Origin of the sequence: Hydrogenophaga sp. BPS33 (assembly GCF_009859475.1) — a bacterium.
Classification (GTDB): domain Bacteria; phylum Pseudomonadota; class Gammaproteobacteria; order Burkholderiales; family Burkholderiaceae_C; genus Hydrogenophaga.
The window spans coordinates 4,769,875-4,825,218 of sequence record NZ_CP044549.1; the positions used below are offsets into that span (position 1 = coordinate 4,769,875).

Consider the following 55,344-nt stretch of genomic DNA (forward strand, 5'->3'; position numbering starts at 1 on the left):
GCACGTGTCGGCGGCTGAGCGGGCGTGAAGGTGCATTGAAAGCCATGGTGCGTGTCTCCAGTGGGGTTATCGGTCTTGGGGAGGCGGATGAGGTTCAGGCTGGCGAGACATCCACGGGGATACCGCCCTGGTGGACCATGCCGGTCAGCGGGTCGACGCGCGCGCGGCTGCTGGTGAGCGCGCAGACATTGGCGTCGATGTAGCCGTGCGGAAAACTGACCACGCCCCGGCGCAAGGCGCTGCTCGTGCGCACCGTGCCGGTCACGCTGCCGGTGTCGTTGGAGAGGCGTGCGGCCATGCCATCGTTCAGGCCCGCGGCGGCGGCGTCTTCCGGGTTCATGAGAATGTCGGGCTCGTCGCGCCCGCCGCCCACCAGCGCCATGCCGGCCAGTTGCGAGTTGTAGTGGCGGAACTGGCGGCGCGGAATCATGCGCAGGCCGTCCACGCGGTGCTCGCTGCGCGCGCGCAGCTGGTCCACCAGCAGTTGGGGCGCGAGCGTCCAGCGGCCACCGGGCAGCATGTGTTCACGCACCCAGCCGAAGGTGGCGTGCTCCGACACCACGGCCGTGGGGGCGTCGCGCAGCGCATTGAAATCCACGCGTCCACGGTCGGCCATGAGCCGCAGGATGTCGTCGTTACGCGCGGTGGCCGCGTCCAGGTCTTTCGGCGCCACGCGCAGGCCCAGTTCCTCGCCCAGGCGCACCATCACCTGCCACATGGGCCGACGCTCTGCGCTGGGTTCGAAGATGGCGGGCGTGTAGGAGCCCGACACGGCCTGGCCCAACCGGCCGAGGTAGAAGTTCACGTCGGAGCGTTCCAGCGGACCGAGCACCGGCGCCACGTGCGTGGCCAATGCGGTGGTGGCGTTGTCGCGCAGCTCGGCGACGATCAGCACGTCCAGCTGGGCCAGGGCCGCGCGGGTGCGCGCCACGTCGGGGTACGAGGTGAGGATGCTGTTGCCGATCAGCACGACCGCGCGCACGTGGCCGGCCTCGATCTCGTCGCACAGGGCCGCGCCGGGGTGCTCGAAACCGATCGAAGGAATGTCGGGCCGGCTCGAGGGGCCGCCGCGCTCCACCGTCTCGGGCGCCGTCTCCATCGCGCGCGCGGGCGGGCGGCGGTCCATCTGCGAGAAAAAGCCCGGGTTGAACCACATGCCGCCCTCGGTGTCGTACGACCCGGTCACGATGGACAGCGCCCAGGTGAGCCATTCGGTGAGGTTGGCCGTCTCGGCAAACGTGACCCCGGTGCCGGTCTGGATGGCCACGCGGCGGTGGCGGCGAATGGCCGCGAGCAGTTGCCCGGCCTGCGCGGCGGGGATCTGCGTGAGTGCCACCACGCGCTCCAGGTCGTAGCTTTGCACGGCTGCGCGCAGGCCGTCCACACCGCGTGCGTGGCGCTCCAGGTAGTCCATGTCCGCGCCCTCTTGCAACAACTCGCGCACCAACCACGCCAGCAGCGCGTACTCGGTGCCGGGCACGGGCGCCACGTGCGCGGTGGCGAGCTTGGTGGACTCGGTCTGGCAGGGGTCGATGATCCACAACTCGCCTTGCGCGGCCAGCTTCTTCAACTGCACCACCGGGTTGCAGAAGGCGTTGCAGTGCCCATGCGAGACCACCGGGTTCATGCCGATCAGCACCACCAGCGTGGCGTTCTCGTGGTCCAACATGGGCGCGAGCCCATAGGTGCCGCCGACCAGCCGCGACACCAGCGGCTTGCAGGGCGTGTCCACCGTCATGTGGCTGTAGCGGCTGCGGCTGCCCAGGGCCTTGTGGAAGCGGTCGGTCATCCAGCGCCCGGTGGCGTCCGAACTGAGTGCGGCGCCGGTCACTACCGCGATCGCGTCCGCGCCGTGCGCCTCGCGCACCCGCCGCAGTCCCTCGCCCGCCGAGGCGTACCAGGTGTCCCACGCCACCTCGCCCTCGCCACGGATGCGTGGCCGGTTCAAACGGTCGGGATGCGCATGGTCCAGCCCCATGGCCAGACCCTTGGGACAGGAGTGCCCTTGCGACAGCGGATGGGCCTTGTCGCCACGCACCTTGGTGACGACGCCGTCCTCCACCGTGACGAACATGCCGCAGGTGGCAATGCAGTAGCGGCAGAACGTCTTGTGCTCGGTCTTCACAGGTGCTCCAGAATTTTCAACTATCGTAATGAAAGTGAATTTTGAGCCAAGCCGCCACTTTTTCCACAAGGGTTTACTCCAATATGGCGAGTGATTCGGTATTTCAAAGGCGCCCATATACTTTCATTAGGAAAGCTATCAACCCCAAACCAAAACCCCATGATCCTGTACCTCGCCGATCAGATCGAGGCTTTCGAGCACGCCGGCTGGTGGCGCGAACGCACGCTGGCCGATGTGTTTTTCGCCCACGCCCAGGCGCATCCCACTCGCCTGGCGATCGTCGACGCGCCGAACCGCGAGGCCCTGGTGGGCACGGCGCCACGGCGGCTGGACTACGCCACGCTGGCGCGCGAGGTGCGCGAGACCGCCGCGCGCCTCTGGGGTGTGGGTGTGCGGGCCGACGATGTGGTGGTGCTGCAGTTGCCCAACATCCTCGAACTGCCAGTGATGTACCTCGCATGCGCCACGCTGGGCGCCATCGCCAGCCCCATGCCCGTGCAATACCGCGAACACGAAATGCGCGAGGTGTTCGCGACGCTGGGCGACGCGGTGCGCGCCGTCGTCTCCACCGCCACCTTCAAAGGCGCGCCCCTGGCCGATGCGTTGTTCGAGACGGCGCGCTCTCTGCGCCCGGGCGTGCCGTTGCTGCACGTGGGCAGCCCGGGCGAGGTGGCGGGTGGCACTGCGCTGGCGCGCCTGCCGGCCGCGCCGCTGCCGGCCTCGAACGTGGGCGGCAACGATGTCTGCACGCTGTGCTGGACCTCGGGCACCGTGGCCCAGGCCAAGGGCGTGCCGCGCACGCACAACAACTGGCTGCTCAGCGGCGAAGGCCTGGCCGAAGTGGCCGGCCTGGTCGATGGCGACCGCGTGCTGTGCCCGTTCCCGATGGTCAACATGGGTGGCATCGCCTCCTCGCTCACCACCTGGCTCACGGTCGCCGGCACGCTGGTGTTGCACCACCCGCTGGACATCGAACTGTGCCTGCGACAGATCCAGGACGAACGCGTGAACTTCACCGTGCTCGGCCCCTCGCTGCTCAACAGCGTGCTGCAGGACGAAGCGCTGCTCACGCGCTACGACCTGCGCTCGCTGCGCTGCGTGTTCTCGGGCTCCGCCCCCCTGTCACCCTGGATGATCGAGCAGTACCAGGCGCGCCTGGGCATCGAGATCGTCAACTCCTTTGGCTGCAGCGAGGGCCTGTCGATGCACGCCACCGCGCGCGACGTGCCCGACCCGCGCGAGCGCGCCGTGCTGTTCCCCCGCCTCGGCCACGACCCGCGCTGGCAATCGCGCCTGGCGCAACGCATGGTCACGCGGCTGGTGGACCCGCTCACCGAGCGCGAGATCACCGAAGCGGGCATTGCGGGCGAGCTGCGCGTGCGCGGACCCAGCGTGTTCTCGGGCTACTACGGCCGGCCCGACCTGAACGCGACGGCCTTCGACGCACAAGGCTGGTTCCGCACCGGCGACATGTTCGAGATCGCGCCCGACGCGAGTGGTGCGCTCGCTTACTATCGCTTCGTGGAACGGCTCAAAGATCTGATCATTCGCGGCGGCATCAACATCGCGCCCGCCGAACTCGAGGCACTGATCCTCACGCACCCGCAGGTGCGCGACGCGGCGGTGGTGGGCTACCCCGACGCCATCCTGGGCGAGCGCGTGTGTGCCGTGGTGGTGCCCGCGCCCGGTGCGACGCCCGACCTGGCCAACCTCCAGCAGCACCTCAGCCACGCCGGCCTGGCCCGCTTCAAATGGCCCGAGCGCGTGGTGCTGCGCGAGGCGCTGCCGCGCAACCCCATGGGCAAGGTGCTCAAGCGCGAACTGCGCCAGGAGATCGCCTGCTGATGGTTCCCGCCGGCATCTGCTCCAGCGCCTTCGCGCGCGCCTTCGCCGAACTGGCCGCCGACCGCTGGGGGTTTCTGGTGATCCTGGGCGCCTTCCGGGGCAACCGCCGCTTCCAGGACTGGGAACGCAGCGCCGGCTTCACGCCCAGCGTGCTCGCCAACCGCCTGCGCCACATGGTCGAGGTGGGCGTGCTGCGCCAGCGTCCCATCGACGGCAACGGCGACCGCCTGGAATACCGGCTCACCGACAAGGGCCTGGGCCTGCACGCCTGGGCCTTGGCCGTGTGGCGGTGGGAACGCGATTGGCACGAGATCGCATCCGTTGCCGACGACGGCCGCTTCCCCGTGCTGGTGCACCGCAGTTGCGAAGCCGAGACCACGCCGCAATTCGTGTGCGACTGCTGCGCCGCACCGCTCGAACCCGAAGCCGTGCGCTGGCGCGCCGGGCCTGGGCTGGACGACCACAACTACCTGGCGGGCCTCACCTCGCGCCGCGCCGAAAGCAGCGCGAGCGATGCGCGCCCGAAGTACGCGGGCGGCGCGTTCGACCTGATCGGCGACCGCTGGACGCTGGCCCTGACCGTGGCGCTGTTCCAGGGCATCCGCCGCTACGAAGCGCTGCGCACGGAGGTGGGCGTGTCCACCAACATCCTCGCGCTGCGGCTCAAGCGCATGGTGGAAGACGGACTTATCGCGCGCGAACGGCAAGGCGAACACTCGGAGCGCTTCGAATACACGCTGACCGACAAGGGCCGTGCGCTCTACCCCGTGGTGCTGGGCCTCACGCAATGGGCCGACCGCTGGCTCAGCGGCAAGGATGGCATTCGTTTTCGCATGCACCACATGGGCTGCGGCGCGGACTGCCGCACGGAAGTGCGCTGCGACGTGTGCGCACAACCGCTCACGCCACACGATGTGGCGGTGCGCCTGGTCAGCGGCAAAGAACTGGAGCGTGCGCGCCGACGAAGGAAGAAGAACATCTGAAGGCCAGAGCACGAATAGACCGAGACTGCTGCCACGGCGTGCGGACGGTCGTCACACTTCAAGCGACAACGCCCCACACTCAAAGCCCCGCAAAGCCGTCACCAGCACACCACCCAACTCGCGCTGCCGCGCACGCGACATGCGCACATTGCGCGCGGCCACGCTCACGCCGACGAAACCCGTGTCGGACAGACGCACCGCGCAGCCCACGCCACGCGCTTCGCCGGTTCGGTGGTCCGACGCCTGCGCATAGCCCAGCGAGCGCGTTTGCGCCACGCCATCGTGCAGCCACGCCAGCGAAATGCCGGCAGTCCGGTATTCCGCCTGGTGGCGGTCGTAGGTGGTGGCGATGTCATCGTCGGACCAGCGCGCCAATACGCCCATGCCCACCGCGCTCACGCCCAGCACGCGCCGAATGCCCGGCGCGACGATCAAGGCCTCTTCCGGTTGGTGTGCCTCTTCGCGGTGCAGGCACAGCGCATGGTCGCCGCTGCGCACCATGAGGAACACGGTGTCGCCCGACTGCCGCGCCACGTCTTCCATCAAGGGCCGGAAGCGTTGCACCAGGTGTGCGCTGGCCGAGGGTGCCACACCCAGTTGCATGGCTTCGATGCCCAGGCGGTAGCGCTTGCTGTCGGGCGCGCGGTCCACGAAACCTTCTTCGATCAGGCACGCAAGCTGGCGGTGCACGGTGGAGCGGTCCAGGCCACTGAGCACGATCGCGTCCGTCAGGCGCAGCCCTTGGGGATGGTGGCGCGCCACCAGGCGCAACAGCTCCAAAGCCTTGCCGGCGCTGCGCGCGCCCATCACGCGCCGGGTCATTCCTTGCGCTCCCCGGGCCAGGCGTGCGGCCCCAGTTCGTGCGCCAGCAGCGTGCCGAGTTCGTGGCGGCGCTCTGGCGGCATGCGCGCGTCCAGGGCCACGATGCTCATGCCGACCAGGCTGTTGGCCGAGAGGTGAACCGCGCCGCCGACGCCGCGCAACAAGGTCTGGCGGTGGTCCTGCCGGTCGGCAAAGCCCGCGCTGCGCGCCTGCCGCCACGCCTTGTGCAGCACGCCGAACGGCATGGCCACGCGTTCGTATGCGGTCAACTGGCGTTGGTGCGACGCGGCCAACTCGGCCTCTTCCAGCTGCGCCAGCATCGCCAGGCCCGCAAGGCTGCGCCCCAGCAGCACCTGCTGGCCGACCTGCACCGCCAAGGCCTTCACCACCGGTCCGCCTTCCTCGCGGTGCAGGCACAAGGCATGGTCGCCGGTGCGCACCATCAGAAACACCGTGTCACCGGTCTGGCGCGCGAGGCGGCGCATCAAGGGCTGGAAGCGTTCCACCACCGGCGACATGCCGGCCGACACCCAGCCCATTTCCAGCGAAGCCATCCCGAGCCGGTACGCCTTCGAAGGCGCGGCACGCTCGACGAGACCGTATTCCTCCAGGCAGGCCAGCAGGCGGTGCGCGGTGGAACGGTCCTGGCCGGAGCAGGCCATGAGCTCGGTGAGCCGGATGCCCTGCGGGTGGTGCGCCCCGACGTGCCGCAGCAAGGCCATGGCCTTGCCGGCGCTGCGCGTGCCACTCAGGGGGTCGACGTTTCTCATGGATTGGGAAAGACTTGCGGAACCAGTTGCGGAGGCAATTGTGGACCAGTTCAATGGCACTCCGAATGTCGCGCGCGACCGGCCGAGTCTGGTGCGTGGTCTCTTTTCTTTTCAAGGGCACACGATGAAAGCAATCGAAATTTCCCAACCCGGTGGACCTGAGGTGCTGGTCCCCGCCGAGCGGCCCGTCCCCACACTGCGCGCGGGCGAGGTGCTGATCCAGGTGGCGGCTGCGGGTGTGAACCGGCCCGACGTGGGCCAGCGCGCCGGCCGCTACAACCCGCCACCGGGCGCGTCCGACCTGCCGGGCCTGGAAGTGGCCGGCACCATCGCCGCGCTCGGCGAAGGCGTGAGCCAATGGAAAGTGGGCGACGCGGTGTGTGCCCTGACCCCGGGCGGGGGCTACGCGGGTTTCTGCGCCACGCCGGCCGACCACTGCCTGCCGGTGCCCGCCGGCCTGTCGATGACCGAAGCGGCGTCGCTGCCCGAGACCTTCTTCACCGTGTGGAGCAACCTGTTCGGCCCGCACGGCCTCAAACCGGGCGAGAGCGTGCTGGTGCAAGGCGGCTCCAGCGGCATCGGGGTGACGGCCATCCAGCTCGCGCACGCCCTGGGCCACAAAGTGTTCGCCACGGCGGGCAGCGAGGCCAAGTGCAAGGCCTGCGAAGCCTTGGGCGCGCACGCGATCAACTACACGCAGCAGGACTTCGTGGAGGTGGTGCAGGAAGCCACGCAAGGCCGTGGCGTGGACGTGGTGCTCGACATGGTGGGCGGCGACTATGTGCCACGCCAGATCCAGGTGCTCGCGCCCGACGGCCGCCTGGTGATGCTGGCCTTCCTGCGCGGCGCGCAAGCCGCCGTGCCGCTGGGCGACGTGGTGTTCAAGCGCCTGGTGATCACCGGCTCCGCCTTGCGACCGCGCTCCATCGAATTCAAGGCCGAGATCGCGCGGCAGCTGCGCGAGAAGGTCTGGCCCCTGATCGAGGCGGGTACTGTGCGGCCGGTGGTGCACAGCACCTTCCCGCTGGAAGAAGCGTGGCGCGCGCACGCGCTGATGGAGTCCAGCCAGCACATCGGCAAGATCGTGCTGACGGTGGACTGAAACCGACTCAGCTCTTCGGTGCCGTTTTGCCTTGAGCGGCCAATAGCTGGTTGCGGTCGTAGTACTCGCGCCAGAGCGAGATCAGCGGGCCGTCGAACTCCAGGATGCCGACGACGGGCACGGAGTTGCTCACGCCGTCGACGATGACTTCGTCGCGTCGCTCGCACACCACCGCGCCCGCCACCACACCGATGCGGTCGATGTGCAGCTTGACCTGCTTGTCCGGCGAGGTCAGCATGAGCATGCGCTGGTAGAACGCCTCGCGGCCCCGGGTGGGCTCGTCCTTCATCATGGAATGGATGGCGCCGTCCTCGGTGAGCAGGTCGGCGCAGGTGCGCCAGTCCTTCTTCTCCCAGGCGTCGGCCATCTTGCGGAAGGTGGCGATTTTCTGTTCGTCGGTGAGTGTGGATGCCATAGCCTCGAGACCCTTCATGAAATGGATGGAACAGGTGCTACGGTAGACCGGCCGCGCCCGGCCGGTCAACGCCTTTTCCAGGGCATTCCCAATGGATGGGAATTCAGACCGGGCGCGGCGGTTCGGCCATCACCAGCAGCACCCGCGCCGGGGCGTTGCCGTGGTTGACCAGCATCCGCGCTTCGCCGGGCGCAATGCGGCAACTGTCGAGCGCGCGCAGCACCTCGGTGCGCGAAACGCCGTCGGGCAAGCAGCCGGTGATCTCCAACGTGCCGTCGATCACCACGTAGAACTTCTCCGCTGCCGACGCGGTGAGCGTCGTGCGCCCCCCGGGGGCCACGAGGGACAGGCCGATCCAGGCCGCGTCGCCCGGCCCGGCCTCGCGGCCCTGCAGACGCCGCATCTCAAAGCCTTCGTGTCCCGGCGCATCGTAGGCAGGCGCTTCGGCGTGTCGAACCAGGTGCATGCCGGTCTCCAGGTTCAGGGCGCGAGCACCACGCGCGCGGAAGACCCCGCGATCACGCGCTGGTAGGCGTCTGTCGCCTGGTCCAGCGGCACCAGGCTATCGGCATCGACATCGAACGCCCGCAGCGAGCCGTCGTCGAATCCCGGGGCCAGCGCCTTGAGGATGGCCGCGCAATCCACCACGCTCAGCTTGAGGCTGTCCACGCCGAGCAGGTGCAGGTTGCGGCGGTAGAACATCAGGATGTCGAACGGCACCGTGCGTTCGATGGTGGAAATGAGGATCTGCGTGCCACCGACGGCCAGGCCCTGCAGCGCAGCGGCGAAGTAAGGCGAACCCACGCTGTTGTAGGCGATGTCCACGCCGCGGCCGTCCGTGGCCGCCAGCAAGGCCTCGCCCAGGTCGGCGCGCGTGCCATCCAGTGCCAGCACCGGCTGGCTGCTGTGGCCGCCGTAGCCGCGCGCGCCGCGCTCGACGGCGATCACGCGCGCACCGGCGCGGGTGGCCAGCTGGACCGCGGCCTGCCCCACCTTTCCGTTCGCACCCAGCACCGCCACCGTCTGGCCCTCGCCGCGCAGGCCCGCGCGGCGCAAGCCTTCGAAGGCGGTGATGAAGGGGACACCCACGGTGCCGGCCGCTGCCATCGGCACGCGCCCGGGCTTGCGCACCAGCGCCGCCACCGGCAGCACCAGGTAGCGCGCGTGGCTGCCGTCGCGGGTAATGCCCAGGTCACCGCCCGTGCCCCAGACCTCGGCACCGATCCATTCGGCGGGCCCGGACACCACGCGCGCGGCGAAGTCGCGCCCGGGTGTGCGTGGCCAGATCGCCTGGGGCATCAAACCGAGCGCGGCCTTGACGTCGCTGGGGTTGACGGCGGTGGCCAGCACTTCGACCACCGCATGTCCGGGCAGTGCCTCGGGAGCTTCCTGGGTTTGCAGTTGCAATTGGAGCGCTTCAGGTGAAGCCGCTTTGTGCACCACGCGCAGCGCGCGCGAGGGAATGGAAGAGGTCATGTTGAAAATCCTTGGCGGGAAAGAAATCAGTGCAGCGCGTTGTTGACGCGCAATCCCCAGCGCTCGCGCGCCTGCCCTGGCGTGGCGAGTTGCCCGCCGAGGTCCTCGACGATGCGGCGCGCCTTGCGCACCAACTCCGCGTTGCTGCGCGCGAGCACACCCTTGTCGAGGTAGATCGTGTCTTCGAGCCCGATGCGCACGTTGCCACCGAGCAGGTGCGCCTGGGCCACGGCGGGAAAGGCATGCCGACCCACCGCGAAGGCCGACCAGCACGCCTGGGGCGCGATCAGCGAACGCGCCAGCGCCATCGCACCCGGCGCGAACGGCAACGCATACCGCACACCCATCACGAAGGTGTAGAGGCCAGGGCCCTGCAAGGTGCCGTCGGCGATCAGCGTCTGCGCCAGCACGAGGTCGCCGGTGTCGAAGCATTCCAGCTCAGGCACCACGCCATGCGCGCGGATCACGGCGGCCATGCGGCGCACGTTGGCCGGCGTGTTCATCACCACCTGCTCGCCCGAGTTCATGGTGTTGAGGTCGAGCGAGCACACATCGGGCCTGAGCGCGGCGATGTGGGCCACGCGCTGCTCGGGCGGCAGCAACGACGTGCCGGGGCCGGCCACGCGGGGCTCGTCGGCGCTGGGCACGAAGCGCCCGCCGGGTCCGGTGGTGAGGTTGATGATGAGCTCGGGCCGCTCGCGGCGCAGGGTGTCGACCACACGGGCGTAGAGATCGACATCCATAGACGGCGCGCCGGTGGCGGGATCGCGCACGTGGATGTGCACGGCCGCAGCGCCGGCATCGGCCGCTTCCAGGCAGGCGTCGCTGATCTGCGCCGGTGTGACCGGCAGGTGTGGCGTCTGGTCCGGCCGCGTGAGGTTGCCGGTGACGGCACAGGTGAGGATGGTGGTCTGTTCCATAGGAAAAAGAATCTGTTCAACCCAGATGGCGTCCGCCGTCGGCAACGATCACGCTGCCGGTGGCGTAACGCAACGCGGTGCAGCAGGCCACGATGGCGGCGGCCACGTCGTCGGCCACCCCCACGCGTTTCAGGGGCAGCGTGGCCCCGACGCGTTCGTTGAAGGCGGCATCGCGCCCGGCCACGAACGGCGTGTCGACCACGCCCGGGGACACTGCGAGGCAGCGGATCTGCGGCGCCAAGGTCTTGGCCAGCGCACGCGTGAGCGCATCGGTGCCAGCCTTGGCGGCGGCATATGCGAGGTTGCTGCCCAGGCCGGTGAAAGCAGCAATGGACGACACATTGACCACCACGGCATCGCCCGCCGCCTTCATCTGGGGTGCGAAGGCACGCACCGCTGCGAAGCTGCCGCGCCAGTGGGTGGCGAAGATGCTGTCGATCAGCGCGTCGTCGAGCCCGTCGAGGTCGGCCGCAGGCACCGGACGCGTGAAGCCGGCGCAGTTGACCAGCACCGTGGCCCGGCCCACTTCTTGTTCGACGGCCTGAGCGGCGCGGCGCAAGGCGTCGCTGTCGGTCACGTTGGCTTGCAGGGCGCAGTGACCGCTTCCCGCCAATCGCACCAACGCCGGCGCGGCGGCCGCGGGCGCACTGCGCTGCAGCAACACCACCCGCGCGCCCAGCGCCGCCAGGCGCTCTGCCGTGGCCAGGCCGATGGCGCCGGTGCCGCCGGTGATGACGGCGATCTCACCGTCCAGCCGCTCGCGCGGCGCGAAACTTCGTTCGTCTTGCATGTGTTTCTTCAAGGCAAAGGGCAATGGGGAAGATGGGGTTCGCCCGGCTCCAGACGCAACTCGATGTCCAGGCCGAAGCCGCCATGGCCATCGGGTTCGAAGCGGCGCAGCAGCGAGCCCACGGCGCCGAACACCACGTCCTCGTGGGCGTGTGGGTCTTCGATGTCGAAGTACTGCGTGGCCAGCACCTTGTGGCCGTCGGCCACGACGATGAAATGCAGATGGGCCGGGCGCATGACGCCGCGCCCTTGTGCCGCCAGCAGTTCGCCGCAAGGGCCATCCACCGGCACCGGGTAGCCGGCGGGCCGCACGCTGCGGAAGTGGAACCTGCCTTGCGCGTCGGTGAGGAACACACCGCGCAGGTTCATGTCTTCCTGCTCGGGGTCCTGGTTCTCGTAGAGCCCCTGGGGCGAGGCCTGCCAGGTCTCCACCCGGGCGCCCACCAGCGGAGATCCATCGAGCGAGCACACACGGCCCTTCACGAGCAGCGGCGCGCCAGGCGTGTCGGCAGTGGCGACGCTCTCGCCGTGCGCGCGCACCGGCTGGTGCGCGCGCCAGAACGGCCCGACCAGGGCGGGCTCGGTGCCGCCCCGGGCCAGCGCCTCGCGCGCGCCGCGCAGCTGCACCAGCGTGGCCAGGCCCAGGATGTCGGCCAGCAAGATGCCCTCGTTCTTGCGCGGCCCGCTGGCCTGGCCGATGCGCACCAGAAAGTCCAGCGCCAGGTCGAGTTCGGCCGGCGTCAGATCCACGTCGAGCGCGAAGGCGTGGACGTGGCGGATCAGCGCATCCATGACCTGCTTCAAGCGCGCATTCGAGGTACCGGCGTTGGCCCGCAGCACCGCGGCCAGCAGCTCGGCGGGGTCGGAGGCCGACAGCCCGGCAGAGGGGAGATCGTGCGTGTGCATGGTATTCGCGCCCGTCATCGCATCAACGCCTTGGCGTTGTCGCGGTAGATGGCCTGCAGCTCGCTGGCGCTCAGGCCCGATTTCTCCAGGCCCTCGGCAATCTTGGCCGGCTCGACCCAGGGGAAGTCGGAGCCAAACACGATCTGCGAGGTGGGCACGATCATCTTCAGGATGCCCATGTGCACCGCGTCGGCGGCCGCTGCCGTGTCGTAGTAGAAGCGGCGGAAGTGGTGCAACCGCGAATCGGGCGGTGCCACGCGCGCGAGCGACTCGGCCGTTTCGCCCACCAGAAAACGCTGCGCCCAGATGCTGCCGCCGCCGTGCGACCAGATGTAGCGCACATCGGGCGTGGCCTTGGCGGTACCGCCGTGGATCAGGCTCACCATGGCGCGCGCCAGGTCCGAGCCCAGTTCCACGAAGGTGGGCAGGATGCCGGGCTGGAAGTTCCAGGCGCAGCAGTTGGGCGCGGTTGCGTGGGTGTAGACCACCGCCTTGCGCCGGTTGAGCTCGGCCCACACCGGCGCGAAGGACTTGTCGCCCAGCCACTTGTCGTCGTAGCTCGAGAGCAGGCCCACGCCGTCGGCCTTGAGCACGTCGAAGGCGTATTCGATTTCGCGCAGGCTGCCTTCCACGTCGGGCAAGGGCAGCACCGCGAAATGGCCGTAACGGCCCGGGTGGTCGGCCTTCATGCGCGCGGCAAACTCGTTGAGCTCGCGCGCGGCGCGTCGCGATTCGGCCACGTCGCCGAACCACACGCCCGGCTGCGTGACGGACAGAAAGGCCTTCTCCACGCCGCCACGGTCCATGGCTTCGAGGTCTTTCTCCACCGTCCAGCTCTTGAACTGGTCGAAGCCGAGCACGGGTTGCTTGAGGTGCTGACGCTCCACCAGCTTGACCCACTCGGGCGAGAAGAAGTGGTGGTGAAAGTCGATGCGCGAGCCTTTGCCTGCCAGGGTCTGGGCCAGTGGCCGGCCTTCGGGCACGAGCGCACCCGCGCCCAGCGCCCCCAGGGTGCCAAGCGAGCCGAACAGGCCCAGGAAGCCGCGGCGCGAAGGTGCGCAGGCCTTGCCGTCGGACGGTGTTTGTGGGGTGTGGTCCATGTGCATGCCTCCCGGTTCAGAAGCTGTGGCGGATGCCGAATTCAATGCCGTTGGCGTTCGCGCCGGCCTGGGCCGGCAGCGGCGATGCGGGCCAGTTGGGCAAGCCGGTGCTGCTGACCTGCTGCGCCGAGGCGCCCCGGTTGCTGACGAGCGCGTAGGTGCCGTAGACCGCCGTGCGCTTGGAGAGGTGGTGCACATAGCCCAGTGCGAGCTTGCTCCAATCGTCGGCGCTGCTCGCGCGGTTGTAGCGGCTGTAGGCCGCGCGCCATTCGCCCGCGCCCTGGCGCAACGTCGCGCCGATCAACAGGGCGTCGATGCGCGCGCCGCGCGTGTCGGTCTCGCGGGCCCAGAAGGCCATGGGCGTGATCGAACCGAAGCTATAAGACACGGCCAGGTTGGTGGCCTTGACCTGCGCCGGCACGATGGCGGTCCCCGTGTTGCGCCGGCCCACGGCGCCGGCCACGTTCAAGGCCTTGTCGGCATAACCCAGGCGCGCGCCGACGTAGTTGTTGTTGTTCGAGGCGTTTGCGCTGCCGGCGGGCTCCTCGCCCAGCGCGACCTGCGCCTGGCCATACCAGCCGCCGAGTTGGCGTGGCAGCAGGTAGGTCAAGGCGTTGCTCACGCGGATGGGCGAGCCCAGCATGCTGTACACGGTCGGCTGGCCGATACCAGTGCCGCCGAACGGATCGAACCACGAGGGGTTCAGGTTGGTAGCGGCCATGTCGCGGCCCAGCCGCAGCTCGCCCCAATTGCCCATGAGGCTGACGGTGGAGCGGCGCTGGAAGCCACCGGGCGAGATGCCGGTGTCGGCAGCGACCGTGCTTTCCAGCCAGAAGCCCGCGGACAGGCCACCGCCCAGGTCTTCGGTGCCGCGCAGGCCAAAGCGCGTATGGGTGTTGCCGCTGTAGCTCATGGCGGTCATGCCCGCATCGCCGTGCGAGACGCGCGCGACGCCGAGGTCGACCACGCCGAACAGCGTGACTTGCGATTGCGCGGCAGCGCCGCCGCAGGTGCCGAGCGCTGCGAGGGCCAAGGTGAAGGAGACGTTGAAGCAGGTTTTTTTCATGGAGGTGTCTTCTGATGGGATGTGAAAGGGAAACGGGCGCGCTGGCACATCAATGGCAAATAGAATGAATGCTCAACATTGATTCGAAATGCCAATGAACATCACCTTGCGCCAATTGCGCGCTTTCGTGGAAGTGGTGCACAGCAGCGGCTTCACCGCGGCGGCGCGCAAGCTGCATCTCACACAGTCGGCCACCAGCCTGCTGGTGCGCGAGCTGGAGTCGCAGCTGGGCCTGGCGCTGGTGGACCGCACCACGCGCCAGATCGCACTGACCGATGCAGGCCGCGAGCTGTTCGACAGCGCCGAACGCATCCTGGCCGACGTGGAACATGCGGTGGCCAACACGCAGGACCTGGTGCAGAAGCGGCGCGGCCGGGTGACGGTGGCAACCACGCCGTTTCTCGCCGCCAACTTCCTGCCCGAGGTGATCGCGCAGTTCCAGTCCACGCACCCCGCGATCACGGTGCGCATCGCCGACCTGCCCACCGACCAGTTGGTGCGGCTGGTGGAGAACGGCGACGCGGACATGGGCTTCGGCGTGTTCCCGCAGATGGACGTGGCGCTGGAACGCGCCACCTTGCTGCGCCACAGCCTGGGCGTGATGCTGCCCGCGGGCTGGCCGCTGGCGCAGCGCCGCCGGCGCCTGAAGTGGGCCGATCTCGAAGGCCAGCCCATGATCGGCCTGGTTCCGGCCGGCGGCTTTCGCAACCTGGTCGATCCGATGCTGCAGCGCGAAGGCGATCCCACGGCACTGCGCTTCGAGGTCGGCCACCTGAGCACGGCGGTCGGCCTGGTCGAGGCCGGTCTGGGCGCGACCGTGGTGCCCGCCTATGTGGGTGCGCTGGTGCGATCGACCCGCGCGCGTTTCCGCGAGCTCAGCGACCCGGTGATCCACCGACAGGTCGAGCTGGTGTGGCGCGCCGCGCGCTCGCTCTCGCCGAGCGCGAGCGCCTTTCGCAGTTGCCTGGAGGCGCGCTGCAAACAGCTCTGAGTGCTGGCGCACAGTGACCCCCTTGGCGTTCAGCGCGGCACGCACGGCTTGGCCTTGGAACAGGTGTCGCCGATCACCGCCACCGCGTGGATCTCGATCAGCATGCCCGGCACCGCGAGGTTGGACACCGTGATCTGAGCGCTCGCGGGAAAGTTGCGCTCGGGAAACATCTCGGTGCGCACCTTGGAGAACGTGGCGCCGTTGCGCGCGTCGGTCAGGTAGGCCGTCATGCTCACGATGTCTTTCAGGCTGCCACCGGTGCGCTTCAAGGTCTGCTCCAGCAGGGCGAAGATGGTGCGCGTCTGCGCTTCGAAGTCGCCCTTGATGTCCTTGCCGTTGAGGTCGGTGGTGGTGGTCTCGCCCGCGAGCCACACGGTGCGCCCGCCTTCGGTGACCACGGCGGGTGAATAGGAGCGGCCCTTCGTGCGCTCGCCATGTTCCAGGTAGTCGGCCGCGCCCGCGTGGGGCAGCAGCGCGCCGGTCAGGGCCAGAGCGGCCAGCCAGCGGGGGGTTCGGTGTTGCATCAAGGTCTCCTCAAGGGTGGTGGTGCGGCGGACTCTGCGGCCCGCCTGGGTTGAAAAAGCGGGTCAGGCCTCGGCGTAGCGCCGGGCCAGCGAGCGCATGGCGTCGGCCGCGTCGCGCACGATGGCGGTGCTGTCCCAGCGCGTCGGCTGGCCGCGGCGCAGCAGCACGCGGCCATCGACCAGCACCGTGTCCACGTTGGCGGGCTGGGCCGAATACACGAGGGCGTGGGCCGGGTCGAACACCGGGGCCAGGTTGAGGTCGGTGGCGCGCACGATCTGGATGTCGGCGCGCTTGCCCGGCGTGAGCGAACCGATGAGCGCGTCCAGCCCGAGATCGCGCGCGCCGTCCAGCGTGGCCAGGCGCAGCAGGCGGCGCGCGCTGAGCGGCTGGCGGCTGCCGAAGCGCTGCTTGTGCGACCACAGCAGCGCGCGCATGCAGGCGAAGAAGTCGGCGTTGGCAGAGGCGCCCGAGCTGTCGACCGACAGGCTCTGCTGCACGCCGGCCTCTTCCATTTCCTGGAACTGGATCACGCCGCGTGTGGCCTGCGCGTACAGCATTTCGATGGTCGGCGAACAGGTAATGGTGGTGCCGGTGGCCGCCATGCGCGCGCAGTCGCTTTCCGTCATGCCCTGCGGATGCACGAGCTGCAGGTCCTTGCCGAGCAGGCCGTGCTCGTCAAGCGCCGGCACGATGCCCAACCGGGCGTGCATGGTCAGCGGCAGGCCGAGCCTGCGCACGCTGGCGAACTCTTCGCTCACCACGGCAATGGGCACCGCACCGCGCGGGTTGGTCACCGGCGTGCGCAGCGCGGCACCCAGGGTGAGCAGGTCCGACGGCAGGCCTTGGCGCTGCACCCGGGCCAGGTCGTCCAGATCCATGGCCTGGTCCAACGGCCGGTCCTGCCCCCAGCCGTAGGCGAAACGGCCGCGCAGGCCCATCTCGGCCATGGCGCGCAGTTCCGCGTCGGCATGGGCAGGCGTGCGGATGTTGTGGGCCCAGTTCTGCACCGTGGTGATGCCCGAGAGCAGGCCCTCGGCCAGTCCCAGGCGCACCGAGCGGTAGCTGTCCTCGGGGGTGAACAAGGGCCCGGCCCCTAGCGTGACCGGAAAGTAGCCGTGCTCCGGGTCGTCACCGCGCACCAGGGCACGCAGCGCGCAATTCCACAAGTGCCAGTGCGTGTCCACGAAACCGGGCAGCACGATGGTGTCGCGCGCATCGATTTCGGGCACGCCGTTCGCCGCCAGCCCGGAGCCGACCGCGACGATGGCACCGTCGCGCACATGCACGTCGCCACCGGGCAGATCGCCCAGCGCCGGGTCCATGGTGAGCACGTGGCCGCCGCGGACGATGAGCTCCCGGTCGAGGCCGGAACGGGGTGACGGGGGTGTCGAAGGCACGAAGAATCTCCTGCGCCACGCGTGGGCGCATCGTTGTCGCTGACAGGGGAACGGGGAAAGGGCTACTCGGCTTTGGCGCCGGAGATGCGGATCAGCTGCGCCTTCTGGCGCATGTCGCCTTCGATGAATTTCGCGAACGCCGCCGGCGCCGAGAACTCGGGTTCGAAGCCACGCGCGAGCAGCACGCTGTCGCGAAATCCTGGGTCGTTGCCGATGGCGGCCACGTCCTGCTGGATCTTTTGCACCACGGCGGCGGGCGTGCCACCCGTGGCGAACAAGCCGAACCACGATTCGCCTGGATTCACCTCGGCAAACCCGGCTTCGCGCAGCGTGGGCACATCGGGCATCTCGTTCAACCGCGTGGCGCGGCCCACGGCCAGTGCCTTGAGCTTGCCCGCGCGCAGCAGCGCGAGCGCACCGGACACGCCCGCCAGGGTGAGCTGAACCTCGCCCGCGGTGACAGCGGCCACCGCCGGCGAAATGCCCTTGTACGGCACGTGCACGAGGTCCGCGCCGGTCTTGACCTTGAACGATTCGAACAGCAGATGCGGCAGGCTGCCCGACCCGTAGGACGCGTAGCTCAGCGCATTCGCACGCGACTTGCCCAGCGCCACCAGCTCGGCCATGCTGTTGGCCGGCACCGACGGATGCGCCACCACCATCTGCGGCAGGCTCACGATCTGGGTGATGGGTGTGAGCTCGCGCACCGGGTCGTACGGCAACTTCTCGAACAGGAACGGGTTGCTGGTGATGGTGGCTTCGCTGGTCAGGAGCAGGCTCAGGCCGTCGGGTGCGGCCTTGGCCACCGACACGGCACCGATCACCGTGGAACCGCCGGCCTTGTTCTCCACCACCACCGACTGGCCCCATTGCCGCTGCAGGCGTTCGGCCAGCATGCGCGCCACCAGGTCCACGCCACCACCGGCCGCGTAGGGCACCACGATGCGCACGGTGCGCGATGGCCATGCCGCGACTTGCGCCAACAGCGTTGGGCTGGCCGCGCCCAGGGCGAGCGCGGCCAGGGCCGCGCGGCGTGTGGGATGCAACACGGACTGGCTCACTTGATGCTTTCGAAATGCTTGTAGGAAACGTCGTTGCGCCCGATGTGGCCGATGACCTGGTAGCGCGATTTCACCAGCTCGGCCGGCACGTCGAGCACACGGCGATAGTCGCTCACGGTCTGGCGTCCGTCCAGTGCCCATTTGCCGTTGCGGCGCGACCAGGTGTCGAGGTAGCGCGAATGCATCCAGCGCTCTTCGTACAGGCTGGCATTGCCTTCCTTGGGCACCAGCAGCGTGGCGGTGCCGGTGGACTCGCTCACCGCGCGGTCGCCGTTGACTTCGATCAGGATGTTGCTGATGCGGTGGTTGTTGCCGGTCATGTCGTCGTGGGCCTTGATCAGCCAGTCCACGTAGGCTTCCCAGTTGGGGAAATCGCGCGTGCCGAAACGCATCTTGGCGCCCGGGTGGGCGAGCGACATCAGCATCTCGCGATCGGCCCGGTCCAGCGCGCGTGGGTACTTGTAGATCAGTTCGGTGATGGTCTGCTTGGCCAGCAGCTTCTCGATCTCTGCCGCGTTGGCCTGCTGCGCCTGCGCCTGCAGGGGCACCACCATGTTCAGCGTGAATGCGGTGGCCAGTGCCGCGAGCAGGTGGCGGCGCTTGTGTTGGGCTTGTAGTTCCATCGACGATGTCTCCGTGTGGTGGGCTTGGGTGGTTTTTCGGCCAGTGGCGTTCGGCTCTGGCCTGGGCGGTATTTCATGCGTTTCTGCGCCATCTGCCAAACGATATAAATCAATACATTCATGAGTTATTCATATCGTTTGGGACGGTCGTGCCGCGCGCATTCAGCTGCCACAATGCCCGCACAAAGCCGATCGCTCGCCACAGCCCCTGAATCAGATCAAGCCATGTCACGCACCTCCGCCGTCACCTTGCGCCAACTGCGCGCCTTCAATGCCGTTGCGGAGGAAGGCAGTGTGGCCCGCGCGGCACAACGTCTGCACCTGACGGCGTCCGCCCTGTCCATGCTGATCGGCGGTCTGGAAGCCGAGTTGGGCGTGCGCCTGTTCGAGCGCACGACGCGGCGCATGGTGCTCACCGACGAGGGCAACAAGTTGCTGCCGGCCATAGAGCAGGTGTTCCGCCATCTCGATGGCGCCATCACCGATCTGCACGAGTTCGTGCAGCAGCGCAGCTCGCGTTTGCGCATCGCTGCGTCACCGCTGCTGGCCGCCACGCTGCTGCCGCAGCTGATGGTCCTCTTTCGCGAACGTTTTCCCGCGGTGCGCCTGACCTTGCGCGATCTTCCCGTGGGCGCGGTGGCGCAGGCCGTGCGCGCCGGCGAAGCGGACCTGGGCATCTGCACCGCCGATGTGGACACCCTGGATCTGCAGGCCACCGTGCTGCACCAGGACCGTCTGATGCTGGCGTGCCTGGAGAGCCATCCGCTGGCGTCGCGCTTCGAGGTGCGCTGGAGCGAACTGGTGGGTGAAACCTGGGTCTTGATGCAACCCGGCTCGGGGCTGCGCAACCTGGCCGCGCGTGGGCTGGCGGAAATGGGCGAGCCGGTGGAGGCGGCGTTCGAGGTGGCCAACGTGGCCACTGCCGTGGGGTTGGTCGAGGCGGGCCTGGCGGTCTCGGCACTGCCGCGCTATGCGCTCACGCGCACCCGCGCGGTGGGGATTCGCGCAGTGCCCCTGATCGACCCGGTGGTGGAGCGCGACATCGTCGCGCTGAACGCACCGGAGCGCCCGCTCACCAGCGCGGGCGAGGCCTTCGTGGCCTTCTTCAAGCAGGCCGCCGGCCTGGATTGAGGCGCGTCTTCAGGCTATCTGGCACCGCGCGTGCCAGCTCTGCCAGTCACGCCCTGGGTGCACCTCGCCACACGTGGGACAGGTGCGCTCTTCGGGAGCGGATTCGTAGAACGATTGGTACACCGGCGGCAGGTCGTCGACGATGCTGGCGAGTTGCAGCTCGCTGCGGTGCACCAGGCCTCCGCAGCACGCGCAGTACCACTCGAACGCATCGCGCGTGCCTTTCGGACGCGGCATTTCCACCACCAGGCACAGGCTGCCCTGCTCCGGCCGCTGCGGCGAGTGGCGCACGTGCGCGGGCAGCAGGAAGATGTCGCCCTCTCGCAGGTCCACGCGTTCAAACTTGCCTCGGTCGGCGATCAGCAGATGGGCGTTGCCCTTGAACTGGTGAAAGTACTCCTCGAAGGGGTCGTCGTGAAAGTCGGTGCGCTGGTTGGGACCGCCCACCACGGTCACGATCATGTCGGCGTCTTTCCAGATCTGCTGATTGCCCACCGGGGGCTTGAGCAGGTGCTGGTGCTCGTCGATCCAGCGGGCGAAGTTGATGGGTTGGCGCATGCGGTTCTCCTGGTGACGCTCAGTTGATCTTGATGGATGCGCTCTTGATGACCGCATCGTATTTGGCCATTTCGCTGCGCATGAACTCGCCGAATTCGCGCGGGCCCGCACCGGACGATTCGGCGCCAAGCCGGGTCAGGGTGTCGCGCACCTCGGGCTGGCGCAGCGCCGCTTGCAACTGCGTATGCAGCTTCTGCAGCAGCTCGGGTGGCGTGCGCGCAGGTGCGAGCAGGCCGAACCAGGCCACGGTGTCGTAGCCGCGCACGCCGCTTTCCATCAAGGTCGGCACGTTGGGCAGCGCTGCCGCGCGCTTGGCGCTGGTGACGGCCAGCGGCGTCATGCGGCCATTGGCGATGTGCGGCAACACGCTGGGGATGTTGATGATGATGGACGCCACCTGCCCGCCCATGATGTCGGTCAGCGCGGGCGCGGCCCCTTTGTAAGGCACGTGCAGCAAGTCCAGTCCGGCGCTGGAGCGCAGCAACTCGGCCGAGAGGTGCGACAGGCTGCCGCTGCCCGCGGAAGCGATGCTGAGCTTGCCGGGCTGCTGGCGTGCCTGGCGCACATAGTCGGCGTAGCTGGCGATGCCCGCGTCCGAACGCACCACCAGCAGATTGGGGGCGGTGGCGATCAGCCCCACCGGCGCGAAGTCGGCCACGCTGTCGTAAGGCAGGCTCGGGTACAGGCCCGGTGTGACGCCGTGGGAGCTGGCATTGGCCAGGAACAGCGTGTAGCCGTCGGACGCGGCTCGGGCCACCTGCTGGGCGCCGATGCTGCCGCCCGCGCCGGGCTTGTTGTCGATCACGAAGGACTGGCCCATCGCTTCGCCCATGGCCTTGGACAAGGCGCGTGCGAGCACGTCGGAGCCGTCTCCTGCCGGCGATGGCACGACGATCCGGATCGGCCGCTCCGGGTACTGGGCAGCGGCCAGACCGCTGGTCCAGGCCAGTGCCAAGGCCAGCGCGGCTTGCGGCCATGTGAATCGACGCAGGGTGGCGAACAGGGTGAACATGGGATTCCTTTCAAGGGTTCAAAGTACGACGGCAGCACAACGGTTGAGCACCGCGCGCAACGCGCTGTGCGCGGTGACGAGCGAGGTGCGGGGGTTCTGGGGATCGGGGCGGTTGTCCAGGCGCAGCAGCAGATGGCCGGCCTCGCCCCAGGCCTCGACCTCGTGGCGGTTCTCGGTCACGCCCGGGTCGGCCCAGAGTTCGACGCGGGTGTGGTCCAGCCCCAGTGTGGCCAGCGCGACGGTGGCAGCGACGTTGGCATTGCGCGGAAAATCGCGCGCAGCCTGGCGCGCGCTGCCTTCGAAGACCAGCGCAGGCGCATCCAGCGACGACAGCTGCGCGACCGCCTCCGCGGGACTGCCGCGCCACGCAGCCGGGGGCTTGCGGCCCCGGTACACCACGTCGCGCAAGCCCGCGTCGCGGGCCGCCGTGAGCCAGTCGATGCCGCCGATGGCGCCCGAGACCAGTTGCACCTGCCGGCCCGATGCGGTGGCCAGTGACTGCAAGCGAGCGAGGCGATCGTCGTCGGTGAGCGAGCCCACGGAGGCCAGCAGCAGGTCGCAGCCGGCGCGCAAGACCGCTTCGGCATGCGCGTCCACTGCGGCGTGGCCAGCGCACTCCACCACCAGTTCGGGGCGCGTCGCCAGCCAGGTGTCGCGCTGGTCGGTCAACAAAGCCCGAACGCCCTGCAGATCACCCTGCGCTGCGGCCCGCGCGGGGTCGAGTTCGTGCACCAGCACACCGGTGAGTTCAACCGCCTCGGGATGCGCCAGCAAGCCGCGCGCCAGGCGCTGGCCAATCGCGCCGAAGCCGATGAGTGCGACACGCAAGCTCATGGCACGAGCCTCCACCACACGGCCAGCAGGCCCATGACGGCCAGCAGCGCGGCCACCCAGGACCAGCGCACGCACGCTCGCGCAGGCAAGGCCGCGGTCTCTTCCGGTGGCGCCACGGGAGCCAGGGTGCTGAGCTGCGCGGCAAAGCGCTGGAAGAAGTCTTCGCTCATCCTGCGCACCGTGCCTTCGATGAGCCGAGAACCGAGCTGCGCGATCTTGCCGCCGACCTGCGCATCGGCGGTCCAATCGAGCCGGGTCTGGCCCGGCGCGGTCTCCACCAGCTCCACGTGCGCTTCGCCTTTGCCAAAGCCGGCCACGCCGCCTTGTCCGGAAAAGCGCAGCGTGCAGCGGTGAGGCGCTTCCACGTCGGCCAGTGTCATGGTGCTGGTAAAGCGCGCGGCCACCGGGCCGATGCTGACCTTGACGGTGCTGGCAAAGCCGCTGTCGCTTGTGCGTTCGAAGGTTTCGCAACCGGCGATGCATTGGCGCAGCACGGCGGGGTCGAGCAACGCGTCCCAGACGCGCTGCATGGGTTGGTCGAGAAGTTGGGTTCCTTGGTAGTTCATGAAGATAGGACCATGTTTTGGACGGCGCGGCGCGCGAGCACGCCGGCCAGGTGCAGGCGGTACTCGGCACTGGCGTGCAGATCGCCCGCGGCCCGATCGGCGTCGGGCGTGAGTGCATGCAAGGCAACGGGCGCGAAGCGCTGCGCCAGCGCTGCTTCGGCCTGGGGCCAACGGCACGGGCCGTGGCCCAGCCCCGTGATGGCCACACGCACGCCCGATGCGGTGCGCGCCACGGCCACGCCGGTGATTGCGAAGCGCGAAGCGGGTTGTTCGAACTTGGCGTAGCAGAGCCTATCGGGCACGGGAAAGCGCACGCCGAGCAAGACCTCGTCCGGTTCGAGCGCCGTGGCGAACAGGCCTTGAAAGAAGTCGTCGGCGGCCATCTCGCGCCGGTCGGTCACCAGCGTGGCGCCGCAAGCGAGGACGCCCGCCGGCCAGCAGGCGGCAGGATCGGCATTGGAGACCGATCCGCCCAGCGTGCCGCGGTTGCGCACCTGCTGGTCGGCGATGCCCGAGGCCAGTCGCGCCAAGCCGGGCAGCCGCGCGCGCACCAAGGGAGATGCCGCCACCGCAGCGTGGGTGCACATGGCACCGATCCACAGATGGGCGCCATCGTCGCGCAGCGCGCGCAACTCGGTCACGCGACCCAGGTCGATCAGCAGCGGAGGTGCGGCCAGGCCCAGCTTCATGGCGGCCAGCAGGCTTTGCCCGCCCGCCAGCAACTTGGCGTCGGGCGTCTCGCGCAACCAGGCCACGGCGTCGGCCACGCGCGAGGCTCGGCGGTACTCGAACGGTGTCATGGGGTCGCGCCCCGCATCTCCCGCAGGCCCTGGCAGGTGGCGTTGACAATGCCGTGGTAACCCGTGCACCGGCACAGGTTGCCGGCGAGCGCATGGCACACGGCGTCGGGCTCGGCGGGAACGCCTTCGCGCTCCATGGCCACCGCGCGCATCACCATGCCGGGCGTGCAGTAGCCGCACTGCAGCGCGTGGTGCTGGCCGAAGGCGCGTTGCATCGGGTGCAATGGCCCGCCCTCGGTTGCCAGGCCTTCGATGGTGGTCACGGCCGCGCCGTCTGCCTGCACGGCCAACACGTTGCAGGACTTCACGGCCGCTCCATCGAGCAGCACGGTGCAGGCACCGCATTGCGCCGTGTCGCAACCCGGGTGGGTGCCGGTCAGGCCCAGGTCTTCGCGCAGCAGCGTGATCAAGAGGCGCTGCGCAGAGACCGAGCGCCGCACCGGCTGCCCGTTGACCGTGAGGGAGATGTCCAGGCCCATGTCACGCCAGCTTCAGACCGCTGCGCGCCAGTGCATCGCGCGTGGCGGCTTTCTCGGCCTCGGTCAGGTTGAGCAGAGGGCGGCGCACCGGGCCGCCCACCTGGCCCAGCAGTTCCAGCCAGTACTTGGAATAGGCCTGCGGCGTGCCCGATGGGCGGGCCGAGCGGAAGGCCTGGCGCGCGGGCTCCAGGCTGTCGCGCACGGCGCGCGCCTCGGCATGCTTGCCTTCAAAGGCCAGGCGCGTGTATTCGTTGATGCGCTGGTCGGCCGCCGTCTGCAACAGGAAGGGTGGCGTGGAGCACAGGTACAGCCGCCAGCCCAGTTCGATGATGTTGTCCAGCCACTCTTCTTCGGACGCGGTGCTCACCAGGATCTTGTCGCCCGCCAGCCGCGTCAGGCGGCTGTACTTCTCGCGGTCCACGCTGTATTTGATGGCGACGATGTTGGGCAGGTCGGCGATGCGCGCGCACAGCTCTGGGCTCATCTCGTAGCCGCAATCGGGGTGGTTCCACAGCGCGATGCCGATCTCGGTCTGCTCGCTCAGGTAACGGTAGTACTCGTACACCGTGTCGTCGGGGTTGTGGTGGAAGTGCAGCACCGGGCTGTGCACGACGATGTAGTCGGCGCCGATGTTCTGCGAATGGCGGGCCAGGTCGAGCACCACGTCGAGGTTGGTGTCGGAGCACGAGGTCACGACGCCGCAACGGCCGCTGGCCTCCTCGACCGCCAGTTCGAAGGTGCGCTTGCGCTCGGCCACCGACATGGAGAAGAACTCGCCCTGCTTGCCGCTGACGAACAGGCCGCCGAGCTTCAGGTCGCGGACCCAGTGGCGCAGGTTGCGGCGAAAGCCGGCTTCGTCCAGGCTCAAGTCTTCTTTGAAAGGGGTGGCCGTAGCGGCCCACACGCCGCGGAAATGTTCGCGGGCGTAGGCCTTGGCGTCTGGCTTGCGGTATTTGAGAGTCATGGTTGTGATGGAGAGTGGTTGGTGGAGAGGGCGCGCCACAGGCGTTCGGCCGTGAGCGGGAAATCGAGTTCGGGTTCGCCGCGCGGCGAGAGCGCGTCGGCCGCGGCATTGAGCAAGGCGGCCGGCACGCCAATGCAGCCGGCTTCGCCCACGCCTTTGGCACCGAGCGCATTGGCGCTCGTGGGCACGTGCTGGCTGTGCAGTTCCACCGGCGGCATGTCGTCGGCGCGCGGCACGGCGTAGTCCATCAACGAACCGGTGACGAGCTGGCCCTCGGCGTCGTAGACCAGGCGCTCCAGCAAGGCCTGGCCCAGGCCCTGCGCCAGGCCACCGAGCAACTGCCCTTCGGCAAGCTGGGGCGAGACGATCCGGCCCGCGTCGTCGGCCCACACAATGCGCTCCACGCGCGGCTTGCCGGTCTCGGCGTCGATGGCCATGCGGGCCATCACACAGCCGTAGCTCCAGGCTTCGGCCGGCGCGGTATAGACCTGATCGGCCGTGATCGGCAAGGCTTCTCCTGCGGCGCGGCGGCGCGCAGCGTCCTGCGCGGCCAGCAGCACCGCGCTGCCGCCAATCGCCATGCTGCGGCTGGCCAGCGCGCCGATGCCTTCGGGGCTGTGTGCGGTATCGCCATGGCGCACGCGCACGTGGGCGGGGTCGCAGCCCAACACCTGCGCGGCGATGGTGGCGTAGCTGGTTTCGTGGCCCTGCCCTTGCGCGCAGGAGCCGCTGGCGACCTCCACCGTGCCATCGGTCTGCAAGGTGACGCGTGCGCTTTCCCAGCCCTGGCCACAGGGCTCGATGTACAAGGCCGTGCCCACGCCCACCCACTCGCCCGCCGCGCGGCGGCGTGCCTGCTCGGCGCGCTCGGCCTCGTAACCGAAGGCCTGTGCGGCGCGCTCCAGCACAGCACGGTAGTCGCCCGCGTCCAAGGTCTCGCCGGTGGGCGTGGCCCACGGCATTTGATGGGCTTCGATGAGATTTCGCCGACGCAAATCGAGCGGATCCACACCCAGGCGGCGCGCGGCGCGCTCGACCAGGCGCTCCATCAACAAGGTGGCCTCGGGTCGGCCCGCGCCCCGGTAGATGGTCACGGCCGCCGCATCCGACGCCTCGACGCGCGCCCGGATGTCCACACCCGCGACGCGGTACGGCCCGGGCAGAATGCGCGCCGTGTTGCGGGCGGGCGCCAACACACTGAAGGGCAACCAGGCGCCGACGGGGAAGCGCAGGTGGGCAGACAGATGAAGGAAATGGCCTTGCGCATCCAGCGCGAGCTCGCCTTCGAGACGGGCACCGCGCCCATGCACGCCCGACGTGAATTCCTCGCTGCGCGTGGCGGTCCATTTGATGGCGCATCGGTGCTCGCGCGCGGCCCACGCCAGCACCAGTTCTTCAGGGCCCAACGACGATTTGGCGCCGAAGGCACCGCCCACGTCGGGAGCGATCACGCGTACTTTCCCGACGTCGAGGCCGAGCAGGCGGGCCACGTCCGTCCGGGCACGCGATGGTGTCTGCGTCGGCAACCAGGCCGTCAGTTCGCCGGCCGCACCGTCCCAACGCACCACGGCCGCGCGCGGCTCCAGCGCCATGGCCGCGACGCGCGGTTGCTGCTGGACGGCGCGCACCACCGCCGCACCGCCAGCTGGCGCATCGCCGGTGTGGTGGCGCACGCTGGCGACCACGGGCGCGCCGTCGGCCAGGTCGTTGCACGGGGCTTGGGCTTCGCAGTCGAACCACACCGCTTCGGCGGCCTGCCGCGCGGCCTCGGCGCTGCTCGCAAGCACCAGCGCCAGGGGCTGGCCCACGCTGCGAATGGCCTGCGTGGGCAGCAACAGCGTGGGTTCGGCACGCAGGTCCTGCAGCAGGCCATTGGGCGGCGGCAGAGTCAGCCCGCCGAGGTCGTGGCCGGTGACGATGGCGACGAAGCCTTCGACCTCGCGCGCGGCATCGGCGTCCATCGACACGATGCGCGTGCGGGGGTAGACGCTGCGCACGAACGCCGCGTGCAGCATGCCGGGCAGGGACACGTCGTGCACGTAGCAGCCGCGGCCGGTGAGCAAGCGCGTGTCTTCAACACGGGCCAGGGCTGCGTCGGCGGATGAGAGGGGAAGAAGAGCGTTCATGCGGGACCGGATCTGAGGGCTCGATTCCACGCGAACGACCCCGTCCCAGCAAGCGAATGTTTCTGAACGATTCCTCAGAAAATTTGAGCACCCCTTTTCAGGCCAACTTCCGCGCCAACGCCATCAGCTTGGGCGCCACGTCCTCCACCAGCCAGCGCTCATCCAGCTTGCGCCGCTGGAAGGACGCGTTGATCGCCAACAACTCGCCGCGGTCGACCTTGCCCAGGGCCACCGCCCAGCCGCGCGTAGTTCGCCAGGGCGTACGACAGGCGTTCCTCGTGCAGCGCCCATTCCTGCGGCGCCTTGATCTTGATCTGGTTCATCAGCGCCTGCCGTTCGCCCGGGCTGCAGGCCGCGAGATAGGCCCGCCCCACCGCCGTGCCGCACATCGAATACGTGCGGCCGATGTCGATCGGGTGGCCGCTGCGCACGCCGCCACGCGTCACTTCGATGCACACCATGTCCAGCCGGTCGCGGATCGCAATGGCCACCGTGCCCCGGATCTCCTGCGCCAGTTCCAGCATTTCGGGGCGCGCGCGCTGGCGCACCGGAAAGGTCTCGAGCAGCGGAAACCCGAGCGACAACACGGCCGAGCCCAGCCGGTACTTGCCCGAGTCGGCGTCCTGCGCCAGGTAGCCCATGCGCATGAGCGTGTAGGTCAGGCGCGAGACCGTGGGCCTCGGCAGATGGAGCTGCTCGGCCAGTTCCTTGTTGCTGAGCAGGTGCTGCACCGGCGAGAAACAGCGCAACAGCTCCAAGCCGCGCGCAAGCGTGGTAGCGAACTGGCGATCGCCTTCGTAGTCCTCGTAGGTGAGCGGCGCACGGTAGATGGGACGGATGTCCGAGGGATTTTCATCGTTTGACATATCGAAATTGTGAATCAAATATCGAAACAAGACCCTCGGGAGAAACACCCCCTTCCTACACTGGGCTGGCCAAGGAGACAAAACCGTGAATGCTGCCGATTTACCGCTGCACGAAATTCCCGCGCTCTCGGGAAACAACGCCCCCATCCACCAGGAAGACGTGTTCGACAACTTGCCCGTCCTGGGCACGGTGCCGGCCGACTTCAGCGGTCTGTATGTGCGCAACGGACCGAATGCCTACTACCCGCCCGACTGGCGCTACCACGCTTACGACGGCGACGGCATGCTGCATGCCGTGCGCTTTGACAAAGGCCGCGTGAGCTACCGCAACCGCTGGATCCAGACGGCGGGCCTGCAGGAAGAACTGGCAGCGGGCCACACGCTGTGGAAGGGCTTGAAGGAGCCGCCGCGCGCCGACCGGCCCGACCAGCCGCTGAAGAACAACTCCAACACCGACGTGAAATACCACGCCGGTCGCTTGCTCACCATGTGGTACCGCTCCGGTGTGCCCTACGCGGTGGACCCGTTCACGCTGGAGACCCTGGGGCCGGTCGACATCGACGGCCCGGCCACCCGCATCTCGGCGCACTCGCGGCCCGACGAACACACCGGCGAACTCATGTGGTTCGACTACGACACCAAGCCACCCTACATGCGCTACGGCGTGGTCGGACCTGACCGCCAGTTGCGCCATGCCATCGACGTGGACCTGCCAGGCCCCAGCCTGCCGCACGACATGGCGCTCACCGAGCACTACACGATCCTGCATGACTTTCCGCTGCACCCGGACCCCGATGCGCTGGCCGCAGGCCGCTACAAGGTGCGCTTCTACCCCGAGCTGCCCAGCCGCTTCGGTATCGTTCCGCGCTATGGCAAGGCCGAAGACGTTCGCTGGTTCGAGGCCAAGCCGGCGTACATGCTGCACGTGGTCAACGCGTGGGAGGAAGGCGACGAGGTGGTGATGGTGGGCACGCCCTACCGGATGCACCCGGGCGAAGACGGACAGATCGACAGCCGCCGCCTGGAGCGCACCATCAACCAGCGCCAGCGCGATTTCCTGCTGTACGAATGGCGCTTCGACCTGAAGACCGGCCTCACGAAGGAGCGCGTGATCGACGACGTGCTCAACACCGAGTTTCCGGTGATCAACAGCGCCTACCAGGGACGCAAGAACCGCTGGTCCTACAACGTGGTGTTCCCACCCGGTGGTCGCGAGGAGCCGCGCTTCCCAGGCCTGGTGAAGTACGACCTGGAAACCGGTGGCTACATCGCCTACAGCGCCGGCCCGCAGTTCTTCTACAACGAGCCGGGCTTCGCGCCGCGCGACAACCCGCGCTCGGAAGACGACGGCTACCTGGTCACGCTGGCCTGGAACCCGAACGAGCAGCGCTCGGAGATCCAGCTGTTCGACTGCTTTGGTGCGGCCTTCGCGCAAGGCCCGGTCGCGCGCGTGGTCCTGCCGCGCCGCGTGCCCAACGGCTTTCACGCCACCTTCGTCAGCCAGGCCACGCTCAACCGCTGGAAATAAACGAGCCCTCCATGATTCTGGTTCCCCAAGACAAGATCGCCGACTACGTCGGCAAAGGTTGGTGGGGCGAGCGCACGATGGGCGAGATCCTCATCGAGACAGCCCTGCGACAGCCCGATGCGCTGGCCGTCACCGACCCGCCCAACCTGGCCGCGATCTGCGGCGTGGCACCGCGCCGCTGGAGCTGGTCGCAGTTGCTGCAGGAAGTCGGCCGTTTCACCGCTTTCCTGCACGCCCAAGGCCTGCGCAAGGACGACGTGGTCGTCGTGCAGTTGCCCAATTCGGTCGAGCTGCACGCGATCTACCTGGCCTGTGCGGCCAGCGGCATCCTGGTCTCGCCGGTGCCGGTGCAATACCGGGGCCACGAGCTCACGCACGTGCTGGGCAGCACCGGCGCGGCGTTGGCCATTACCACCACCCGCGTCGGCAACCATGCCCTGGCGCAGGGATGGGCCGAACTCGCGCCGCGCATGGCGGACAGCTTGAAGCAGGTGTGGGCGCTGGGCGATGCGCCGCCCCCCGGCGTGCACGCCATGCGGCCCGCGCTGGACGCCACCACGCCGTGGAGCGCGCAGGCACTGCGCGACCACATGGCGCGCATCGGCGTGACCGCGCACGACGTGCTCACCATCTGCTGGACCTCGGGCACCGAAGCGCGTCCCAAGGGCGTGCCGCGCAACCACAACGAATGGTTGATCGTCGGGCAGTCGGTGATCGACGCGGGCCAGTTGCAGCCCGGCGCGCAGATGGTCATTCCGTTCCCGTTCGTGAACATGGCCGGCATCTCCACCAGCCTGGCGGCGTGGTTGCTGGTGGGTGGCACGCTGCACCACCACCACCCGTTCGACCTCGACGTGTTCATCGCCCAGTTGCGCGACGAGCCCACCGACTACACCGTGGCCGCGCCGGCGGTGCTGGCGATGCTGCTCAAGGAGCCGTCGAAGCTCGATGGCGTGAACCTCGGTCGCCTCAAGCGCGTGGGCTCGGGCGGTGGGCCGGTGGCGGCCTGGCTGTTCGAGCAGTTCGCGCAGAAGTTCGGCGTGGAGATCGTCAACTACTTCGGCTCCAACGAAGGCGCGGCCCTCTCTTCGGCCCCGCAGGACATTCCCGATCAACACGAGCGCAGCCAGTACTTCCCGCGCCTGGGGGTGGACGGCTTCGAATGGTCGCTGTCGAACTCGAAGAAGATCCGCACCCGCCTGGTCGACCTGGAAACGGGCGAGGACATCCAGGTGGCGGGCCGCGTCGGCGAACTGCGCTTCCAGGGCGCGACGATCTTCAGCGGTTACTACAAGACGCCCGAACTCACCGCACGCGCCTTCGACGAACAGGGCTACTACCGCACCGGCGACCTGTTCGAGATCGCGGGCGAGCGCCTGCAGTACTACCGCTTCGCCGGCCGCCACAAGGACATCGTGATCCGGGGCGGCATGAACATCTCGTCCGAAGAAGTGGAAGGCCTGTTGCTGGCGCACCCGAAGGTGCGCGAGGCAGCGGTGATCGGTGTGCCCGATCTCGTGCTCGGCGAGCGCGTGTGCGCGGTGGTGGCGGCGCAACCGGGCGAGGCCATCACCCTGGAAGACCTGGTGGACTTTCTGCGCGGCAAGGAACAGGTGGCGTCCTTCAAGTGGCCGGAGAAGCTGGTGGTGATGGACCAGTTGCCGCGCAACCCCTTGGGCAAGGTGCTCAAGCGCGACCTGCGCGAACAGATCTGCCCCAAGGAGGCCGCCGCATGAAGACCACCGTGCTTCTTTTGCCCGGCATGCTCAACGACGCCAGCCTGTGGGACGCGGTGGCCGCGCCACTGGCGGCGGTGGCCGACGTGCGCCGCGTGCCCACGCTGACCCAGGCCTCGGTGCCCGCGATGGCCGACGTGGCCTGGCAACGGCTGGCCGATCTGCCGGCCGATGCGCCGGTGGTGCTGGCCGGCTTCTCGCTCGGTGGCTACGTGGCCATCGACATGCTGGCGCGGCCGCAACGCGCGCTGCAGGCCGCCGTGCTGGTGTCCACCTCGGCGCGTCCGGAGTCGCCCGAATCGCAGGCCGCGCGGGAAAAGACCATTGCCGGCCTGCGCAAGAACTTTGCGCGCATGGTCGAAGGCATCGCCGGTTTCGTCTCGCACCAGCCCGATACGCCGGCGCGCATCACACCCATGATGCTGGCCGTGGGCATGGAGACCGCCATCGGACAGAACCAGGCCATCTCGCAACGCCACGACCACCGTGCCGCGCTGGGCAAGCTCGCGCTGCCGGTGGCGGTGCTGTGCGGCGAACAAGACCGCGTCACGCCGCCCGAGCTGTCCAGGGAATTGGCCGCGCTGATACCGCAGGCCACGCTGCGGCTGGTGGACGACTGCGGGCACATGCTGCCCATCGAGCAGCCCGCCGCGGTGGTGCAAGCCATCCACGACGCGGTAGAGCGATCACGACAACATTGACCACAACGTAGGAGACAAACATGCAAAGACGAATGCTGATGCTGGCCGTGGCCGGCGCCCTGTGCGCGAGCACCCTGCCCGCCCATGCCCAGACCTTCCCGGAGCGGCCCGTGCGCGTGGTGGTGCCGTTCGCGCCCGGCAATACGCTGGACGCCTCGTTGCGCCAGGTGGCCGAGGAGTTCCGCAAGAACACCGGCCAGGCGCTGATCGTGGACAACAAGCCCGGTGGCGGCGGCACCATCGCGGCGATGACGGTGGCGCAGGCCCCGGCCGACGGCTACACGCTGCTGCTCACCAACACCAGCATGCTGGCCATCAACCCGCACACCTTCAGCAAGCTGCCGTACGACGCGGAGAAAACCTTCAAGCCCGTCACCGGCTTCCTCGGTGCCTCGCTGGTGCTCGCGGTGAACGCCGCCAAGGTGCCGGCCAACACCTTGAAGGACTTCATCGCCTGGAACAAGACCAACCCGGCCGGCGGCGTGTCCTACGCCTCGTTCACGGCGGGCAACTCCTCGCACTTCGCGGGCGTTCTCCTGAACAAGCGCGCCGGCATCGACATGGTGCACGTGCCCTACAACGGCACGCCCCCGGCCGTGCAAGGCCTGCTCGCGGGCGATGTGCAGGCGGCCTTCCTGCCGCTGCTGGCGGTCAAGCCCCACGTGGAGTCCGGCAAGGTCAAGGTGCTGGCGATCTCCACGCCCAAGCGCTCCGATCTGCTGCCCGCCGTGCCCACCTTCACCGAGCAGGGCTTCGCGGATCTGGAGATCTACATCTGGTCCGGCATCTCGGCGCCCGCGGCCACGCCGGACGCGGTGGTCAGCAAGCTCAACGCCGAGTTCGTCAAGGCACTGCAGTCGCCCGAGATCGTGCAGAAATGGCGCGCGATCGACTTCGAACCCATGCCCATGACGCCCAAGCAGTACCACGACTACGTGCAGGTCGACAGCAAGCGCTGGGCCGAGGCGGTGAAGATTTCCGGCTTCAAGGCGAGCGAATGACATCACACGATTTTCTGGCGCGCCTGAAGGTGCCCGTGGTCTCCGCGCCCATGTTCCTGATCTCGGGCCCGCAGCTGGTGGTGGCAGCCTGCCGCGCCGGCATCGTGGGCGCCTTCCCCACGCCCAATGCGCGCCCGATCGAGGCGCTGGACCTGTGGATGCGCGAGATCACCGAGGCGCTGGCCCGCGCGCGCGACGAGCAAGCCGCCGAGACCATCGGACCCTGGTGCGCCAACCTGGTGACCCATTCGTCCAACACGCGCCTGGCCGACGATCTGCGCCTGATCGCGCAGTACCAGCCGCCCATCGTGGTCACCGCGCTGGGCAGCCCGAAACCGGCGATGCAGACCGTGCACGGCTACGGCGGCCTGGTGATCGCCGACGTCACCAACCTCACGCTGGCGCGCAAGGCCGTGGCCGCGGGCGCCGATGGGCTGGCCTGCATCTGCACCGGCGCGGGCGGCCACACCGGCTCGCTCTCGCCCTTCGCCTTCGTGAGCGCGGTGCGCGAGTTCTTTGACGGCCTGGTGATCGTCGGCGGCGGCATCACCGATGGCTGGGGCGTGGCCGGCGCGGTGGCCTCGGGTGCGGACCTGATCTACATGGGCACGCGCTTCATCGCCACCCAGGAAAGCATGGCCGATGCGGCCTACAAGCAGATGCTGGTGGACTGCACGGTGGACGACATCGTGGTGAGCGCCGGCCTCACCGGCACGCCCGCGAGCTGGCTCAAACCCTCGCTGCGCGCGCGCGGCATGGACCCGGACAACCTGCCCGCCGCCCCACCGCGCAGCTACGACAGCAACGACGTGGACAAGCCCTCGAAGTGGCGCGACATCTGGGCCGCCGGCCAGGGCGTGGGCGCCATCAAGGCCGTGGACACGGTCGACACCGTGGTGAAGCAGCTCCAGGCCGAATACGCCAGCGCAGGGCAGCGCTTCTCCAGCAAATTGCAAGGAAAGATTCATCATGGAAGTTGAAGTCGTGGAACGCGTACCGCACACGCTCGTGCCGGGCGAACACCCCTACATGACCGGGCCTTTCGCCCCCAACTACGACGAGGTCAACGCGACCGAACTGGAGGTGATCGGCGAAGTGCCCAAGCGCCTCAAGGGCGTGTACCTGCGTAACACGCAGAACCCGATCCACCAGCCGCTGGGCACCTACCACCCCTTCGATGGCGACGGCATGCTGCACGCCCTGCACTTCGACGAAGGCCGCTGCGAATACCGCAACCGCTTCGTGCGCACGCAGGCCTTCCACGAGGAACAGGCCGCAGGCCACGCGCTGTACGCGGGCCTGATCGACAAGCCCACGCTCGCGCAAAAGCCCGGCTGGGGCGCGCGCGGCGGCCTGCGCGACAGCGCCGCCACCGACGTGATCGTGCACGCCGGCAGCGCGCTGGCCACCTTCTACCAGTGCGGCGAGCCTTACCGGCTGGACGCGCGCACCCTGGCCACGCGCGGCACCTCGGCCTGGGGCGAACGCGTGATGGCCGATGGCGGCATCTCCGCCCACCCCAAGGTGGACCCGCGCACCGGCGACCTGCTGTTCTTCAACTACTCGAAGAAGGCGCCCTACATGTTCTACGGCGAGGTCGACCGCAACGACCAGCTGGTGCACTACGTGCCGGTGCCGCTGCCCGGCCCGCGCCTGCCGCACGACATGGCCTTCACCGAGAACTTCGCCATCCTCAACGACTTCCCGCTGCACTGGGACGAAGAGGCCTTGACGCAGAACCGCCACAAGCTGGTGTACCGCGAGCAGCAGCCTTCGCGCTTTGCCATCGTGCCGCGCCGCCACGCACCGCAGACCGGTGTGCGCTGGTTCGAGGCCAGCCCCACCTATGTATTGCACTGGCTCAACGCGTGGGAAGAAGGCGATGAGATCGTGCTGCACGGCTATCACCAGGCCACGCCCATGCCCAAGAAGGGCTACGACAACAGCGGCAACACGCTCGGGCCCGACCGCTACGGGCCCACGCTGTACGAATGGCGCTTCAACCTCAAGACCGGCCGCACGCACGAACGCCGGCTGGACGACCGCCTGCTGGAGTTCGGCATGATCAACGTGCAGTACTGGGGCCGGCCCTACCGCTATTCCTACAACATGATCGCCAAGCCCGGCGCCTTCCTGTTCGACGGCCTCCTGCGCTTCGACTGGACCACCGGCGAGTCGCAGCAATACCTCTTTGGCGAAGACCGCTACGGCAGCGAGTCGCCCATGGCGCCGTGCTTCGATGCCACCGCCGAAGACGACGGCTACGTGGTCAGCTTCGTCACCGACATGAAGGCCGACCGCTCCGAATGCCTGGTGCTCGACGCCAGCGACCTGGCCAAGGGCCCGGTCGCGCGCATCCTCCTGCCCCACCGCATCAGCAGCGGCACGCACGCCTGCTGGGCCGACGCGTCCGAATTCGCCCCCTCTTCTTCGCCACAGAAAGCACACGCATGAGCGCACCCACCTACATCCTCGGCGGCCACCAGACCGACTTTGCCAAAGTCTGGTCCCGCAACGGCCAGGACATCTCCGACATGACGCGCGAGACCACGCTCGGCGCGCTCGAAGCCTGCGGCCTGGACGCGAGTGCGATCGAGAGCATCCACGTCGGCAACGCCTTTGGCGAATTGCAGCGCCAGCAGGCGCACCTGGGCGCGCTGGTGGCGCAGGTGGTGCCCGAACTCTGGGGTGTGCCGGCCATGCGCCACGAAGGGGCTTGCGCGTCCTCGTCGCTGGCGGTGCTCAGCGCCATGGCCGAGATCGAAGCCGGCCGCTACGACTGCGTGCTGGTGCTCGGCGTGGAGGAGTTCAAGAACCTGCCGGGCAACGAGGCCTCGATGAACCAGAACGCCGCCGCCTGGCAAGGCCATGAAGGCTTCGACTGCAAGTTCATGTGGCCCGCCGCCTTCGGCCGCGTGGCGCAAGAGTACGAGCGCCGCTATGGCCTGGACCGGCGCCACCTCAACCGCATCGCCGAGATCAACTACACCAACGCCAAGTCGAACCCGCTGGCGCAGACGCGCAAGTGGGCCTTCGACGAGCTCAGCTTCACCGACGACGACCAGGCCAACCCCTGGATCGAACCCGGCACGCGCCGCCAGGACTGCGGCCAGATCACCGACGGCGGCGCGGCCATCGTGCTGGCCTCGCCGCGCTTCGCGGCCGAACACGCCAAGCGCACCGGCCGCTCGCTTGAGGGCATGGCGCGCATCAGCGGCTGGGGCCACCGCAACGCCGGCATTCGTCTTCAGGACAAGTTCGAACGCAGCCGCAACGAGCCCTACGTGTTCCCGCACCTGCGCACCGCGCTGGAAGACGCGTGGCGGCGCGCCGGTGTCTCGGGCGTGAACGACATGGACGGTGTGGAAACGCACGACTGCTTCACCACCACCGAATACGTGGCGATCGACCACCTGGGCCTGACCCCGCCAGGCCAGAGCTGGCAGGCGGTGGAAGACGGCAGCATCGCGCCCGGCGGCCGCTGCCCCATCAACATGAGCGGTGGCCTGATCGGCTGCGGCCACCCGGTGGGCGCCACCGGCAGCCGCATGCTGCTGGATGCCGCGCGCCAGGTCACCGGCACCGCGGACGCGGCCCAGATCGACGGCGCGCGCCGCCTGCAGACGCTCAACATCGGCGGCTCCTGCGCCACCGTGGTGAGCTTCGTCGTCGAAACCGCTGGCGCGTGATCGGCGCCACCGCTCTCTTCTCCTTCCAGGAACCGACATGACAACCAACAACACCGCCGCAAAGCCATCGCTGTGGCGCAATCCGGCCAACGCCCCGCTGGGCAAACTGATCAGCTTCTATGTGCGCTTCACGCCCAGCTACAGCAAGATCGGCTACCACGCCCGCAGCCTGTTCTGGCGCAGCCTGAAGCCCGACTTTCGGGGCCAGACCTGGCTGGTGATCGGCGGCTCTGAAGGCATTGGCGGCTCGGCCGCGCGCTCGGCGGTGAACGCGGGCGCGCGCCTGATCAGCGTGGGCCGCAGCGCCGAAAAACTCGCCGCGTTCGCCCAGTCCACCGACCATCCCGAGAACGTGCAAGCCGAGGTGGCCGACTTTTCCTTGCGCAGCCAGGTATGGGCCCTGCTGGACCGCTTGCAGGCGCAAGGCGTGAAGATCGACGTGCTGGTGAACAACGTCGGCATCCAGAAGCGCGACCAGATCATCACCCAAGAGGGCCTGGAAACCTCGTTCGTCACCAACATCCTGAGCCACTACATCTTCACGCGCGAAGCGCTGTCGCGCGGCCTGTTGAAGGACGACGCCACCGTGATCGAAACGGCGTCGGGCGGCATGTACAACCACCCGCTGGTGGTGAAGGACCTCAACATCGCCAGCGCCAACCACACGCCTGCCTACCTGGGCGTGCGCGCTTACGGCCTGTCCAAACGCGCCCAGGTGGTGCTCACCCAGTACTGGCGGCGCAAGTTTGCGGGCACGGGTCGTCGCTTCTATGTGATGCACCCTGGCTGGGTCGACACCGCTGCGGTGGGCCGTTCCATGCCGCGTTTTCGCGAGACGCTCAAGTCGGTGCTGCGCAGCGACCCGCAGGGCGCCGACACCATCGTCTACCTGGCCGCCAAGCGGCCCGACCAGCAGTCGGAGGAGTCGATCTGGTTCGACCGCAAGGAGCGCACCGCCCACATCTTCCCGCGCACCCGGGCCACCACCGATACACCAGAGTCCCTCGTCGCCGCGCTGGAGACCTACAGCAACCGTTCCTGAAAATTTTTAACCCTGGAGACAAAACACATGAAACACTTCAAACAACTGACTGCGGGCCTCCTGGCCATGGTCACCCTGTCCATCGCCGGCACGGCTGCGGCGCAGAGCTTTCCCAACCGCCCGATCAAGATCATCGTGAACAGCCCCGCGGGCGGTGGCAACGACTTCATCGCGCGCACCATTGCGCAGAAGATGGAAGCGTCGATGAAGCAGCCCGTGGTGGTGGACAACAAGCCCGGCGCGGGCGGCATCATCGCCTCGGACTTCGTCGCCAAGTCCGCGCCCGATGGCTACACCATCCTGTTCAACGGCCCGCTGATCGTGCAGACCGCCGCGCTCTACAGCAAGCTGCCCTACGACCCGCTGAAAGACTTCACGCCCTTGACCGACGTGATCCGCACGCCCCTGTGGCTCGCGGTGAACACCGAGAAGCTGCCCGTGAAGGACATGAAGGAGTTCGTCGCCTACGCCAAGGCCAACCCCGGCAAGGTCACCTACGGCTCGGTGGGCAGCGGCTCTTCCCACCACCTCTACGGCTACCGCGTGGGCAGCGAGACCGGCACGGAATTGCTGCATGTCCCCTACAAGGGCGGTGCACCGGCCATGGTGGCGCTCGTCAGCGGTGAAGTGAACGCCGCCTTTGCGGACTACGTGAGCTTGAAGCCCCACGTCGCTTCCGGCAAGGTGCGCCTGCTGGCCGTCACTGGCACGCAGCGCCCGGCCCTCACACCCGACGTTCCCACGCTGGGCGAACTGGGATTCAAGGGTTTCGAATCCTACGGTTGGGGCGCCTTGTTCCTGCCCGCCAAGACACCGGCCGACGTGGTGCAGAAACTCCACGCGGAAGTGGCCGCCGCCATCAAGGCACCCGACGTCGCGGCCAAGTTCACCGACGTGGGATTCGAACTCGGCGGCACGCCGCCGGCGCAGTTCGCCACCATCGTGCAGAACGACTACACCCGTTGGACCACGCTCATCAAACAAGTTGGCGTGAAACTGGATTGATCACCATGAACACATTGACCAAACGCGCATTCGTTCGCTGCTTGCCCCTGGCTGCGGCCATGGCCTTCGTCCTGCCTTCGGTGCACGCGCAATCGCCTGCCGCACCGGCGCCGTCCTCCGGCAAGACCATGCGCCTGGTGGTGTCCTTCGCACCCGGTGGCGCGGGCGACTTCCTCGCGCGCCTCATCCAGCAGAAACTGCAGGAGCGCCTGGGCCAGACGGTGATCGTGGAGAACCGACCCGGCGCCAGCGGCACCATCGGTGCCGACCTGGTGGCCAAGGCGGCACCCGATGGCAACACGGTGCTGATCACCAACCAGTTGGTGGTGCAGGCGCCCAACCTGATCTCGAAAATGCCGTACGACCCGCAACGCGACCTGGTCCCGGTGGTCGAGCTCGGCGGCGCCCCGCTGATCTTCGCGGTCAATGTCACCAAGACCAACGCCACGACCTTGAAGGATTTCTTCGACGAGGTGCGCAAGAACCCGAAGACCTACAGCTACGCGTCCGTCGGGCAAGGCTCGATCGGTCATCTGTACGGCGTGGTGCTCAACGACCAGGCCAAGACCGACCTGATGCATGTGCCCTACAAAGGCAGTGCACCGGTGGTGATGGCACTGGTCGCGGGTGAAGTGCAGTCGGCCTTCAGCGACTACGCCACGATGAAGCCGCACATCGAGTCGGGCAAGCTGCGCCTGCTGGGCGTGTCCCGTCCCTATGGTCCCACGCCGAACGTGCCGACGTTCACGTCGCTGGGCTACAAGGGTCTGGAGTCGTACAGCTGGATCGGCATGTTCATGCCGGCCAAAACGCCCAACGACAAGGTGCAGCAACTCTCCCAGGAGGTCAACCGCATCATCAAGATGCCCGAAGTCTCGGCGAAGCTGCAAGAGATGGGGCTGGAGATGCCACCGACGACGCAGGAGCAGTTTGCCGCGATGGTGAACAACGACTTCAAGAGCTGGGCTGTGATCATGAAGACGGCGGGGATCAAGCCGGAGTAATGACGATCGCTCCAGGACACGGTCGGCTCGCCGACCGATGTCAAAGCAGGCGCCTGGCGGCAACGTCAGGCGCTTTTTTGATGGGATGGGTGATGGAGATTTGAGATAGGAGCCATAGTTCACCCACCCCTTGTTTTGCCAGGCATGCAAATAAAGACCCGTGGGCCACGCCAAAGCGGCGCCTGACGCGTCACGTCGCACTGCTCTCGATTCAATCGTTACAGACCTTCCCTAGGTCGACTGCCTGCACCAGCCCTTCGCCACGGCGACGAAAGTCTTGACCGCAGGCGAGGCTTCGCGCCGCCGATAGGCCAGCGCAAGATGCACCAACTCATGGAAGTCCTTGATCGGCCTGAACATCACGCCGGGCTGCCGCAGCAGCTGGATGGATTCAGGGACGATGACGATGCCGTATCCTGCTGCCGCCATGCTGGTGGCCGTGATGAAGTCGTTGACGCGATAAGCCGGTGCTGCCTCAAAACCGGCCATCGCCGCCAGCTTGCCAATCACTTCCGCAAACCCTTCCAACTCATCGAACTGCGGGGAGACAAAGGTCTGGTCGCGCAAGTCCCGCACGCTCACCGTGGGCTTGCGGGCCAAGGGATGCGCCTGCGCCATGGCCACCATGAGCGGCTCGCTGTGAACGGTGGTGGCCTCCACGCCATCCGGATACCGACGACGTGGCCGCACGATGCCCACGTCGATCTCTCCCGACTCCAGCGCGGCCAACTGCTTTGGCGTCTCCATGGCCAACACTTGCATGTGAACGGCCTCATGATCCGGTCTGAAGTTCGCCAGAATTCTCGACAGCAGACCGGATGACACAGCCGATGCGACGTACCCCAGGCGCACGTTGCCGCTCATGCCTTTGGCCGCCAGGACGGCGACGTTCTCGGCCCGCTCAAGGTGCCGAAGTGCGGCGACGGCCTCGGTGTACAGCAGCACGCCGGCGTCCGTCAGCGAGATGGGCTGGCGCTTGCCCCGGTTGAGAAGCCGCACGCCCAGCTTGAGTTCGAGCTGCTGCAGCTGCACACTGACCGCCGACTGGGCAATCCCCAGGCGCTCGCCCGCACGCGAAAAATGCAGCTCTTGCGCGACAGCGACCAAGCACTCCAATTGGCGTCTCGTCAGCATCAATACGGTTTCCAGATCAAAGTATCTTGTTTTCGATCTGGATGTTATCAATGAACTCCGCTCCAATCCAGCTTCCAACCTGGAGATTGCACCCATGAACGCACGGACAGAGCAGAAGTTTTTAAAGCGCGCCAACGCGAAATTCGAGCTTTCGCAGAACCCCGACCACGAGCGGCTTCTTCACCTGAAACTGGATGAAGCCGCCCTCGCCGCCTTCCTTGAAGATGCCAAGGACGTCGATGTCCAGAATCTGGAATACGTGCCGTTCATGCGGTTTCACCTTGCCCAGGCGCTGACCGAGCGCATGGGGGGAGGATTCGACGAGACGCTGAGGAACCTGGTCAAAGACCGGCACCACGGTGGGTTCACCGTGGGACTCCAGGGCTTGTCCACCGAGCCTTCGGACTACGTGAAGTTCGGCACCGCCATCGGCCACATCCTGGGCCCCGGCAACCACGACTCCATGTCGGGCACCTACTACGCCCGGTTCCTGGTCAAGCACACCGACGAGAGTGACTCCTACTTGCGCCAGGCTTACCGCCTGTTCACCATGCACACCGATGGAACATTCGTTTCCGAAGCGACGGACTGGCTGTTGATGATGAAGTTCGAAGAGCGCAACGCCATCGGCGGGGAGTCTCGCTTTCTGCATCTCGACGACTGGACGGAGCGTGACGGGTTCGTGAACAACCCCCTTGGCTCGAAACCCTTTCTGTACAAAGCGCCAGGGTCAAAGAACGTCGGCGAGGTGGTGGAACGGCCTGTTTTTTTCCACGGCGAGTTCGGTCTTTCCATCTCCTTCATCGACCAGTTCGTGCAACCCCGCAATCTCTCGGAAGCGGCGTACCTGAGGGCGCTCTCCGAGTCGATGGAGGCCTCCTCGGGCACAAGGACCGTGCGCCTCCCCGTGGGCGACCTGGTGGTGCTCAACAACGCCTTCTATGTGCACGGCCGGGCGCCCTTCCAGAAGCACGAACAGCTCCACCGCGAGCTGATGCGCCAGCGCGGCATGTTTGCCCGTTAGCCCTCCCCACCCCGTTGACCCATTTCAAAGGAACAGCCGTGACTTCAACGACGTCGGACATCGCTGCGCACGCAGAGCCTGCAGCGGCCTATGGCAAGCGCGAGGGTATCCCACGTCGTCTTCAAAGCATCCTGTCGCTCGAGGACTTTGAACAGGCAGCCCGTGCGCACCTGCCGCGGCCGCTGTTCGGCTACATCGCAGGGGCGGCTGAAGACAACGCCTCCCTGTTGGCCAACCGATCGGCCTTCCTGGACTACGCATTTCGGACCCAGGTCATGGTCGATGTCTCCAGGCGCCATCAGAAAACCACCGTCTTTGGCACGACCTATCAATCGCCCTTCGGCATCGCGCCAGTGGGCATCAGTGCCATGTCTGCCTACCGTGGCGATCTCGTCCTGGCCACAGCGGCTGCACGCGAGGGTGTTCCAGCCATCATGAGCGGCACCTCGCTCATCAAGATGGAGGAGGTCGCAGCGGCAGCCCCATCCACCTGGTTTCAGGCCTACCTCCCCGGTGATGCGTCGAAGCAGGACGCACTGGTGGAGCGCATCGGTTCCGCCGGCTTCAAGACCTTGGTGATCACCCTGGACATTCCTGTCTGGGCCAACAGGGAAAACAATGTTCGCACGGGGTTCTCGATGCCTCTGCGCCCCTCGCTTCGGCTCGCCTGGGATGGTCTGGTTCGACCGCGGTGGCTCGTGGGCACCTTGCTACGCACCTTCGCACTGCATGGGATGCCGCACTTCGAGAACTCGTTTGCGACCCGTGGCGCACCCATGCTGTCCAACTCGGCCATCCGCGATACCACCGGCCGAGACCATCTCACGTGGGCTCACATCGAAGCCATCCGCCGGCGCTGGTCTGGAAATCTGGTCCTCAAGGGCATCCTGAGCGAGCGCGATGCGCGCCGCGCCGCCAGTCTGGGCGCCGATGGCATCATCGTGTCCAACCACGGCGGCCGGCAGCTCGATGGTGCCGCGACGCCGTTGGACATGCTGCCTCGCATCGTGGACCAGGTCGGCCATCAAACCGTCGTCATGATGGACAGCGGCGTGCGACGTGGCGGGGATGTACTCAAAGCCGTCGCACTGGGTGCGCAGATGGTGTTCCTGGGGCGCCCCTTCATGTACGCCGCTGCCGTGGGAGGTGAAGCAGGCGTTCGTCACGCCATCACCTTGCTGCGAGACGAAGTGGATAGAAACATGGCCATGCTGGGGACCAACGCCCTGCAAGAGGTCACGGCCGAATGCCTCCTGCACAAACGCGCGAGCGATCGCGCACCTTGAAACGCGTGCGCCCCTCTTGCGAAGGGCTGCGCACTGGCGTCAGAACTCGAGGGAATGGATCAGTCGTTCGGCCATCGGCCATTCGCCAAAGCCCGATGCCGGGTTGAGGTGGCCCACCGCTCCCACGGTCACCAGCTCACTGCCCCACTCGCTGGCCACCTGTGTCACGCGATCGAACTTTGCCAGCGGGTCGTTGGTGCTCGCCGCCACGATGCTGCGAAAGCTCAACGCGCGCCGCGGTACCGGTAGCCAACCATTCGCCTCCAGCGTGTCCTTCGTCGGATAACCCGCAGGAAGCGGCGACTCGAAGTCCGGCGGCGCCGCCAACAAGGCGCCCTGCACGGCGCGCGTGTCGTGCTGTTGCGCCCAGTGCATCAGCATGGCCACGCCGCCGCTGTGGGCGACGACGAGCACGGGACCGTCGATGCCCTCGATGGTCCGCTGGATCGCCGATACGCGCGCCGCGCAACTGAGTTTCTCGATCTCCAGCGGCGGCACGCAAACGACCTTGCGCTCGGCCGACAGCTTGCGCTCCAGGTGGGTCTGCCAGTGGTCTTCCACGTGGTCACGCAGACCGGGAACGATCAGGACCGTCGCTTGTGGTGAGGTGTTCATCTGCAGGACTTTCTTCCGGTTCAAACATTCGAGCCCGGTGCGGCGGGTCACCGGCGATGGCCTTGCTGGCCGAAGCGCACAAAGTATCATCGCGCCCGCTCGCCTCCGCTTGACAATAGACGACCCGCACTTATCCTGAAGTGCCAAACGCATACACATCCTCGTCCTCGATGGCCTCACTGGTCCGTGCCGCGTGCCTTACCAACTTCAGCGACGTCGCCCGCGCCAGTGGCCTGGACCCCGCTCGCATGCTGCGTCATGCCGGTCTCAGTTCCAACGTCGAGCTCGAACCCGACCTCATGATCCCGGTCGAGCGCGTCGGGCAACTGCTGCAGACGTCGGTGATCATGTCGGGCAACGAGAGTTTTGGTCTGTGCATGGCGGAGTCGCGCATGCTGTCCAACCTGGGCGCCGTGGGCATGCTGATACGCGATCAGGCGACGCTGCGCGATTCGCTGGACGTGCTGATGCGCTACCAGATGCTGCTCAATGGCTCGCTGACGCTGATGATCGAGTCGCACGCCGATGTGGTCTTCGTCCGTGAGGCCATCAAGGCCGGAAAACCGCTGCAGCCCACGCGCCAGAGAATCGAGCTGGCGCTGGGCGTGATGCTGCGCTTGATGCGTCAGTTTCTCGGGCCCAGCTGGCAGCCTCGGCGCGTGTGCTTCGAGCACCCGGCACCACGCGATCTCCGTGTGCACCACAGGCTGTTTGGCTATGGCATCGAGTTCGACGCCGAGTTCAACGGCATCGTCTGCTCGAAGACCGATTTCGATGCCCGCAACCCGGCGGCAGACCCCGCGATGGCGCGCTACGCGCAGCAATTGCTGGACGCGTCCGCCCGCCTGCAAAAGCCCACCATGCTCGAAGACGTGCGGCGCACCACGCTGCTGCTGCTGCCCAGCGGGCGCTGCAGCATCGAACAGGTGGCCGAACACCTCGGCGTGGCGAGCCGCACGGTCCAGCGTGGACTGGCAGAACAAGGAGAAAGCTTTTCGTCGATGGTCCATCAGATCCGCATGGAACTCGCCACGCGCCATGTCATCGAGAGCGATCGCCCGTTGACCGAGGTCGCCATGCTGCTCGGCTTTTCGGCGCCGAGCGCCTTCTCGCGCTGGTACCACACGCAATTTGGTTGCAGCGCCAAAGAGAGCCGTGCCGCGCGAACCACCGGGAAGTAGTCCGTCCAGGGCGCCCGCCGAAAGCGGTGGGGATGTCGCGAACCGCCAAGTGCAAGGCGTGGAATGTCAAGCGGGGGCTGGCGCAACGCCAGAAGATCCACTCCACGCCAGACATGCATCCCAGAGATCGCTCATCTGGTCCGACGTTCCCGACATCCGACATCCACGAGGCACACCATGAACTTCCTTGACGGCCACCTGTACCCCGAAAACCAGCAGCCCCTGATCATCACCGCGGCGCCCTACGCGCCGGGCTGGATTCCCTCGGACTTCCCGGAGGACATCCCCGTCACGATGGAAGACCAGATCCAGAAGGCGGTGGATTGTTACGAAGCCGGCGCCACCGTGCTGCACCTGCATGTGCGCGAAGAAGACGGCAAGGGCAGCAAACGCCTGTCCAAGTTCAACGAGTTGATCGCCGGTGTGCGCGCCCGTGTGCCGGAGATGGTCATCCAGGTGGGCGGCTCGATCAGCTTTGCGCCCGAGGACGATGGCTCGGCCGCCAAATGGCTCTCCGACGACACGCGGCACATGCTGGCCGAACTGACGCCCAAGCCCGATCAGGTCACCGTCACCGTCAACACGACGCAGATGAACGTGACGGAGCATGCGGGCGAAGACGACTTCCGTGGCGTTTCGCGCGGCTTCCCGCACCTCTACGCCACCTACAAGGACATGATCGTGCCCTCGAACCCGAGCTGGGTTGAGGAACACATCCGCCGCCTGACCGCCGCCGGTATTCAAAGCGAGTTCCAGTGCTACAACATCAACAGCTTCGAGACCATCGAGCGGATGATCCGCCGCGGCGTCTACAAGGGCCCGCTGGTGATGAACTGGGTCGCCATCAGCGGCGGCATGGACCAGGCGAACATCTACAACCTGGCCAACTTCCTGCGGGCCGCACCCGACAACGCCGTGATCACGGTGGAAAGCTCGGTGCTCAACGTGCTGCCGGTGAACATGATCGGTATTGCCCTGGGCCTGCACGTGCGCTGCGGCATCGAGGACGTGCTCTGGAACCAGACCCGCACGGGCAAGATGAGCTCGGTGGAGCAAATCAAGCAACTGGTGCGCATCGCCGGCGAATTCGGCCGCCCCATCGCGACGGCGCAACAGGCCCGCGAGATCATGAAGATCGGCGTGTTCTACGAAACCGCGGACGAGACGCTGCGCGAAAACGGCTTTGCGCCCAACCGCAACGGTGGCAACCAGGGCTTCCTGAAGAAGCCGGTCTGAAGCCTCCGCAGGCTCGTCCCCATTCCTCAAATACAGCCGGAGACAACATGGCAAAAGTCGTCAAGTTCTACGAAACCGGCACGCCGGACGTTTTGCGGTTTGAGGATGTGGTGGTGGGCGAACCTGCGCCGGGCGAGGTGCGCCTGCGCCACGTGGCCGTCGGCCTGAATTTCGCCGATACCTACTTCCGCAGCGGCATCTACCCGGTGCCGCTGCCCAGCGGCCTGGGCAACGAAGCGGCGGGCGTGGTGGAAGCGGTGGGCGCTGGCGTGAGCGACCTGGTGGTCGGCGACCGCGTGACCTACACGGGTTTCACCAACACGCTGGGCGCCTACAGCACGCAGCGCCTCATTGCCGCCGCACCGCTGATCAAGCTGCCCGCGGCGATCGGCTGCGAGACCGCGGCTGCCATGACCATGCGCGGCCTCACCGCGGCCTACCTGTGCCGCAAGATCTACCCGTTCCAGCGCGGCGACACCGTGTTGCTGCATGCCGCCGCCGGGGGTGTCGGCCTGATCGTGTCCCAATGGGCGAAGCTGCTGGGCCTCAACGTGATCGGCACGGTCTCCAGCGAAGCCAAGGCCGAAGTGGCGCGTGCCCACGGTTGCGACCACACCATCAACTACAGCCACGAGGATGTGGCCAGGCGTGTGCGCGACATCACCGACGGTGTCGGCGTGTCCGTGGTGTTTGACAGCGTGGGCAAAGACACCTTCATGTCGTCGCTGGATTCGCTCAAGCGCCGTGGTTTGCTGGTCTGCGTGGGAACCTCCTCCGGAAAGATCCCGCCCTTCGATCCCGCGATCCTGGCCCGCAAAGGCTCCGCCTACATCACCCGCCCCGGGCTGGCCGACTACATCGCGGACCCGACCGAAAAAGCGGCGCTGGTCGATGAGCTGTTCGGCCACGTGGCCGCAGGCCGCATCCGCATCGAGATCAACCAGCGCTATGCGCTGGAAGATGCCGTGCAGGCACACCGCGATCTGGAAGGCCGGAAAACCACCGGCTCCTCCCTCTTCGTGATTTGAACCTTTGGCTTTTCAAGGAGCTTCCATGACCTTCATCCCTGCATTGAAGCGGTGCGCCCTGGCGGTCGTGGCACTGTCCTTCGCCCTGGCGGCATCGCCAGCAGCGGCACAGGAATGGCCGAACAAGCCGATTCGCTTGATTGTTCCTGCGCCGCCTGGCGGTATTTCCGACATGGCGGCCCGCTTGCTCGCCGAGCAACTGCGCACGAACCTGGGCCAGACCATTCTGGTGGAGAACAAACCCGGTGGCGCGGCCACGGTGGCCGAGCAGACCGTGATGGCCGCCCCCGCCGATGGCCGCACCTGGATGGTGGGGCCGTCGAGCGTCATGTCCGATATTCCACTGTCCGTGAAGAAGCCCTACGACGTGCTCCAGACGTTCACCTACGTCGCGGAAACCAGCGGCATGGTCCACATGCTGGTGGCCAACGCCGCTTTCCCGCCCAACAATGTGAAGGAAGTGCTGGACTACGCCAAGCGCCATCCCCAGTCGGTCAGCGTGGGGAATCACAGCATCGGCACGCGTTCCAACCTCCTGGGCGAAATGCTCAAGGAGAAGAGCGGCACCGACATGCTGATCGTCCCGTATAAAGGTTCGGCGCCGATCCTCACCGACTTGCTGGGCAACCAGATCCAGCTGACCTTTGAGGTGGTGAGCAACGTCCTCCCGTTCATCAAGAGCGGCAAGCTCAAGGCGTTGGCGGTCGTCTCCTCGACGCGCTCCCAGCACCTTCCGAATGTGCCGACCTTCGGTGAACTGGGACTTGCGGACTTTGTATTGCCGCATGCCAGCGCCGGCGTGAGCGTGTTGAGCAGCACGCCCAAGCCGATCGTGGATCGAATCCGGCGCGAAATGGACAAGATCGTGCGCACACCCAAATTCCGCGAGGCGCTGGTGGCGCAAGGCCTGGAGCGGCCGCAGGAATCCTCGGTGGACCAACTGCAGCAGGTGCTGGCCGCCACCACGGCACACAACCTGGCCATCATGAAGCGGCTCAAGCTCAAGCTCGGTACCGAGTGACGCTGAGGCCGCCTCACATCCGGCCGCGCTTCCAGCGAGAAAACGCACTCAGGCTGCTGAAGCCGAGCAAGGGTGCGATGTCGGTGAGCTTGCGGTCACCGTAGCCCAGCAGGCGCTGGGCTTGTTCAAGACGGATTTCGTCCAGCAATTGCGTGAACGTCGCGTCCTGCTCGGACAGCCTGCGGTGCACCGTGCGGCGGTCCACGCCCAGGTGCATGGCCACCTGGTCCGCCCCGCAGCGCCCGGTGGGAAGCAGGGCCACGATGAGCTGCTCCACCTCCTCGCGAAACGTGAAACTGTGTCCGGGCAGATCGCCGTGCACCAGCCGGTGCACTTGCTGGCGCATCGTGGGGTCGGCCAACTGCAGCGGCGCATCCAGCTCCGCCGACAACACGGCAATGCCGTTGTAGTCCTGTGAAAACAGCAGGTTGCTGCCCAGGATGCTGCGATGCCAGGACAGGTTGGCAGGCGCGGGGTGCATGAAGCTCACGCTGCGGGGTTGCCAGTCCTTGCCCAGCGCCAGGCACAGGGTGTGATGAAGCGCGCCCAGCGCCAACTCCACCGATTGCCGTCCGGCACCGACCGAGGGCAACATCTGCTGTTCGATCACGGCCACGCCACCGGACTCGCGGATCTGCGTGGCCAGGCTTTCGTTGTGCAGGTACAGGTAGCGCGTGAGCGTGTCCAGCACCTGGCGCAACGTGGGTTCGTCGCGCGCCAGCATGCCGACGACGCCGAAGGAGGACAGGCGGCGCGTGACCGACAGGCGCAGGCCAAACGCCTCCTGGCCCGAGAGCTCGCCCGACAACTCCAGCAGGCGCATGACCGCGGCGGCGGGAATGCGCAACTCGGTGCTCTCCAGACAGGAGCGCGGCAGGCCCACCATGGACAGCATGGCATGTGGCACCAGGCCGACGCTGGTCGCCAGATCGGCGTAGTGCATCAGGCAAGCGCTGCGCATCAGAACGGACATACAGGTTTTCCCTTGGTGTCCCGAGAGGATAAATCAACGTCCCAATACGTCAAACACCAACCGGGCGAAGTGCCTAAATTCAGCTCCGCAAAAAGCACTTCTGGCACCCCGATACCCAACTGCACTGTATTGAAAGAAACCCCATGAACCTCCTCGACGGCCACCTGTTTCCCGAAAACCAACAACCGCTGATCATCACGGCCGCGCCCTATGCGCCTTCGTGGATGCCGGACGACTTCCCGGGCGAAATCGCGGTCACCATGGAAGATCAGATCCAGAAGGCGGTGGACTGCTACAACGCAGGCGCCCAGGTTCTGCACCTGCACGTTCGAGAGCTCGATGGCCGAGGCAGCAAGCGGCTGTCGAAGTTCAACGAACTGATTGCAGGCGTGCGCGCCCGCGTGCCCGAGATGATCATCCAGGTGGGGGGCTCCATCAGCTTCGCGCCCGAGACCGACGGCGCCGCCGCCAAGTGGCTGAGCGACGACACGCGCCACATGCTGGCCGAGCTCGATCCCAAGCCCGATCAGGTGACGGTGACGATCAACACCTCGCAGATGAACATCCTGGAGCAGTTCGATGCGCGCGACATCCAGGGCACGTCCATGGAAGACCCGGCCGTGTTCAACGCCTACAAGGAAATGACCGTTCCCGCGCAACCGGGCTGGGCCGAAGAGCACATCCGCCGCCTGAGCGAAGCGGGCATTCAGAGCGCCTTCCAGTGCTACAACATCAACAGCTTTGAATCGGTGGAGCGCCTGATGCGCCGCGGCATCTACAAGGGCCCGCTGGTGATGAACTGGGTCGCCATCGGCGGCGGCATGGATGCGCCCAACCTCTACAGCCTGGCCCACTTCGTGCGCGCCGTTCCCGACGGCGCCGTGCTGACGGTGGAAAGCTCGGTGCTCAACGTACTGCCGATCAACGCCATGGGCATGGCCATGGGCCTGCACGTGCGCTGCGGCACGGAAGACACCCTCTGGAACCAGACGCGCACCCAGAAAATGGGGACCGTGGCGCAGATCGAGCAGTTGGTGCGCATGGCCAAGGAGTTCAGCCGGCCGATCGCCACGCCCCAGCAGGCGCGTGAGATCTGCAAGATCGGCGTGTTCTACGACACCGTGGAAGAAACGCTGGAACAAAACGGCTTTGCGCCGAACCGGAATGGCGGCCAGCAGGGTTATCTGCGCAAGGTCGCCTGAGTGGCCCGAGTGAATTCCATCGACTTCATCTGGAGAGCAACATGAACTTCAACGCTTCCTCGTTCTCGCGCAGGACATGTCTTCTGGCCTTGCTGGTGGCCCTCCCGGGTGCCCACGTGGCAGCGCAAAGCGCGTGGCCCAATCGGCCCATCCGGATTCTCGTTCCCGCACCCGCGGGTGGCGCGTCCGACATGATTGCGCGCACCGTGGCGGAGAGCGTTCGCAAGAGCACGAACCAGACCGTCCTGGTCGAAAACAAGCCCGGCGCGGGCGGCATCATTGCAGTGGAGAGCATGCTGAGCGTGCCCCGCGACGGCTACACCTTCGTGCTCTCGCCCAACTCCCTGGTGACCGAGAATCCGCACAGCTACAAATTCCGGTTCGACCCGTTCAAGGACCTGGCCCCGGTGGCCGAGGTGGCCAGCGTCCCCCTGGTGCTGGTGGCCGACCCCGGTCTGCCCCTCGCGAACATCGCCGAGATGGTGGCGTATGTCAAAGCGCGCCCCGGCAAGGTGTCCTATGCGTCCTACAGCCCGGGAACGCTGTCGCACCTCAAGGGCATGCAGTTCAGCAAGGCCGCGGGGCTGAGCATGGAGCACGTGGGCTACAAGGGCTCACCACCGGCGCTGCAGGATCTGATGGGTGGCCAGGTGCAGTTCATGTTCGACGGACTGGGCACCTCGCTGCCCCTGATCAAGAACAACAAGGTGCGCGCGCTGGCCATCACGTCGGCCAAGCGCTCCCCCTTGCTGCCCGATGTGCCCACACTGGCGGAAGCCGGCTACCCCGCTCTGAGCCAGATCATGGGCACCACGATCTGGTCCACGCCCGACGTCCCGCAAGACATCCGCGAAAAATTCCGCCAGGAACTGCTCAAGGCCATCTCGACGGAGTCGGTGAAGAGCCAGCTCGCCGCACTGGGCATGGAGGCGGGCAACCCGTCGCAAACCGTCCCCGAACTGGAGAAGGCGCTCAAGAAAGACAACGAGCACACGGGCGAGGTGCTGCGGTCCATCAACTACAAACCCGGATGAACCCGACATGAGCGATCCAAAGACCCAAGCCCAGGCCCCAGGCGCCACGCCTGTCAGCGACACGCTGCGGGCCAGTGGCTACTGGAATCCCGAATGGGACAGTTTCACCGAACTCGACCCCTTGTGGACCGAGAAATTCCTGGACATGGCGATGCATCCGATGCGCAAGGGATTGATCGAGCCCAAAGTCTGGGAGTTCATCTCCATTGCGGTGGACGCGTCCTGCACCCACATGTACGGCCCAGGCACCCGACGCCACATTCGCCGCGCGCTGGAGCTCGGTGCCACCCAGGAAGAGATCGCCGCGGTGCTGCAGGGCGTGAGCGTTCTGGGCTTGCACGCCAACAGCATGGGCGCGCCCATGCTGCTGGAGGAAGTAGCCCGCTTCAAGGCCCAGCCGCCCCAACCCGAGAAATAACCGTCCCATGGCAGTACCCCAGAAAAAAGTGATCGTCACGTGCGCGATCACCGGTGGCATTCACACGCCATCCATGTCCCCGTACCTGCCCATCACCCCGAGGCAGATCGAGGACGAAGCCGTCGCCGCCGCGCAAGCGGGCGCATCCATCGTGCACCTGCATGCGCGCGACCCCGAGAACGGGCGCCCTTCGCAGGAACCGGCGCTGTTCCGCCAGTTCCTGCCGCAGATCGCGCAGCGCTCGAACGCCATCATCAACATCACCACCGGTGGTGCGCCCAACATGCTGGTGGAAGAGCGCCTGCAGCCGGCCCTGCAACTCAAGCCGGAGGTGGCCTCGCTCAACATGGGCTCGATGAACTTCGGCCTGTATCCCATGCTCGCGCGCCAGACAGACTTCAAGCACGACTGGGAGCGGCCGTATCTCGAAGGATCGGAAGACCGCGTCTTTCGCAACACCTTCAAGGAGATCCGCTACATCCTCGAATCGTGCGCGGACAACGGCACGCGTTTCGAGATCGAGTGCTACGACACGAGCCATCTCTACACGGCGGCTCATTTCATCGATCGCGGCATCCTGAAGCCACCGTTCTTTATCCAGTCCGTGTTCGGGCTGCTCGGTGGCATCGGCGCCCACCCTGAAGACGTGGTGCACATGCGCCGCACGGCGGAGCGCCTGTTTGGCGACGACTACGTCTGGTCCGTGCTGGGCGCAGGTCGCAGCCAGATGCCGCTGGCCACCTTGTCGGCCACGATGGGAGGCAACGTGCGGGTCGGTCTCGAAGATTCGCTGTGGGACGGCCCTGGCCAACTGGCCACCAGCAACGCGCAGCAGGTGGAGCGCGTGGTGACCCTGCTCAAGTCGCTCCATCTTGAGGTTGCAACGCCCGATGAAACACGCGCCCTGCTGCAACTGAAGGGCCAGAAGGCCGTGGCCTTCTGAACCACCAAGACAACTCGAAAAAAAGAACATGAACATACGAATCAACGGCCAGGCGCAAGGCGGGATGATGCAGATGCCGCTGAACGTGGCGGCACTGCTGCAGCACGCGGACCGCCACCACGGCAACACCGAGATCGTCTCGCGCCGCGTCGAGGGCGACATCCACCGCACCACCTGGCGCGAACTGCACACCCGAACGCGCCAGCTCGCCAACGCGCTCACGGCGTTCGATCTCGAGTCCGGCGACCGCGTTGCCACGCTGGCCTGGAACACCCACCGCCACCTCGAGCTCTACTACGCGGTGGGCGGCAGCGGCAACGTGGTTCACACCATCAACCCACGCCTGCTCCCCGAGCAGATTGCCTGGATGCTGGACCATTCCGGCGCGCGCGTGTTGTTTTTCGATGCGAACTTCCTGCCACTGGTCGAAGCCGTCGCACCACACTGCAAGGCGCTCGAACACCTGGTGGTGATGACCTCCCGTGTCCACATGCCGGCCTCGCAGAAGCTGCCGCGCCTGGGGTGCTACGACGAGATTGTCGACGCCGCCTCGCCGCACTTCGAGTGGCCCGCGCTCGACGAAAACAGCGCCTGCGGCCTCTGCTACACCTCCGGCACCACGGGCAACCCCAAGGGCGCGCTCTACAGCCACCGCTCCACCGTGTTGCACGCCTACGCGGCGGCACTGCCCGATGCGATGTGCATCTCCTCGCGCGACGTGGTGCTGCCGGTGGTGCCGATGTTCCACGTCAACGCCTGGGGCCTGCCCTACTCGGCGGCCCTGGCCGGCGCCAAGCTGGTGCTGCCCGGCCCCGCGCTGGATGGCAAGTCGCTGCACACGCTGATGGAGCAGGAACGCGTGAGCTTCTCGGCGGGCGTGCCGACCATCTGGCAGGGCCTGCTGCAGCACATGAACGCCGAGGGCGCGCGCTTCTCCACACTGCGCCGCACAGTGGTGGGCGGCTCGGCTTGCCCGCCCGCGATGATCCGCGCTTTCGAGGACCTGTACGGCGTCGAGCTGATCCATGCCTGGGGCATGACCGAGCTGTCGCCGCTGGGCGCGGTGAGCCGCCTGAAGGCCAAGCACCTCGACCTGCCCAAGGCCGAGCAACGCAAGGTGCTCGAGAAGCAGGGCCACGCGATCTTCGGCATCGACATGAAGATCGTCGACGAAGACGGCGCAGAACTGCCTTGGGACGGCAAGGCCTCCGGCGAACTCATGGTGCGCGGGCCCTGGGTCATCAGCGCGTACTTCAAGCTCGAAGCCCAACCGCTGCGCGACGGCTGGTTCCCGACGGGCGACGTGGCCACCATCGACGCCGACGGCTATATGCAGATCACCGATCGCGCGAAAGACCTGATCAAGTCCGGCGGCGAATGGATCAGTTCGATCGCTATCGAGAACGAGGCCAGTGCGCATCCCGCCGTCGGGCTGGCCGCGGTGATTGGCGTGCCACATCCCAAGTGGGACGAGCGCCCTGTGCTGCTGGTGGTGAAGAAACCCGGCGCCGACGTGACGCGCGAAGACATGCTCGGCTTCCTGCAAGACAAGGTCGCCAGGTACTGCGTCCCCGACGATGTGATCTTCACCGACGCCCTGCCCATGACCGCGACCGGCAAGGTCCACAAGCTCAAGCTGCGCGAACAGCACCGTGCTCACTTGACCCCTGCCTGAGGACGCCAGACATCGAAAAGAAAAAAAACCGCAGCTTCGAGCTGCGGTTTTTTTTCGAGGTGCGGCCAGTGGGACCGCGGCCCGCGTTTACTCCGGCTTGATGTTGCCCTTCTCCACGATCTGGCGCCAGACCGCGAGATCGTTCTCCAGGAGCTTCGTGAATGCCTGACGCGACACCACCGTCGGTGGCTCCACGTTGACCTTGCGGATCGCGTCTCTGAGTTCGGGCTCGTTCAGTTCCTTGTTGATCGCCGCATGCAGGCGGTCCAGGATCTGCACTGGCGTGCCCTTGGGCGCGAACACGCCTTGCCAGCCGGTCGCGGGGAACGCAAAGCCTTGTTCGGACATGAGCTTGATGTCGGGCAACCTGGGGCTGCGCACTTCACCATTCAAGGCGATGCCGCGCAGCTTGCCTTGTTCGATGAAGCCCACCGGGGACACCAGGTCGACCCAGCCGATGGGGATCACGCCCGCCACAATATCGGTCACCAGCGCGGGAATCGTCTTGTAGGGCACATGGTTGAAGGTGGGCAGTCCCGCCTTTTGCTTGATCCACTCCATCGTGAGATGGCCATTCGAGCCCACACCCCAGCTGCCATAGGTCTGGTACTTGGGG

55 protein-coding genes (2 of these 55 cut by a window edge) are annotated in these 55,344 nt (G+C 67.1%); 26 read left to right on the top strand and 29 right to left on the bottom strand.

Features of this window, described 5'->3' with window-relative positions:
- Positions 1-46: the 5' end (the start) of a Bug family tripartite tricarboxylate transporter substrate binding protein gene (locus F9K07_RS21960; protein WP_159595443.1), read on the bottom strand. The gene continues 953 nt to the left of window position 1, outside the view; only the first 46 of its 999 coding nucleotides appear in the window; it begins with the start codon at positions 44-46; its stop codon lies beyond the left edge, outside the window.
- Between the two features lie 48 nt (positions 47-94).
- Positions 95-2,125 carry a molybdopterin-containing oxidoreductase family protein gene (locus F9K07_RS21965; RefSeq protein WP_159595444.1) on the bottom strand — a complete coding sequence of 677 codons (2,031 nt, stop codon included), beginning with the start codon at positions 2,123-2,125 and terminating at the stop codon, positions 95-97.
- Between the two features lie 159 nt (positions 2,126-2,284).
- Here F9K07_RS21965 and F9K07_RS21970 point away from each other — a divergent pair, with 159 nt between their 5' ends.
- Entirely contained in the window at positions 2,285-3,970 is a 1,686-nt protein-coding gene (locus tag F9K07_RS21970; protein WP_159595445.1) for a class I adenylate-forming enzyme family protein, read from the top strand.
- Positions 3,970-4,953, top strand: coding sequence for a winged helix-turn-helix transcriptional regulator (locus F9K07_RS21975; RefSeq protein ID WP_159595446.1), 984 nt, complete (start codon positions 3,970-3,972; stop codon positions 4,951-4,953). Before F9K07_RS21970 ends, F9K07_RS21975 begins: the two co-directional genes overlap by 1 nt.
- Positions 4,954-5,004: 51 nt before the next feature.
- Here F9K07_RS21975 and F9K07_RS21980 read toward each other — a convergent pair whose 3' ends face one another.
- Complete coding sequence (locus F9K07_RS21980) at positions 5,005-5,775, bottom strand: IclR family transcriptional regulator (protein WP_159595447.1); 771 nt, start codon at positions 5,773-5,775, stop codon at positions 5,005-5,007.
- Entirely contained in the window at positions 5,772-6,545 is a 774-nt protein-coding gene (locus tag F9K07_RS21985) for an IclR family transcriptional regulator (protein WP_159595448.1), read from the bottom strand. The genes F9K07_RS21980 and F9K07_RS21985 overlap by 4 nt, the downstream gene beginning before the upstream one ends.
- Positions 6,546-6,669: 124 nt before the next feature.
- On the opposite strand from F9K07_RS21985, the gene F9K07_RS21990 reads away from it, so the two are divergent.
- Positions 6,670-7,647 (top strand): NAD(P)H-quinone oxidoreductase, encoded by a 978-nt coding sequence (locus F9K07_RS21990; RefSeq protein ID WP_159595449.1) that lies wholly within the window; start codon positions 6,670-6,672, stop codon positions 7,645-7,647.
- 7 nt (positions 7,648-7,654) lie between these two features.
- Here F9K07_RS21990 and F9K07_RS21995 read toward each other — a convergent pair whose 3' ends face one another.
- From F9K07_RS21995 to F9K07_RS22030, 8 genes are all read right to left on the bottom strand, one after another.
- Complete coding sequence (locus F9K07_RS21995; RefSeq protein WP_159595450.1) at positions 7,655-8,062, bottom strand: limonene-1,2-epoxide hydrolase family protein; 408 nt, start codon at positions 8,060-8,062, stop codon at positions 7,655-7,657.
- Between the two features lie 103 nt (positions 8,063-8,165).
- Entirely contained in the window at positions 8,166-8,528 is a 363-nt protein-coding gene (locus tag F9K07_RS22000) for a cupin domain-containing protein (protein ID WP_159595451.1), read from the bottom strand.
- 14 nt (positions 8,529-8,542) lie between these two features.
- The gene (locus tag F9K07_RS22005) at positions 8,543-9,538 is read right to left on the bottom strand and encodes a quinone oxidoreductase family protein (RefSeq protein WP_159595452.1); all 996 of its coding nucleotides are present in this window, start codon (positions 9,536-9,538) and stop codon (positions 8,543-8,545) included.
- A gap of 26 nt (positions 9,539-9,564) precedes the next feature.
- Positions 9,565-10,458, bottom strand: a complete 894-nt coding sequence (locus tag F9K07_RS22010) for a 3-keto-5-aminohexanoate cleavage protein (RefSeq protein WP_159595453.1) — start codon at positions 10,456-10,458, stop codon at positions 9,565-9,567.
- Between the two features lie 16 nt (positions 10,459-10,474).
- The gene (locus tag F9K07_RS22015; protein ID WP_159595454.1) at positions 10,475-11,248 is read right to left on the bottom strand and encodes an SDR family NAD(P)-dependent oxidoreductase; all 774 of its coding nucleotides are present in this window, start codon (positions 11,246-11,248) and stop codon (positions 10,475-10,477) included.
- An 8-nt stretch (positions 11,249-11,256) separates the two neighbouring features.
- Positions 11,257-12,171: a dioxygenase family protein gene (locus F9K07_RS22020; RefSeq protein ID WP_159595455.1), complete on the bottom strand. Its 915-nt coding sequence runs from the start codon at positions 12,169-12,171 to the stop codon at positions 11,257-11,259.
- Positions 12,168-13,253 carry an amidohydrolase family protein gene (locus F9K07_RS22025; protein WP_159595456.1) on the bottom strand — a complete coding sequence of 362 codons (1,086 nt, stop codon included), beginning with the start codon at positions 13,251-13,253 and terminating at the stop codon, positions 12,168-12,170. The genes F9K07_RS22020 and F9K07_RS22025 overlap by 4 nt, the downstream gene beginning before the upstream one ends.
- Positions 13,254-13,269: 16 nt before the next feature.
- Positions 13,270-14,319: a porin gene (locus F9K07_RS22030; RefSeq protein WP_159595457.1), complete on the bottom strand. Its 1,050-nt coding sequence runs from the start codon at positions 14,317-14,319 to the stop codon at positions 13,270-13,272.
- A 94-nt stretch (positions 14,320-14,413) separates the two neighbouring features.
- On the opposite strand from F9K07_RS22030, the gene F9K07_RS22035 reads away from it, so the two are divergent.
- Positions 14,414-15,310, top strand: coding sequence for a LysR family transcriptional regulator (locus tag F9K07_RS22035; protein WP_159595458.1), 897 nt, complete (start codon positions 14,414-14,416; stop codon positions 15,308-15,310).
- A 29-nt stretch (positions 15,311-15,339) separates the two neighbouring features.
- On the opposite strand, the gene F9K07_RS22040 is transcribed toward F9K07_RS22035, so the two are convergent.
- From F9K07_RS22040 to F9K07_RS22055, 4 genes are all read right to left on the bottom strand, one after another.
- Entirely contained in the window at positions 15,340-15,834 is a 495-nt protein-coding gene (locus tag F9K07_RS22040) for a RidA family protein (protein ID WP_159595459.1), read from the bottom strand.
- A gap of 63 nt (positions 15,835-15,897) precedes the next feature.
- The gene (locus tag F9K07_RS22045; RefSeq protein ID WP_159595460.1) at positions 15,898-17,232 is read right to left on the bottom strand and encodes an amidohydrolase family protein; all 1,335 of its coding nucleotides are present in this window, start codon (positions 17,230-17,232) and stop codon (positions 15,898-15,900) included.
- 62 nt (positions 17,233-17,294) lie between these two features.
- Positions 17,295-18,293, bottom strand: coding sequence for a Bug family tripartite tricarboxylate transporter substrate binding protein (locus tag F9K07_RS22050; protein ID WP_236581427.1), 999 nt, complete (start codon positions 18,291-18,293; stop codon positions 17,295-17,297).
- Positions 18,290-18,916, bottom strand: a complete 627-nt coding sequence (locus tag F9K07_RS22055; RefSeq protein ID WP_159595461.1) for a nuclear transport factor 2 family protein — start codon at positions 18,914-18,916, stop codon at positions 18,290-18,292. The genes F9K07_RS22050 and F9K07_RS22055 overlap by 4 nt, the downstream gene beginning before the upstream one ends.
- Positions 18,917-19,141: 225 nt before the next feature.
- Between F9K07_RS22055 and F9K07_RS22060 the strand changes: the two genes are divergently transcribed.
- Complete coding sequence (locus F9K07_RS22060; protein WP_159595462.1) at positions 19,142-20,047, top strand: LysR family transcriptional regulator; 906 nt, start codon at positions 19,142-19,144, stop codon at positions 20,045-20,047.
- Positions 20,048-20,056: 9 nt separating this feature from the next.
- Here F9K07_RS22060 and F9K07_RS22065 read toward each other — a convergent pair whose 3' ends face one another.
- The 9 genes from F9K07_RS22065 to F9K07_RS22105 all read right to left on the bottom strand — a co-directional run bounded on the left by F9K07_RS22065 (position 20,057) and on the right by F9K07_RS22105 (position 28,252).
- Positions 20,057-20,605 (bottom strand): 3-hydroxyanthranilate 3,4-dioxygenase, encoded by a 549-nt coding sequence (locus F9K07_RS22065; protein ID WP_159595463.1) that lies wholly within the window; start codon positions 20,603-20,605, stop codon positions 20,057-20,059.
- 19 nt (positions 20,606-20,624) lie between these two features.
- The gene (locus F9K07_RS22070; RefSeq protein WP_159595464.1) at positions 20,625-21,617 is read right to left on the bottom strand and encodes a tripartite tricarboxylate transporter substrate binding protein; all 993 of its coding nucleotides are present in this window, start codon (positions 21,615-21,617) and stop codon (positions 20,625-20,627) included.
- An 18-nt stretch (positions 21,618-21,635) separates the two neighbouring features.
- Entirely contained in the window at positions 21,636-22,451 is an 816-nt protein-coding gene (locus F9K07_RS22075; RefSeq protein ID WP_159595465.1) for an aspartate dehydrogenase, read from the bottom strand.
- Positions 22,448-23,017 carry an SRPBCC family protein gene (locus F9K07_RS22080; protein ID WP_159595466.1) on the bottom strand — a complete coding sequence of 190 codons (570 nt, stop codon included), beginning with the start codon at positions 23,015-23,017 and terminating at the stop codon, positions 22,448-22,450. Before F9K07_RS22080 ends, F9K07_RS22075 begins: the two co-directional genes overlap by 4 nt.
- Positions 23,014-23,817: an FAD binding domain-containing protein gene (locus F9K07_RS22085; RefSeq protein WP_159595467.1), complete on the bottom strand. Its 804-nt coding sequence runs from the start codon at positions 23,815-23,817 to the stop codon at positions 23,014-23,016. The genes F9K07_RS22080 and F9K07_RS22085 overlap by 4 nt, the downstream gene beginning before the upstream one ends.
- Positions 23,814-24,296, bottom strand: coding sequence for a (2Fe-2S)-binding protein (locus F9K07_RS22090; RefSeq protein ID WP_159595468.1), 483 nt, complete (start codon positions 24,294-24,296; stop codon positions 23,814-23,816). Before F9K07_RS22090 ends, F9K07_RS22085 begins: the two co-directional genes overlap by 4 nt.
- A gap of 1 nt (position 24,297) precedes the next feature.
- A complete protein-coding gene (locus tag F9K07_RS22095; protein WP_159595469.1) occupies positions 24,298-25,260 on the bottom strand; it encodes a dihydrodipicolinate synthase family protein in 963 nt (320 codons plus the stop codon).
- Positions 25,257-27,386, bottom strand: coding sequence for a xanthine dehydrogenase family protein molybdopterin-binding subunit (locus F9K07_RS22100; RefSeq protein ID WP_159595470.1), 2,130 nt, complete (start codon positions 27,384-27,386; stop codon positions 25,257-25,259). Before F9K07_RS22100 ends, F9K07_RS22095 begins: the two co-directional genes overlap by 4 nt.
- A 158-nt stretch (positions 27,387-27,544) precedes the next feature.
- On the bottom strand, positions 27,545-28,252 hold the full coding sequence (locus F9K07_RS22105) for an IclR family transcriptional regulator (RefSeq protein WP_236581429.1): 708 nt from the start codon (positions 28,250-28,252) through the stop codon (positions 27,545-27,547).
- A gap of 85 nt (positions 28,253-28,337) precedes the next feature.
- Here F9K07_RS22105 and F9K07_RS22110 point away from each other — a divergent pair, with 85 nt between their 5' ends.
- From F9K07_RS22110 to F9K07_RS22155, 10 genes are read left to right on the top strand one after another with little or no spacing between them, the layout of a single operon-like run.
- Positions 28,338-29,780 (top strand): carotenoid oxygenase family protein, encoded by a 1,443-nt coding sequence (locus F9K07_RS22110; protein ID WP_159595471.1) that lies wholly within the window; start codon positions 28,338-28,340, stop codon positions 29,778-29,780.
- An 11-nt stretch (positions 29,781-29,791) separates the two neighbouring features.
- The gene (locus tag F9K07_RS22115; RefSeq protein WP_159595472.1) at positions 29,792-31,516 is read left to right on the top strand and encodes a class I adenylate-forming enzyme family protein; all 1,725 of its coding nucleotides are present in this window, start codon (positions 29,792-29,794) and stop codon (positions 31,514-31,516) included.
- Positions 31,513-32,217, top strand: coding sequence for an alpha/beta fold hydrolase (locus tag F9K07_RS22120; RefSeq protein ID WP_159595473.1), 705 nt, complete (start codon positions 31,513-31,515; stop codon positions 32,215-32,217). The genes F9K07_RS22115 and F9K07_RS22120 overlap by 4 nt, the downstream gene beginning before the upstream one ends.
- A 20-nt stretch (positions 32,218-32,237) precedes the next feature.
- Positions 32,238-33,218 carry a Bug family tripartite tricarboxylate transporter substrate binding protein gene (locus F9K07_RS22125; protein ID WP_159595474.1) on the top strand — a complete coding sequence of 327 codons (981 nt, stop codon included), beginning with the start codon at positions 32,238-32,240 and terminating at the stop codon, positions 33,216-33,218.
- Positions 33,215-34,198: an NAD(P)H-dependent flavin oxidoreductase gene (locus F9K07_RS22130; RefSeq protein WP_159595475.1), complete on the top strand. Its 984-nt coding sequence runs from the start codon at positions 33,215-33,217 to the stop codon at positions 34,196-34,198. Before F9K07_RS22125 ends, F9K07_RS22130 begins: the two co-directional genes overlap by 4 nt.
- Positions 34,188-35,672 carry a carotenoid oxygenase family protein gene (locus tag F9K07_RS22135; protein WP_159595476.1) on the top strand — a complete coding sequence of 495 codons (1,485 nt, stop codon included), beginning with the start codon at positions 34,188-34,190 and terminating at the stop codon, positions 35,670-35,672. Before F9K07_RS22130 ends, F9K07_RS22135 begins: the two co-directional genes overlap by 11 nt.
- Entirely contained in the window at positions 35,669-36,907 is a 1,239-nt protein-coding gene (locus F9K07_RS22140) for an acetyl-CoA acetyltransferase (RefSeq protein WP_159595477.1), read from the top strand. The genes F9K07_RS22135 and F9K07_RS22140 overlap by 4 nt, the downstream gene beginning before the upstream one ends.
- Positions 36,908-36,944: 37 nt before the next feature.
- On the top strand, positions 36,945-37,949 hold the full coding sequence (locus F9K07_RS22145) for an SDR family NAD(P)-dependent oxidoreductase (protein WP_159595478.1): 1,005 nt from the start codon (positions 36,945-36,947) through the stop codon (positions 37,947-37,949).
- Between the two features lie 27 nt (positions 37,950-37,976).
- Positions 37,977-38,954 (top strand): Bug family tripartite tricarboxylate transporter substrate binding protein, encoded by a 978-nt coding sequence (locus F9K07_RS22150; protein ID WP_159595479.1) that lies wholly within the window; start codon positions 37,977-37,979, stop codon positions 38,952-38,954.
- Between the two features lie 5 nt (positions 38,955-38,959).
- Complete coding sequence (locus F9K07_RS22155) at positions 38,960-39,958, top strand: Bug family tripartite tricarboxylate transporter substrate binding protein (RefSeq protein ID WP_159595480.1); 999 nt, start codon at positions 38,960-38,962, stop codon at positions 39,956-39,958.
- Positions 39,959-40,189: 231 nt separating this feature from the next.
- On the opposite strand, the gene F9K07_RS22160 is transcribed toward F9K07_RS22155, so the two are convergent.
- Positions 40,190-41,188: a LysR family transcriptional regulator gene (locus F9K07_RS22160; protein WP_236581432.1), complete on the bottom strand. Its 999-nt coding sequence runs from the start codon at positions 41,186-41,188 to the stop codon at positions 40,190-40,192.
- Here F9K07_RS22160 and glaH point away from each other — a divergent pair.
- Together glaH and F9K07_RS22170 are read left to right on the top strand one after the other, a co-directional pair.
- A complete protein-coding gene (glaH, locus tag F9K07_RS22165) occupies positions 41,187-42,116 on the top strand; it encodes a glutarate dioxygenase GlaH (protein ID WP_159595481.1) in 930 nt (309 codons plus the stop codon). The two genes, F9K07_RS22160 and glaH, sit on opposite strands and share 2 nt — an antisense overlap.
- 38 nt (positions 42,117-42,154) lie before the next feature.
- Positions 42,155-43,402, top strand: coding sequence for an alpha-hydroxy acid oxidase (locus F9K07_RS22170; protein ID WP_159595482.1), 1,248 nt, complete (start codon positions 42,155-42,157; stop codon positions 43,400-43,402).
- 39 nt (positions 43,403-43,441) lie between these two features.
- Here F9K07_RS22170 and F9K07_RS22175 read toward each other — a convergent pair whose 3' ends face one another.
- Positions 43,442-44,017 carry an RBBP9/YdeN family alpha/beta hydrolase gene (locus F9K07_RS22175; protein WP_159595483.1) on the bottom strand — a complete coding sequence of 192 codons (576 nt, stop codon included), beginning with the start codon at positions 44,015-44,017 and terminating at the stop codon, positions 43,442-43,444.
- A 170-nt stretch (positions 44,018-44,187) separates the two neighbouring features.
- Between F9K07_RS22175 and F9K07_RS22180 the strand changes: the two genes are divergently transcribed.
- The 4 genes from F9K07_RS22180 to F9K07_RS22195 all read left to right on the top strand — a co-directional run bounded on the left by F9K07_RS22180 (position 44,188) and on the right by F9K07_RS22195 (position 48,483).
- Positions 44,188-45,198 (top strand): AraC family transcriptional regulator, encoded by a 1,011-nt coding sequence (locus F9K07_RS22180; RefSeq protein WP_159595484.1) that lies wholly within the window; start codon positions 44,188-44,190, stop codon positions 45,196-45,198.
- 177 nt (positions 45,199-45,375) lie between these two features.
- The gene (locus F9K07_RS22185) at positions 45,376-46,434 is read left to right on the top strand and encodes a 3-keto-5-aminohexanoate cleavage protein (protein ID WP_159595485.1); all 1,059 of its coding nucleotides are present in this window, start codon (positions 45,376-45,378) and stop codon (positions 46,432-46,434) included.
- A 47-nt stretch (positions 46,435-46,481) separates the two neighbouring features.
- Positions 46,482-47,462 (top strand): quinone oxidoreductase family protein, encoded by a 981-nt coding sequence (locus F9K07_RS22190; protein ID WP_159595486.1) that lies wholly within the window; start codon positions 46,482-46,484, stop codon positions 47,460-47,462.
- A gap of 25 nt (positions 47,463-47,487) precedes the next feature.
- Positions 47,488-48,483 (top strand): Bug family tripartite tricarboxylate transporter substrate binding protein, encoded by a 996-nt coding sequence (locus F9K07_RS22195; protein WP_159595487.1) that lies wholly within the window; start codon positions 47,488-47,490, stop codon positions 48,481-48,483.
- Positions 48,484-48,496: 13 nt separating this feature from the next.
- Here F9K07_RS22195 and F9K07_RS22200 read toward each other — a convergent pair whose 3' ends face one another.
- Positions 48,497-49,456 carry an AraC family transcriptional regulator gene (locus F9K07_RS22200; protein WP_159595488.1) on the bottom strand — a complete coding sequence of 320 codons (960 nt, stop codon included), beginning with the start codon at positions 49,454-49,456 and terminating at the stop codon, positions 48,497-48,499.
- Between the two features lie 143 nt (positions 49,457-49,599).
- Here F9K07_RS22200 and F9K07_RS22205 point away from each other — a divergent pair, with 143 nt between their 5' ends.
- The 5 genes from F9K07_RS22205 to F9K07_RS22225 are packed head-to-tail and all read left to right on the top strand — an operon-like array spanning position 49,600 to position 54,728.
- Positions 49,600-50,658: a 3-keto-5-aminohexanoate cleavage protein gene (locus F9K07_RS22205; RefSeq protein WP_159595489.1), complete on the top strand. Its 1,059-nt coding sequence runs from the start codon at positions 49,600-49,602 to the stop codon at positions 50,656-50,658.
- 41 nt (positions 50,659-50,699) lie between these two features.
- The gene (locus tag F9K07_RS22210) at positions 50,700-51,692 is read left to right on the top strand and encodes a Bug family tripartite tricarboxylate transporter substrate binding protein (protein WP_159595490.1); all 993 of its coding nucleotides are present in this window, start codon (positions 50,700-50,702) and stop codon (positions 51,690-51,692) included.
- A 7-nt stretch (positions 51,693-51,699) separates the two neighbouring features.
- The gene (locus tag F9K07_RS22215; RefSeq protein WP_159595491.1) at positions 51,700-52,110 is read left to right on the top strand and encodes a carboxymuconolactone decarboxylase family protein; all 411 of its coding nucleotides are present in this window, start codon (positions 51,700-51,702) and stop codon (positions 52,108-52,110) included.
- A 7-nt stretch (positions 52,111-52,117) separates the two neighbouring features.
- Positions 52,118-53,053 carry a 3-keto-5-aminohexanoate cleavage protein gene (locus tag F9K07_RS22220; protein WP_159595492.1) on the top strand — a complete coding sequence of 312 codons (936 nt, stop codon included), beginning with the start codon at positions 52,118-52,120 and terminating at the stop codon, positions 53,051-53,053.
- A 28-nt stretch (positions 53,054-53,081) separates the two neighbouring features.
- Positions 53,082-54,728: a 3-(methylthio)propionyl-CoA ligase gene (locus tag F9K07_RS22225; RefSeq protein WP_236581437.1), complete on the top strand. Its 1,647-nt coding sequence runs from the start codon at positions 53,082-53,084 to the stop codon at positions 54,726-54,728.
- An 87-nt stretch (positions 54,729-54,815) separates the two neighbouring features.
- Here the strand turns inward: F9K07_RS22225 and F9K07_RS22230 are convergent, their stop codons facing one another.
- Positions 54,816-55,344, bottom strand: partial view of a Bug family tripartite tricarboxylate transporter substrate binding protein gene (locus F9K07_RS22230; protein ID WP_159595493.1) — the 3' portion only. It continues 464 nt past the right edge of the window; only the last 529 of its 993 coding nucleotides appear in the window; its start codon lies off the right edge, out of view; the stop codon is at positions 54,816-54,818.

Bases quoted from the DNA above. Each gene is read 5' to 3' on its own strand.
- glaH (WP_159595481.1), top strand. From the start codon at position 41,187: ATGAACGCACGGACAGAGCAGAAGTTTTTAAAGCGCGCCAACGCGAAA.
- F9K07_RS22185 (WP_159595485.1), top strand. From the start codon at position 45,376: ATGAACTTCCTTGACGGCCACCTGTACCCCGAAAACCAGCAGCCCCTG.
- F9K07_RS22025 (WP_159595456.1), bottom strand. From the start codon at position 13,253: ATGGACCACACCCCACAAACACCGTCCGACGGCAAGGCCTGCGCACCT.
- F9K07_RS22150 (WP_159595479.1), top strand. From the start codon at position 37,977: ATGAAACACTTCAAACAACTGACTGCGGGCCTCCTGGCCATGGTCACC.
- F9K07_RS22200 (WP_159595488.1), bottom strand. From the start codon at position 49,456: ATGTCCGTTCTGATGCGCAGCGCTTGCCTGATGCACTACGCCGATCTG.
- F9K07_RS22040 (WP_159595459.1), bottom strand. From the start codon at position 15,834: ATGCAACACCGAACCCCCCGCTGGCTGGCCGCTCTGGCCCTGACCGGC.
- F9K07_RS22140 (WP_159595477.1), top strand. From the start codon at position 35,669: ATGAGCGCACCCACCTACATCCTCGGCGGCCACCAGACCGACTTTGCC.
- F9K07_RS21990 (WP_159595449.1), top strand. From the start codon at position 6,670: ATGAAAGCAATCGAAATTTCCCAACCCGGTGGACCTGAGGTGCTGGTC.
- F9K07_RS22070 (WP_159595464.1), bottom strand. From the start codon at position 21,617: ATGTTCACCCTGTTCGCCACCCTGCGTCGATTCACATGGCCGCAAGCC.
- F9K07_RS22000 (WP_159595451.1), bottom strand. From the start codon at position 8,528: ATGCACCTGGTTCGACACGCCGAAGCGCCTGCCTACGATGCGCCGGGA.
- F9K07_RS22010 (WP_159595453.1), bottom strand. From the start codon at position 10,458: ATGGAACAGACCACCATCCTCACCTGTGCCGTCACCGGCAACCTCACG.
- F9K07_RS22215 (WP_159595491.1), top strand. From the start codon at position 51,700: ATGAGCGATCCAAAGACCCAAGCCCAGGCCCCAGGCGCCACGCCTGTC.
- F9K07_RS22105 (WP_236581429.1), bottom strand. From the start codon at position 28,252: ATGTCAAACGATGAAAATCCCTCGGACATCCGTCCCATCTACCGTGCG.
- F9K07_RS22055 (WP_159595461.1), bottom strand. From the start codon at position 18,916: ATGGAACTACAAGCCCAACACAAGCGCCGCCACCTGCTCGCGGCACTG.
- F9K07_RS22195 (WP_159595487.1), top strand. From the start codon at position 47,488: ATGACCTTCATCCCTGCATTGAAGCGGTGCGCCCTGGCGGTCGTGGCA.
- F9K07_RS22080 (WP_159595466.1), bottom strand. From the start codon at position 23,017: ATGAACTACCAAGGAACCCAACTTCTCGACCAACCCATGCAGCGCGTC.
- F9K07_RS22155 (WP_159595480.1), top strand. From the start codon at position 38,960: ATGAACACATTGACCAAACGCGCATTCGTTCGCTGCTTGCCCCTGGCT.
- F9K07_RS22030 (WP_159595457.1), bottom strand. From the start codon at position 14,319: ATGAAAAAAACCTGCTTCAACGTCTCCTTCACCTTGGCCCTCGCAGCG.
- F9K07_RS22175 (WP_159595483.1), bottom strand. From the start codon at position 44,017: ATGAACACCTCACCACAAGCGACGGTCCTGATCGTTCCCGGTCTGCGT.
- F9K07_RS22065 (WP_159595463.1), bottom strand. From the start codon at position 20,605: ATGCGCCAACCCATCAACTTCGCCCGCTGGATCGACGAGCACCAGCAC.
- F9K07_RS21975 (WP_159595446.1), top strand. From the start codon at position 3,970: ATGGTTCCCGCCGGCATCTGCTCCAGCGCCTTCGCGCGCGCCTTCGCC.
- F9K07_RS21980 (WP_159595447.1), bottom strand. From the start codon at position 5,775: ATGACCCGGCGCGTGATGGGCGCGCGCAGCGCCGGCAAGGCTTTGGAG.
- F9K07_RS22225 (WP_236581437.1), top strand. From the start codon at position 53,082: ATGAACATACGAATCAACGGCCAGGCGCAAGGCGGGATGATGCAGATG.
- F9K07_RS22210 (WP_159595490.1), top strand. From the start codon at position 50,700: ATGAACTTCAACGCTTCCTCGTTCTCGCGCAGGACATGTCTTCTGGCC.
- F9K07_RS22015 (WP_159595454.1), bottom strand. From the start codon at position 11,248: ATGCAAGACGAACGAAGTTTCGCGCCGCGCGAGCGGCTGGACGGTGAG.
- F9K07_RS22115 (WP_159595472.1), top strand. From the start codon at position 29,792: ATGATTCTGGTTCCCCAAGACAAGATCGCCGACTACGTCGGCAAAGGT.
- F9K07_RS22020 (WP_159595455.1), bottom strand. From the start codon at position 12,171: ATGACGGGCGCGAATACCATGCACACGCACGATCTCCCCTCTGCCGGG.
- F9K07_RS22005 (WP_159595452.1), bottom strand. From the start codon at position 9,538: ATGACCTCTTCCATTCCCTCGCGCGCGCTGCGCGTGGTGCACAAAGCG.
- F9K07_RS22095 (WP_159595469.1), bottom strand. From the start codon at position 25,260: ATGACTCTCAAATACCGCAAGCCAGACGCCAAGGCCTACGCCCGCGAA.
- F9K07_RS22035 (WP_159595458.1), top strand. From the start codon at position 14,414: ATGAACATCACCTTGCGCCAATTGCGCGCTTTCGTGGAAGTGGTGCAC.
- F9K07_RS22145 (WP_159595478.1), top strand. From the start codon at position 36,945: ATGACAACCAACAACACCGCCGCAAAGCCATCGCTGTGGCGCAATCCG.
- F9K07_RS22205 (WP_159595489.1), top strand. From the start codon at position 49,600: ATGAACCTCCTCGACGGCCACCTGTTTCCCGAAAACCAACAACCGCTG.
- F9K07_RS22100 (WP_159595470.1), bottom strand. From the start codon at position 27,386: ATGAACGCTCTTCTTCCCCTCTCATCCGCCGACGCAGCCCTGGCCCGT.
- F9K07_RS22130 (WP_159595475.1), top strand. From the start codon at position 33,215: ATGACATCACACGATTTTCTGGCGCGCCTGAAGGTGCCCGTGGTCTCC.
- F9K07_RS22060 (WP_159595462.1), top strand. From the start codon at position 19,142: ATGTCACGCACCTCCGCCGTCACCTTGCGCCAACTGCGCGCCTTCAAT.
- F9K07_RS22120 (WP_159595473.1), top strand. From the start codon at position 31,513: ATGAAGACCACCGTGCTTCTTTTGCCCGGCATGCTCAACGACGCCAGC.
- F9K07_RS22220 (WP_159595492.1), top strand. From the start codon at position 52,118: ATGGCAGTACCCCAGAAAAAAGTGATCGTCACGTGCGCGATCACCGGT.
- F9K07_RS22180 (WP_159595484.1), top strand. From the start codon at position 44,188: ATGGCCTCACTGGTCCGTGCCGCGTGCCTTACCAACTTCAGCGACGTC.
- F9K07_RS21970 (WP_159595445.1), top strand. From the start codon at position 2,285: ATGATCCTGTACCTCGCCGATCAGATCGAGGCTTTCGAGCACGCCGGC.
- F9K07_RS22085 (WP_159595467.1), bottom strand. From the start codon at position 23,817: ATGACACCGTTCGAGTACCGCCGAGCCTCGCGCGTGGCCGACGCCGTG.
- F9K07_RS22125 (WP_159595474.1), top strand. From the start codon at position 32,238: ATGCAAAGACGAATGCTGATGCTGGCCGTGGCCGGCGCCCTGTGCGCG.
- F9K07_RS21995 (WP_159595450.1), bottom strand. From the start codon at position 8,062: ATGGCATCCACACTCACCGACGAACAGAAAATCGCCACCTTCCGCAAG.
- F9K07_RS22090 (WP_159595468.1), bottom strand. From the start codon at position 24,296: ATGGGCCTGGACATCTCCCTCACGGTCAACGGGCAGCCGGTGCGGCGC.
- F9K07_RS22190 (WP_159595486.1), top strand. From the start codon at position 46,482: ATGGCAAAAGTCGTCAAGTTCTACGAAACCGGCACGCCGGACGTTTTG.
- F9K07_RS21985 (WP_159595448.1), bottom strand. From the start codon at position 6,545: ATGAGAAACGTCGACCCCCTGAGTGGCACGCGCAGCGCCGGCAAGGCC.
- F9K07_RS22160 (WP_236581432.1), bottom strand. From the start codon at position 41,188: ATGGGTGCAATCTCCAGGTTGGAAGCTGGATTGGAGCGGAGTTCATTG.
- F9K07_RS22075 (WP_159595465.1), bottom strand. From the start codon at position 22,451: ATGAGCTTGCGTGTCGCACTCATCGGCTTCGGCGCGATTGGCCAGCGC.
- F9K07_RS22135 (WP_159595476.1), top strand. From the start codon at position 34,188: ATGGAAGTTGAAGTCGTGGAACGCGTACCGCACACGCTCGTGCCGGGC.